Annotated in this window: 51 protein-coding genes and 1 tRNA gene (2 of these 52 running past the window's edge); 14 read left to right on the top strand and 38 right to left on the bottom strand. The window is 72.5% G+C overall.

What is annotated here, in order from left to right:
• The 4 genes from DB32_RS14795 to DB32_RS14780 form a co-directional block, all read right to left on the bottom strand.
• Positions 1-1,135 carry the 5' portion of a DUF2961 domain-containing protein gene (locus tag DB32_RS14795; RefSeq protein ID WP_053233108.1) on the bottom strand. It extends 458 nt beyond the left edge of the window, so 1,135 of the gene's 1,593 nt are visible here — the first part of the coding sequence; the start codon lies at positions 1,133-1,135; the stop codon falls past the left edge of the window.
• Positions 1,136-1,140: 5 nt separating this feature from the next.
• Entirely contained in the window at positions 1,141-2,667 is a 1,527-nt protein-coding gene (locus tag DB32_RS14790) for an NAD(P)/FAD-dependent oxidoreductase (RefSeq protein WP_053238817.1), read from the bottom strand.
• Positions 2,668-2,763: 96 nt separating this feature from the next.
• A complete protein-coding gene (locus DB32_RS14785; RefSeq protein WP_053233107.1) occupies positions 2,764-3,795 on the bottom strand; it encodes a penicillin-insensitive murein endopeptidase in 1,032 nt (343 codons plus the stop codon).
• Between the two features lie 168 nt (positions 3,796-3,963).
• Positions 3,964-5,100: an acyl-CoA dehydrogenase family protein gene (locus tag DB32_RS14780; protein ID WP_053233106.1), complete on the bottom strand. Its 1,137-nt coding sequence runs from the start codon at positions 5,098-5,100 to the stop codon at positions 3,964-3,966.
• A gap of 74 nt (positions 5,101-5,174) precedes the next feature.
• Between DB32_RS14780 and DB32_RS14775 the strand changes: the two genes are divergently transcribed.
• On the top strand, positions 5,175-5,414 hold the full coding sequence (locus tag DB32_RS14775) for a hypothetical protein (protein WP_157069050.1): 240 nt from the start codon (positions 5,175-5,177) through the stop codon (positions 5,412-5,414).
• A 3-nt stretch (positions 5,415-5,417) separates the two neighbouring features.
• Here DB32_RS14775 and DB32_RS14770 read toward each other — a convergent pair whose 3' ends face one another.
• The 7 genes from DB32_RS14770 to DB32_RS14740 all read right to left on the bottom strand — a co-directional run bounded on the left by DB32_RS14770 (position 5,418) and on the right by DB32_RS14740 (position 12,910).
• A complete protein-coding gene (locus DB32_RS14770) occupies positions 5,418-6,611 on the bottom strand; it encodes a FecR domain-containing protein (RefSeq protein ID WP_053233104.1) in 1,194 nt (397 codons plus the stop codon).
• Positions 6,608-7,120, bottom strand: a complete 513-nt coding sequence (locus DB32_RS48225; RefSeq protein ID WP_053233103.1) for an RNA polymerase sigma factor — start codon at positions 7,118-7,120, stop codon at positions 6,608-6,610. The genes DB32_RS14770 and DB32_RS48225 overlap by 4 nt, the downstream gene beginning before the upstream one ends.
• The gene (locus DB32_RS48220) at positions 7,027-7,527 is read right to left on the bottom strand and encodes a hypothetical protein (RefSeq protein ID WP_053233102.1); all 501 of its coding nucleotides are present in this window, start codon (positions 7,525-7,527) and stop codon (positions 7,027-7,029) included. The genes DB32_RS48225 and DB32_RS48220 overlap by 94 nt, the downstream gene beginning before the upstream one ends.
• Positions 7,528-7,594: 67 nt before the next feature.
• Complete coding sequence (locus DB32_RS14755) at positions 7,595-8,320, bottom strand: AgmX/PglI C-terminal domain-containing protein (protein WP_157069049.1); 726 nt, start codon at positions 8,318-8,320, stop codon at positions 7,595-7,597.
• 71 nt (positions 8,321-8,391) lie between these two features.
• Positions 8,392-9,534: an acyl-CoA dehydrogenase gene (locus DB32_RS14750; RefSeq protein ID WP_053233100.1), complete on the bottom strand. Its 1,143-nt coding sequence runs from the start codon at positions 9,532-9,534 to the stop codon at positions 8,392-8,394.
• Positions 9,535-9,801: 267 nt separating this feature from the next.
• Positions 9,802-11,505, bottom strand: a complete 1,704-nt coding sequence (locus DB32_RS14745) for a hypothetical protein (RefSeq protein WP_157069048.1) — start codon at positions 11,503-11,505, stop codon at positions 9,802-9,804.
• A 127-nt stretch (positions 11,506-11,632) separates the two neighbouring features.
• Entirely contained in the window at positions 11,633-12,910 is a 1,278-nt protein-coding gene (locus DB32_RS14740; protein WP_053233098.1) for an acetyl-CoA hydrolase/transferase family protein, read from the bottom strand.
• Between the two features lie 52 nt (positions 12,911-12,962).
• Between DB32_RS14740 and DB32_RS14735 the strand changes: the two genes are divergently transcribed.
• The 4 genes from DB32_RS14735 (at position 12,963) to DB32_RS14720 (ending at position 14,864) form a co-directional block, all read left to right on the top strand.
• Positions 12,963-13,322, top strand: coding sequence for a nuclear transport factor 2 family protein (locus DB32_RS14735; RefSeq protein ID WP_053233097.1), 360 nt, complete (start codon positions 12,963-12,965; stop codon positions 13,320-13,322).
• A gap of 50 nt (positions 13,323-13,372) precedes the next feature.
• Positions 13,373-13,445: transfer RNA gene (locus DB32_RS14730), tRNA-Gly, on the top strand.
• 241 nt (positions 13,446-13,686) lie between these two features.
• Entirely contained in the window at positions 13,687-14,001 is a 315-nt protein-coding gene (locus DB32_RS14725) for a hypothetical protein (protein ID WP_053233096.1), read from the top strand.
• A gap of 464 nt (positions 14,002-14,465) precedes the next feature.
• Positions 14,466-14,864: a response regulator gene (locus DB32_RS14720; RefSeq protein ID WP_157069047.1), complete on the top strand. Its 399-nt coding sequence runs from the start codon at positions 14,466-14,468 to the stop codon at positions 14,862-14,864.
• Positions 14,865-14,876: 12 nt separating this feature from the next.
• Here DB32_RS14720 and DB32_RS14715 read toward each other — a convergent pair whose 3' ends face one another.
• On the bottom strand, positions 14,877-16,595 hold the full coding sequence (locus DB32_RS14715; protein ID WP_053233094.1) for an ATP-binding protein: 1,719 nt from the start codon (positions 16,593-16,595) through the stop codon (positions 14,877-14,879).
• Between the two features lie 131 nt (positions 16,596-16,726).
• On the opposite strand from DB32_RS14715, the gene DB32_RS14710 reads away from it, so the two are divergent.
• The gene (locus tag DB32_RS14710; protein WP_053233093.1) at positions 16,727-19,072 is read left to right on the top strand and encodes a hypothetical protein; all 2,346 of its coding nucleotides are present in this window, start codon (positions 16,727-16,729) and stop codon (positions 19,070-19,072) included.
• Here the strand turns inward: DB32_RS14710 and DB32_RS14705 are convergent, their stop codons facing one another.
• From DB32_RS14705 to DB32_RS14695, 4 genes are all read right to left on the bottom strand, one after another.
• Positions 19,073-20,269: a hypothetical protein gene (locus DB32_RS14705; RefSeq protein WP_053233092.1), complete on the bottom strand. Its 1,197-nt coding sequence runs from the start codon at positions 20,267-20,269 to the stop codon at positions 19,073-19,075. It lies immediately after the preceding gene.
• Positions 20,266-20,481 (bottom strand): hypothetical protein, encoded by a 216-nt coding sequence (locus tag DB32_RS14700; protein WP_053233091.1) that lies wholly within the window; start codon positions 20,479-20,481, stop codon positions 20,266-20,268. The genes DB32_RS14705 and DB32_RS14700 overlap by 4 nt, the downstream gene beginning before the upstream one ends.
• 20 nt (positions 20,482-20,501) lie before the next feature.
• Entirely contained in the window at positions 20,502-20,702 is a 201-nt protein-coding gene (locus DB32_RS46720; protein WP_157069046.1) for a hypothetical protein, read from the bottom strand.
• A gap of 79 nt (positions 20,703-20,781) precedes the next feature.
• Positions 20,782-21,462: a hypothetical protein gene (locus DB32_RS14695; RefSeq protein WP_053233090.1), complete on the bottom strand. Its 681-nt coding sequence runs from the start codon at positions 21,460-21,462 to the stop codon at positions 20,782-20,784.
• 184 nt (positions 21,463-21,646) lie between these two features.
• Here DB32_RS14695 and DB32_RS14690 point away from each other — a divergent pair, with 184 nt between their 5' ends.
• Both DB32_RS14690 and DB32_RS14685 read left to right on the top strand, forming a co-directional pair.
• A complete protein-coding gene (locus DB32_RS14690) occupies positions 21,647-23,887 on the top strand; it encodes a polyprenyl synthetase family protein (protein WP_053233089.1) in 2,241 nt (746 codons plus the stop codon).
• 277 nt (positions 23,888-24,164) lie between these two features.
• Positions 24,165-24,791 (top strand): hypothetical protein, encoded by a 627-nt coding sequence (locus DB32_RS14685; RefSeq protein WP_157069045.1) that lies wholly within the window; start codon positions 24,165-24,167, stop codon positions 24,789-24,791.
• Positions 24,792-24,796: 5 nt separating this feature from the next.
• Here the strand turns inward: DB32_RS14685 and DB32_RS14680 are convergent, their stop codons facing one another.
• From DB32_RS14680 to DB32_RS14630, 11 genes are all read right to left on the bottom strand, one after another.
• Complete coding sequence (locus DB32_RS14680) at positions 24,797-27,355, bottom strand: VWA domain-containing protein (RefSeq protein WP_053233087.1); 2,559 nt, start codon at positions 27,353-27,355, stop codon at positions 24,797-24,799.
• Entirely contained in the window at positions 27,352-28,248 is an 897-nt protein-coding gene (locus tag DB32_RS14675) for an AAA family ATPase (protein ID WP_053233086.1), read from the bottom strand. Before DB32_RS14675 ends, DB32_RS14680 begins: the two co-directional genes overlap by 4 nt.
• Before the next feature lie 2 nt (positions 28,249-28,250).
• Positions 28,251-28,823 (bottom strand): hypothetical protein, encoded by a 573-nt coding sequence (locus DB32_RS48215; protein WP_053233085.1) that lies wholly within the window; start codon positions 28,821-28,823, stop codon positions 28,251-28,253.
• The gene (locus DB32_RS14665; RefSeq protein ID WP_053233084.1) at positions 28,820-30,913 is read right to left on the bottom strand and encodes an AAA family ATPase; all 2,094 of its coding nucleotides are present in this window, start codon (positions 30,911-30,913) and stop codon (positions 28,820-28,822) included. Before DB32_RS14665 ends, DB32_RS48215 begins: the two co-directional genes overlap by 4 nt.
• Positions 30,910-31,152 (bottom strand): hypothetical protein, encoded by a 243-nt coding sequence (locus tag DB32_RS14660; protein WP_053233083.1) that lies wholly within the window; start codon positions 31,150-31,152, stop codon positions 30,910-30,912. The genes DB32_RS14665 and DB32_RS14660 overlap by 4 nt, the downstream gene beginning before the upstream one ends.
• Before the next feature lie 34 nt (positions 31,153-31,186).
• Positions 31,187-32,071 (bottom strand): hypothetical protein, encoded by an 885-nt coding sequence (locus tag DB32_RS14655; protein WP_053233082.1) that lies wholly within the window; start codon positions 32,069-32,071, stop codon positions 31,187-31,189.
• Between the two features lie 71 nt (positions 32,072-32,142).
• Positions 32,143-34,173, bottom strand: coding sequence for a hypothetical protein (locus tag DB32_RS14650; RefSeq protein ID WP_053233081.1), 2,031 nt, complete (start codon positions 34,171-34,173; stop codon positions 32,143-32,145).
• Entirely contained in the window at positions 34,170-36,971 is a 2,802-nt protein-coding gene (locus DB32_RS14645) for a DUF2339 domain-containing protein (protein WP_169791450.1), read from the bottom strand. Before DB32_RS14645 ends, DB32_RS14650 begins: the two co-directional genes overlap by 4 nt.
• A gap of 333 nt (positions 36,972-37,304) precedes the next feature.
• On the bottom strand, positions 37,305-37,793 hold the full coding sequence (locus tag DB32_RS14640; protein ID WP_053233079.1) for a methylated-DNA--[protein]-cysteine S-methyltransferase: 489 nt from the start codon (positions 37,791-37,793) through the stop codon (positions 37,305-37,307).
• A 1-nt stretch (position 37,794) separates the two neighbouring features.
• Complete coding sequence (locus DB32_RS14635) at positions 37,795-39,225, bottom strand: AlkA N-terminal domain-containing protein (protein ID WP_053233078.1); 1,431 nt, start codon at positions 39,223-39,225, stop codon at positions 37,795-37,797.
• Positions 39,226-39,285: 60 nt separating this feature from the next.
• On the bottom strand, positions 39,286-39,543 hold the full coding sequence (locus DB32_RS14630) for a glutaredoxin family protein (protein WP_075097911.1): 258 nt from the start codon (positions 39,541-39,543) through the stop codon (positions 39,286-39,288).
• An 80-nt stretch (positions 39,544-39,623) separates the two neighbouring features.
• Here DB32_RS14630 and gorA point away from each other — a divergent pair, with 80 nt between their 5' ends.
• A complete protein-coding gene (gorA, locus tag DB32_RS14625; protein ID WP_053233076.1) occupies positions 39,624-41,000 on the top strand; it encodes a glutathione-disulfide reductase in 1,377 nt (458 codons plus the stop codon).
• A gap of 84 nt (positions 41,001-41,084) precedes the next feature.
• Here gorA and DB32_RS45270 read toward each other — a convergent pair whose 3' ends face one another.
• The 3 genes from DB32_RS45270 to DB32_RS14610 form a co-directional block, all read right to left on the bottom strand.
• A complete protein-coding gene (locus tag DB32_RS45270; RefSeq protein WP_053233075.1) occupies positions 41,085-42,134 on the bottom strand; it encodes a GNAT family N-acetyltransferase in 1,050 nt (349 codons plus the stop codon).
• A complete protein-coding gene (locus DB32_RS14615) occupies positions 42,131-43,540 on the bottom strand; it encodes a M20/M25/M40 family metallo-hydrolase (protein WP_053233074.1) in 1,410 nt (469 codons plus the stop codon). The genes DB32_RS45270 and DB32_RS14615 overlap by 4 nt, the downstream gene beginning before the upstream one ends.
• A 504-nt stretch (positions 43,541-44,044) precedes the next feature.
• Positions 44,045-44,662, bottom strand: coding sequence for a hypothetical protein (locus tag DB32_RS14610; RefSeq protein WP_075097909.1), 618 nt, complete (start codon positions 44,660-44,662; stop codon positions 44,045-44,047).
• A gap of 215 nt (positions 44,663-44,877) precedes the next feature.
• Here DB32_RS14610 and DB32_RS14605 point away from each other — a divergent pair, with 215 nt between their 5' ends.
• Positions 44,878-45,327, top strand: a complete 450-nt coding sequence (locus tag DB32_RS14605) for a hypothetical protein (protein WP_053233072.1) — start codon at positions 44,878-44,880, stop codon at positions 45,325-45,327.
• Positions 45,328-45,330: 3 nt separating this feature from the next.
• Here the strand turns inward: DB32_RS14605 and DB32_RS14600 are convergent, their stop codons facing one another.
• Genes DB32_RS14600 through DB32_RS14580 form a run of 5 tightly spaced genes read right to left on the bottom strand, consistent with a single transcriptional unit; the run spans position 45,331 to position 50,529 of the window.
• Positions 45,331-47,238 carry an adenylate/guanylate cyclase domain-containing protein gene (locus tag DB32_RS14600; RefSeq protein WP_053233071.1) on the bottom strand — a complete coding sequence of 636 codons (1,908 nt, stop codon included), beginning with the start codon at positions 47,236-47,238 and terminating at the stop codon, positions 45,331-45,333.
• A gap of 33 nt (positions 47,239-47,271) precedes the next feature.
• A complete protein-coding gene (locus tag DB32_RS14595; protein ID WP_169791449.1) occupies positions 47,272-48,672 on the bottom strand; it encodes a UdgX family uracil-DNA binding protein in 1,401 nt (466 codons plus the stop codon).
• Positions 48,669-49,889, bottom strand: a complete 1,221-nt coding sequence (locus DB32_RS14590; RefSeq protein ID WP_053233070.1) for a putative DNA modification/repair radical SAM protein — start codon at positions 49,887-49,889, stop codon at positions 48,669-48,671. The genes DB32_RS14595 and DB32_RS14590 overlap by 4 nt, the downstream gene beginning before the upstream one ends.
• 39 nt (positions 49,890-49,928) lie before the next feature.
• Positions 49,929-50,255, bottom strand: a complete 327-nt coding sequence (gene grxD / locus DB32_RS14585) for a Grx4 family monothiol glutaredoxin (RefSeq protein WP_053233069.1) — start codon at positions 50,253-50,255, stop codon at positions 49,929-49,931.
• A 19-nt stretch (positions 50,256-50,274) separates the two neighbouring features.
• Complete coding sequence (locus DB32_RS14580; protein ID WP_053233068.1) at positions 50,275-50,529, bottom strand: BolA family protein; 255 nt, start codon at positions 50,527-50,529, stop codon at positions 50,275-50,277.
• Between the two features lie 95 nt (positions 50,530-50,624).
• Here DB32_RS14580 and DB32_RS14575 point away from each other — a divergent pair, with 95 nt between their 5' ends.
• Entirely contained in the window at positions 50,625-52,052 is a 1,428-nt protein-coding gene (locus DB32_RS14575) for a YihY/virulence factor BrkB family protein (RefSeq protein ID WP_053233067.1), read from the top strand.
• Between the two features lie 53 nt (positions 52,053-52,105).
• Positions 52,106-52,831, top strand: coding sequence for a hypothetical protein (locus DB32_RS14570; protein ID WP_053233066.1), 726 nt, complete (start codon positions 52,106-52,108; stop codon positions 52,829-52,831).
• A 7-nt stretch (positions 52,832-52,838) separates the two neighbouring features.
• Here DB32_RS14570 and DB32_RS14565 read toward each other — a convergent pair whose 3' ends face one another.
• Entirely contained in the window at positions 52,839-53,411 is a 573-nt protein-coding gene (locus tag DB32_RS14565; RefSeq protein ID WP_053233065.1) for a hypothetical protein, read from the bottom strand.
• 100 nt (positions 53,412-53,511) lie between these two features.
• Positions 53,512-54,756 (bottom strand): DUF4388 domain-containing protein, encoded by a 1,245-nt coding sequence (locus tag DB32_RS14560; RefSeq protein WP_053233064.1) that lies wholly within the window; start codon positions 54,754-54,756, stop codon positions 53,512-53,514.
• A 175-nt stretch (positions 54,757-54,931) separates the two neighbouring features.
• Here DB32_RS14560 and DB32_RS49065 point away from each other — a divergent pair, with 175 nt between their 5' ends.
• Together DB32_RS49065 and DB32_RS14550 are read left to right on the top strand one after the other, a co-directional pair.
• Complete coding sequence (locus tag DB32_RS49065; RefSeq protein ID WP_053233063.1) at positions 54,932-55,966, top strand: response regulator; 1,035 nt, start codon at positions 54,932-54,934, stop codon at positions 55,964-55,966.
• A gap of 17 nt (positions 55,967-55,983) precedes the next feature.
• Entirely contained in the window at positions 55,984-56,346 is a 363-nt protein-coding gene (locus DB32_RS14550) for a hypothetical protein (RefSeq protein ID WP_053233062.1), read from the top strand.
• 191 nt (positions 56,347-56,537) lie between these two features.
• On the opposite strand, the gene DB32_RS14545 is transcribed toward DB32_RS14550, so the two are convergent.
• Positions 56,538-57,671, bottom strand: the final stretch of a protein-coding gene (locus DB32_RS14545) for a sodium-translocating pyrophosphatase (protein ID WP_083457389.1). It continues 1,428 nt past the right edge of the window; the window shows 1,134 of its 2,562 coding nt (coding positions 1,429-2,562); its start codon lies beyond the right edge, outside the window; it ends in the stop codon at positions 56,538-56,540.

The following is a 57,671-nucleotide window of genomic DNA, read 5'->3' as shown; positions in this document are numbered from 1 at the left end:
AGCGCGCGACGAAGCGACCCACGTCGGGCGGGACCTCGCGCGCGTCGACGCGCACGCGCATGCCCACGGTCGTGCTCGCGTCGCTCGCGTTGCGCACGACGATGCGCGCGCTCGTCTCGAACGGGATCGGCGCGTACAGACGCGCCGACGTCGCGTCGGCGGCGCTCAGCGACGAGTCGTAGGTCCCGCCGGGCGGCGCGCTGCCGGTGAGCCATCCGAGCGACGTCTCGGCGGCGATCGCTCCGTCGATCTCGATCGTGACCTCGAGCGCGTCGCGCACCTCGCGCATCGACGCCACGTCGATCGTCGTGATCACGCCGGGCCCCTCGAGCTCGCGCACGATCGCATCGCCCATCGCGAGCTCGCGCGCGTCGTCGACGACGTCCTCGCCGGGATGCGCATGCTCGACCCAGAGCTCCGTCGCGCGCGCGAGCGCGTCGTCGTGCGCATCGCTCGGCGACTCGCCGAACGACGTCACCGGCGTCCCCTCGGCGAGAGCACGGCCGTCGACCTGGTAGTAGGTCCAGAGCTCGGGCATCGGCTCGATCTCGATGCGCATGCTCTGCGCGTACTGCATCGGGACGTTCACGAGGAACCCCGCGCTCGCGCGCGTTCGATCGAGCACCCACGGGCGCGGCAGGCCGGGCAGCTGGCCCGAGGTGAGCGCCGCGAGCGTGACGCCTTCTTCGCCCGGCACGAGCCCGAGCTCGCGCCCGTCGATCCAGATGTGCAGACGCACCGGGTCGCCGACGTCGGGCTCGGGTCGCCCGCCGATCGTGAACCACAGCCGCGTGATCACGCCCGGGCCGGTGTCCTCCGCGAGCACGCCGCGCCCCTCGGGCGTCATGCGCAGGTAGTTCGAGTGATCGCGGTTGCGCAGGCCCTCGGCCGGCTCGGGCTCGCGCGACGTGAAGAGGTACGGGACGCCCGGTCGGAAGCGCGCGGGCGCGAGCGCATCGGCGAGCCCTGCGACGAAGTCCTGCGAGCTCGCGACGAAGCCGCCGCCATCGGGTCGCGCGACCGCTGCATCGGGGAAGGACGCTGGGCCCGTCTCGTCGCACGCGACCAGCGCTGGGATCGCGAGCACCAACGACGCGATCCATCGGAGTGAGAGGCTCGCGTCGCGCTCGTGCATGTCGCTCAGCTCGCCGTCGCGCGCGGCACCGAGCGGCCGCCGCTCTCGATCAGCTGCTCCTCGCCGTGCGTGCCCGCCTCGATGTACTTCGCGTCCTGGTTCACGCGCCACGGGTCGAAGCGCTTCGTGCCCGACACGATGTTCTCGACGGTGAGCATCGCCGTCATCATCGAGTGATCCTGGTTGTTGTAGCGATGCATCCCGTTGCGACCGACGAGGTGCAGACCGGGATGCTCGCGCTCGACCACGTCGCGCACGGTCTCGACGTGCCGCGCGTACGCCTCGTCGTAGACGGGATACGCCTTCGGCTGACGCACGACGCACCCGTCGAACACGTCGCTCGCCTTGCCGAGCCCGAGGTGCTCGAGCTCCTTCTTCGCGAGCGCGATGAGGTCCTCGTCCTTCGAGGTCCAGAGCCCGTCGCCCTCGAAGCAGAAGTACTCGAGGCCGTAACACGCGGTGCTCGCGTCGGGCACCATCTCGGGCGACCAGCTCTTGAAGTTCTGGATGCGCCCGACCTGCACGTCGCGCTCCTGGATGTAGATCCAGTTGTCGTCGAACGCGTCGCGCTCCTTGATCATCAGCGCGACCGTGAGGAAGTCGCGGTACTTCAGCGAGCCCGCGGCCTCGCGCAGCGCGGGCTGCGGCGCGGGGTCGAGCGACGCGATCACGTCCTTGATCGCTGCGCTCGAGATCACGTTCGGCGCGCTCACCTCGTGGCGCGTGCCGTCCTGATCGTAGGTGACGATCCAGCGCGCGCCGTCGCGGCGCATCGAGACGACGCGCGCGCCCATGCGGACCTCGCCGCCGAGCGCCTGGACCTTGCGCGCGCACTCCTCCCAGAGCTGCCCCGGGCCCTTGCGCGGATAGCGGAACTCGTCGATCAGCGTGGTGTGCACCTGATCGCGACCGGTCGGCTTCGCGGCGGGCAGGGTCGACTTGATCGCCTCGACCACTGCGGTGCCGAGCGAGAGGCTCTTGATGCGCTGCGCGGCCCAGTCCGCTTTGATGTCGCGGCAGCTCATGCCCCACACCTTCTCGGTGTAGTGCTTGAAGAAGATCTCGTAGAGCCGCCGACCGAACTGATTGCGGACCCAGTCCTCGACGTTCTGCGGGTCGTGGATCGGGCGCAGCCGCGCGTGCGCGAACGAGAGCATGCACGCGGTGCTCTCGACCAGGCCGAGCTTCATCAGCGCTTCGACCGGCTTGAGCGGGTACGAGTAGAACGTGCCGCGGTAGTAGATGCGCGACTTGCGCGGCCGCAGCAGCATGTCGTCGGGCAGCACGCGCGACCAGAAGTCCTCGACCTCGCGCGCCTTCGAGAAGAAGCGGTGCCCGCCGATGTCGAAGTGGTAGCCCTTGTACTCGACGGTGCGCGAGATGCCGCCGACGTAGCGAGGGTCGGCCTCGAGCACGATCGGGTGCCAGCCCTTCTCGGCGAGCAGCAGCGCAGCGGTCAGCCCCGCGGGCCCCGCGCCCACCACGATCACGTCGCGATCCTGCGGCGGCGCCCCGTTCTCCCTCGGACTCACGTTGGTCGACAACCTCTCTCCGGGCCCGAAAACCAGGCGCGCGAGACCCTAGCACGGGCTCGCGCCGGGATCTCCAGCCCGAGGAGCGAGGCCGGCTCAGCCGCCGGGGATCTCTTCGACCGTGTCGCTCGCCGTCGCAGCGGCCGCAGCCGCCGCGGCCCGACGTGCACGACGGCGCTCGCGACGACGCGCCTCTTCGCGCTCCGCACGGCGACGCGTGCGCGCTCGCTCGGCGCGGCGCGACGAGTCCGCAGCGCGCATCTGCGCGAGCTCCTCGGCGCTCGGTCGCGCGACCCACGCGTGCCACGGCGCGTCGTCGACGCAGCGCGGTCGATCGCCCGCGGGGCAGTAGATGCGCACGTGGAAGTGATCTTCGTGGCGCCCGCCGCGGCTCGGCTGATCGAGGATCGCCGACGCGCGATCGATGAGCTCTTGCGGCGCGCCGATGCTCGCGGCGTAGTCGAGCAGGCGCTGCTTGAGCCAGCGCGCGACGAACATGTACTGCACCGGCGCGTCGTCCTGGCCGACCATCGCGGCCACGAGCGCCCAGTTGCGCGCGTCGTCGAAGCGCCAGTCGGGGTTCGCGCGCGTCGTGCCGTCCGCGCGGAAGTCGACGAAGCGGTCGTGGTAGACGAGCTGTCCCGACGTGTCGACGACGTAGAAGCCGACGTCGACGTCGCGGCCGCTGCGGTGCGAGCGGTGCGGGCGGAAGCGACCGCCGCGACGACGCGAGAGATCGCCGACGGTGAGGCGCGAGCCGGGGAACTGCTGCGCGACCGTGGCCGCGGAGCGCTCGAGCAACGTCACGAGCTCGTCGGTCCCGTGGTGCTGATCGCCGTTCGGGTGCTTGAGACGCACGTGCTCGGACTCGACGATCTCGCGACCGCCGAGCAGGCGTCCCGTGTTGTGGCGCCCGACCGAGACGCTCCCCTCGACGGGCGGCTCGACACGCGCGCGCGCTTCGCTGCGGGCGCGACGCGAGACGTGTCCGGCGCGCGCGATGCGCTCACCGCCGTCGTCGCGAGATGCGCCGAGTGGATCGCGTTCCTGCGCGCGAATGGCGAGCGAGGTGGCGAGGACGACGAGCGCCGCCGAGGCAGCGCACGCGATGCGGGACGGCCATCGCACGGCGGAGACGATAGCCCACGCGCACGGCCCATACAACGATGCCGTTGGAGCTCCAACGATCGCGTCGCACCTACATCGGCGACGCGAGGCGCATCACATCGTTGGAGCTCCAACGATCTCGACGAAGAGATCGTTGGAGCACCAACGATCTCCCACGCCGCGGGCGAGTCACCCGATCGCGCCGCGCGAGATCACGATGCGCTGCACCTCGCTCGTGCCCTCGTAGATGCGCGTGACGCGGACGTCGCGATAGTGACGCTCGACGTCGTACTCCTTCACGTAGCCGTACCCGCCGTGGATCTGGAGCGCGCGATCGCAGACGCGCCACGCGGCCTCGCTCGACCAGAGCTTCGCCATCGCGGCCTGCTGCGAGAACGCGACGCCCTTCTCCTTGAGCCACGCGGCGCGCAGCGTGAGGAGGCGCGCCGCGTCGAGCTCGGTGCGCGCGTCCGCGATCATCCACTGGATCGCCTGCTTGTCCGCGATGGGCGCGCCGAACGCCTTGCGCTCCTTCGCGTACGCGATGCCCTTCTCGAGCGCGGCCTCGCCGATGCCGAGCGCCTGCGACGCGATGCCGATGCGCCCGCCGTCGAGCGCCATCATCGCGATCTTGAACCCGCCGTTCTCCTGGCCGAGCAGCGCGCTGCCCGGGATGCGGCAGCGATCGAAGTGCAGCGCGGTCGTGCTCGATCCGCGCAGGCCCATCTTGTCCTCGTGGTGGCCGACCGAGAGGCCCGGCGCGTCCTTCTCGACGAGGAACGCGCTGATGCCCTTCGTGCCGGGCCCACCGGTGCGCGCCCACACCACGAACACGCCCGCGAAGTCGCCGCTCGTGATCCACTGCTTCGATCCGTCGAGCACCCACTCGCCGCCCTCGCGGCGCGCGGTCGTGCGCATCGCGCCGGGATCGCTGCCCGCCTCGGGCTCGGAGAGCGCGAACGATCCCGCGACCAGTGTTCCGTCGCAGAGGCGCGGCACGTACGTCGTGCGCTGTGCGTCGGTGCCGAACGTCGCGATCACCTCGGCGACCATGTTGCTGACGGCCATCGTGACCGCGGTCGAGGCGCACGCCTTCGCGACCTCGGTCATCGCGAGCGAGTACGCGACGACGCCGGCGCCCGCGCCACCGAGCGCCTCGGGCACGTTCACGCCGAGCAGACCGATGTCGGCGAGGCCGGCGAGCAGCGCGCGCGGGATGTGCGCGTCGCGATCGATCTCGCGGGCCCGCGGCGCGATCGCGCGCGTCGCGTACTCACGGGCCGTCTCCTGCACCAAGCGCTGCGTCTCTTCGAGCTGGAACTCCATCGTGCGCGAGGACTACCACGGGCCCCGCGCGACGGAGCGTGGCGTTCGTCACGGGGGCGCGGCACCTTCGGCGGATGATCGCCCTGTGCCTCGCGTGCCTGGCGCCGCGCGCCGATCTCGCCCGAGAGTGGGTCGAGGCCGCGGCCGCCGGCCGGCCGCGGATCCAGTACGAGGCGCGCGACGATCTCGCGTTCGTCGCGACGAAGAGCGTCGCGAGCCCGAGCACGTGCGCCGCGTGCGGGCGCTCGCACGTCGTGATCCCGATGGACGAGGAGCTCGCGGCGTCGATCGCCCGCGCGATCGCTGAGCCGTGATCGTCAGTCGGCGAGCAGCGCTTCCATGCGCGCGCGCGCCTCGCCGCCCGGGAAGCCCGCCAGGTATGCGCGCGCCGTGATCGCGGCCTCGTCGTCGCGTCCGAGCCGCGCGAGCAACGACGCGCGCATCGCGAGCGCGCGCTCCTCGAGCGGCGAGCCGCGCTCGGCTGCGTGGGTGCGATCGAGCACGGCGAGCGCAGCGTCGAGATCACCGGCGCGCTCGCGCTGCGCTGCCGCGAGGAAGCCCGCGAGCGCGGCGCGCGTGGGCGTGAGGCTCGCGGCCGCGCGCTCGTAGGCGCTCGCCGCCTCGCCGGTGTGGCCCAGCGCGCGATGCGCGTCGCCCTCGAGCATCGCCCAGTCTCCGCGCTCGGCGCGCGGCGGGCGCGCCGACGCGATCGCGGAGAGCGCAGCGTCGAACTCGCCGCGATCGCACAGCGCGCGGACGTGCGCGAGATCGATCGCGGGCGCGGGACGCTCCGCGCGAGCGCGCGGCACGACGGGCGCGTCTTCGGGTGGCGCCTCCGGAGCGCGCACGGGCGCGTCGTCGGGCGACGGCGCCACGACGTCGCGCGCATCCTCCAGCCTGCGCTCCGCCGCGCGCGCACCGCGCGACGCGAGCACGTCCGGCACACGCACGCCGGCGCTCGTCGCGTACGACTCCCCCGCGCCCAGCGCGCGCGAGCCCTGCGCGTCCCGCACGTCCACGCGCCCCTCGAACACCTCGACGCGCGTGCCGCCGTCCTCGACGCTCACCGCGAACACGGTGCCGCGCACGTGCACCGTCGCGTGCGGCGTGCGCACCTCGAACGCACCGCCCTCGGCCAGCGGCGCGACGTCGAACAGCGCCGCGCCTTCGTCGAGCCGCCACACCGCGCGCTGCGGCTCGGCCCGCGACGAAGCGATGCGCGCGCCCGCCGTCGCGTCGATGCGGTGTGCACCGAGCGCGAGCTCCATCACGCCCTCCGGCGCGGCGACGACGACGTCCTCGCGATCGCGCGGCGTCCACACGAGCAGCGCCGCTGCCGCGAGCGCGATCACCGCGGCGCCGGCGATCATCGCGCGACGGCGGCGCGACGCCGCGCGCGACCGCGCGCGACCGACGATCAGCGCTTCGCGGAGGATCGCCTCGGGATCGCGCGCCGGCGGCACCGCGCGGCGCGACGCGGCCTCGGCGAGCCGATCGATGCCCGCCTTCATCGCTCACCTCCCGCGACGTACGTGCCGAGCAGCGGATCGTCCGCGAGCACACGCTCGAGATCGGCGCGCGCGTGCTTCAGGCGCGCGCGCAGCGTCTCGACGCTCACGCCCTCGATCGCCGCGGCCTCGTCGTGCGCGAGCTTCTCGATCGCGCAGAGCACGAACGCGTTGCGGCGCTTCTCGCTCAGCGCGGAGAGCGCCTCGTAGAAGCGCGTCATCGCGCGCCGATCGGACAGCGCACGCTCGGGATCGCCGCCCTGCCCTTCGCGATCGATCTCCGCGACGAGCTCGATGTGCGCGCGCGTGGCGCGGCGCTTCGCGAGCTCGCGTGCCGTGGTCCTCAGCACGATGCGATGCGCGTAGGTGCGCACGCTCGAGTCCCCGCGGAAGCGCTCGAGCGCGACGACGAGCTCGATCATCGACTCCTGCACGAGATCGTCGAGGTCGGCGCGGGGCCCCGCGTAGCGCGCGATCCAGCGGCGCGCGTCGGCGAGCAGATCGCGCAGCACCTGCTCGTCGACGCTCTCGCGCGCCTCGTCGCGCGCAGGCCGGCGAAACGGCCACATCGGTCCCACGCTTGCGCGGTCATCGCGTGCGCGGGTGCGGCGCGCGTCACGTCGAGCACGCGCACCTCCGCCGGCGCGAGTACGCCGCTCGGGAACACGACCCACGCGACGTGCGTCGCGCCCGACGCGCGCGCCGCGTCGCGCATCGCGCTCACCGTCGGCTCGTCGTCCTCGAGCGCCGCGCCTTCGATCATCGTCGCGCGCCCCGCGAGCTCGAGGCGCAACGCCGACGTCATCTCCGCGCCGCGCTCCGCTGGCCATCGCACCAGCACCACGCGCTCGTCGGCGCGCGCCGTCGTGGTCGCCATCAGCGCGAACAGCAGCGCGCCCAACGTCGTCACCCGAGCCATGTCTCTGCCCGACCTCAGTGGGGCCGGCGCGGCAGAGTGGGACATGGCTCGGGCGCGTCGTCCGCGCTCACTGCACCAGGAACGTCACCTTCGCCGCGTACGAGCCGGGATCGGGCATCGTCAGCCCGCGCACCGCGTCGACGACGCAGTCCACCGACTCGAGCGTCTGCGCATCCGGCGCGCTCGCGCCGGCCGCGAGCACACGCCCGCCCGGCGCGACGTACGCCGTCACGCGGACCCCGCTCACGCCGCAGCGCGACGCGAGATCCGGCGCGCCGCTCATCAGCGCCTGGCCCACGTGCGTCGCTTCCCAGCTCGTCGGCGGGCGCACGTCCTCGGGTGGATCGAACGCGAAGCCCCACGTGAACTCGGCCTCGCCGCCGTGCGGGCGCGGGAAGCGCGCGCGACGCGCCACGTCGAGCACGCAGCGCTCGGCCTGGCGATCGCCGATCGTCGTCTGGCTCGGGTACACCCACGCGACGGTGCCGTCGGTGTGGATGCGGAACGCGAGGCGCACGTCGCCGCCGAGGAACTCGACCTCGCTCAGCCGCGGCGCGAGGCAGCGCATGAACGCGTCCATGCGCGGCTGGAGGGCGTTGTCGACCTGGTCGGGGCGGATCGTGCCCAGCAGACCGGTGATCTCGCTGCCGTCGTCGCGCTCGGCGGGACGCTCGGCGCCCACCGTCGCGTCGCCGCGCGCCGCGGTCTGCGTCGGCTCCGACGAGCCGCATGCCACGAGACCGAGTGCCACCACGGCCCCGATCGCCGAACGCCCCACCCAGAGTCGATCCATCCGCCCGCTCCCTTTCCTGCGTCACTGCAACGGGGACGCGGGGGCTCGATGGCCGCCCCCGTGTCTCCGCTTCACGCCTTCAGCGCGTTCGCCGCGATGACGATCCGCTGGATCTCGCTCGTGCCCTCGTAGATCTCGGTGATGCGCGCATCGCGGTAGTGGCGCTCGACATCGTACTCGGTCGAGTAGCCGTACCCGCCATGGATCTGGATGGCCTTGTGAGCGATCTTCGTCGCCGCCTCGGACGCGAAGAGCTTCGCCATCGCCGACTGCTGCGAGTGACGCACGCCCTGGTCCTTCATCCACGCCGCGCGGTGGGTGAGGAGGCGCGCCGCGTCCAGCTCGGTCGCCATGTCGGCGATCATGAACTGGATCGCCTGCTTGTTCGCGATCGGCTCGCCGAACGCCTTGCGCACCTTGCTGTACTCGACGGCCTTCTCGAACGCGGCGCGCGCGATGCCGAGCGCCTGCGACGCGATGCCGATGCGGCCACCGTCGAGCGTCGACATCGCGATCTTGAAGCCCATGCCGGGCTCACCGAGCATCTGCGCCTTCGGCACCTTCACGTTCTCGAAGAACACGGTGCACGAGTGCGCGGCGTGGATCCCGAGCTTGTGATCGCGCGGGTTCAGCGTGAAGCCCGGCGTGCCCTTCGGGATGATCAGCGAGACGGTGCCGCGCGCGCCGAGCGAGCGATCGTGCGCGGCGAACAGCAGGATCACGTCGGCGGCCGGGCCGTTGGTGATCCAGTTCTTCGCGCCGTTGACGATCCAGTGATCGCCCTTGTCCTCCGCGACGGTCTCCATGTGCGACGCGTCGCTGCCGCTCGCGGGCTCGGTGAGGCCGAAGCAGCCGAGCAGCTTTCCGCTCGCGAGGGGCGCGAGGAACTCCTTCTTCTGCGCCTCGCTGCCGAACTTGTAGAGCGGGTCGCAGACGAGCGAGTTGTTCACCGACATGATCACGCCGGTGCTCGCGCACGCGCGCGAGATCTCCTCGATCGCGAGCGCGTACGAGACGTTGTCGAAGCCCGCGCCGCCGTACTGCTCCGGGATCGCGACGCCCATCAGCCCGAGCTCGGCCATGCGCGCGACGAGCTCGGTGGGCCAGCGCCCTTCCTTGTCGAGCTCGCGAGCCTTGGGCTCGACCTCGCGAGTCGCGAAGTCGCGCGCCAGCTGCAGGACCATCTTCTGTTCTTCGGTGAGCTCGAGCTGCATGGGGCGCGAACGTAGCGGGCGGGCTGGGATCTCGGCAAGGTGACGCAGCGCGGCACGAGAGCCGACCAGCCGGCGCCGGCCACGACCACCGTGTCGTGCCCTCGACCACGTCCTCGACGTGGTCGTGGTCGTGAGCGTGGTCGTGGTCGTGAACGGCCGACCACGACGCGAACGGCCGACCACGACCACGACCACGTCCGTGTCCATGTCGAGGACAGGACATGGGTGACAGGTCGCGTGGCGTGAACGGCCGTCGCGGTCAGCCGCTCAGAGCTCGCAGCCGTCGAACACGCGCGCCGCGACGCCCGCGATCCCCGCCACCCCGCGCGCCGGTGCCGCGCCCGCCGCACCCGCCGCGCCCTCTTCGAGCTCGCCGAGATCGAGACCATCGACATCGCTCTCACAGAGCAGCGCCGCGATGCTCGATCCGCCCGGACCGCCCGCGCCGGATCCCCCGATGCCACCCGCCTGGCCCGGGCCTCCCGCACCGCCCGCATGGCCGCCCGCGCCGGCTTCTCCGCCTGCGCCCGCATCGCCGCCCAAACCGCCCGCGGCACCGGCGCCGCCGGCCGCGCCGTCGCCGCTCGTGAACGAGCATCCCGGCACCGCGATCGCCGAGCCGCTCACGAAGAGCGCGAACGAGCTCCCGCCGGCACGACCCCCACCGCCGCCGAGGCCGCCGCAGCCGCCCGATCCACCGCCGCCACCGCCGCCGCCGGTCCGCCCGTAGCCGATCGCGTCGCAGCCCGAGCCACCGCCGCCACCGCCCGATCCGCCGACGCCCGCCGCGCCGTCGTTGCCTGCGAACCCCGCGCGCGGCGCCCACGCTCCGTCGACCACCGAGCCGCGCACCGTCGGCGCGCTCGCGGCGTCGCCGTTCGCTGCGGGCTCGGTCGCGCAGGCGCTCCCCTGACCGCCGGGATCGCCGTCGTGATCGACGGGCGCCGCGCAGCTGCACGAGTCGCCCGCGGTGCCGCCGCCGCAGCTCGTCAGCGAGGGCGGCGAGCCGCCGGACTGCGCGTCGTCGGGACCGGTGCCGCATCCCGCGAGGTCGTCGCCACCGCCCGATCCTCCGTCCCCGCCGCGCGTGCGATCGAGCGTGATCCCGCCGCAGATCGTGACCGCCCCGAGCCCGCCGGGCTGCGGATTGCCGTTCGCCTTCGTGCCGTCGGTGCCGCGACCGCCCTGCACACCGTCGTCGCCGTCGGTGCCCGCGAGCCCGTCGTCGCCGGGCGATCCCGCGCCCGCCTCGACGCGCAGCTCGCGCAGCACGAGACCGCCGAGCTCGGGCAGCACCGGCGTGCTGTCCGCGACGCGCACGCCGTAGACGTCGACGTTGCGCGACTCCGCGGGCGCGGGGCCCGCGACGATCGTGAAGCCCTCGAAGACCGTCGGCGCGCTCACGCCGATCGCGACGACACCCTCGACGCGGTCGCCCTCGACGGTCGCGCTCTCGATGATCGTCTCGTTCGCGTCGTCGCGCGACCAGCGATCCTCGGCGTCGAACTGGCCGTACACCGAGGTGCCGTTCTCGATCGTCACGCGCTCGCGGTACGTGCCCTTCGAGACCGCGACCGCGTGCACGCGACCCGTCGCCGCGCCGCGCGCGACCGCGACCTCGATGCCGTGCGTGATCGTCGCGTAGGGCGCGTCCGCGGTGCCCTCGCCGGTCTCGTCGCTGCCCGTCGTCGCGACGTAGATGCAGTACGCCTGGCGCCCGAACTCGTCCTCGAAGAACGCGTAGTCGGGGTTGCATCGCTGCGGCAGCAGCTCGCCCGCGTCGCCGCTCCACGCGTCGGGCTGGTCGTCGCGGCCCGCGTCGATCTGCCCGTTGCCTCCGCCGGAGTCGATGCCGTCGCCGCCTGGACCCGCGTCCGGCGCGCGGCCGCTCCCGCCGTCCGCACATCCCGCCACCGTGCTCGCGAGCACCCCGAAGCCGACCGCGAGCAGCCCTGCGACCCTCGAGACCACGTGCATGATCACCCCAAGAAAAGAGCCCCGCCCGAAGAATGCTTGCGCATTACAACAAATCGCGCGCGCATGGAACAGGCGTCGCGCACGATTCACGTGCGAGGGGGCGACCCGGGGTGATTTCGGGTCAGACGAAGAGCTTCCGCTCGACGGCGGCCGCGCGCAGCTCCGCGCGGAAGTCGGGGTGCGCGATCGAGATCAGCATGTCCGCGCGCTCGCGCAGCGAGCGGCCGCGCAGGTTCACCGCGCCGTGCTCGGTGACGACCCACTGCACGTGACCGCGCGTGGTCACCACGCCCGAGCCCGGCGACAGGCGCGGCACGATCCGCGAGAGCGTCCCGTTCTTCGCCGTCGAGGGCAGCGCGATGAACGCCTTGCCGCCCGGGCTCTGCACGGCCCCGCGGACGAAGTCCATCTGCCCGCCGATGCCGCTCCAGATGCGATCGCCGATCGAGTCCGCGCACACCTGACCGGTCAGATCGATCGCGATCGCCGAGTTGATCGCCATCATCGCGTGCTGCGACGCGATCTCGACCGCGTCGTTCACCACGTCGCTCGGGTGGAACTCGATCGACGCGTTGTGATCGCAGTGCTCGTAGAGCGCGCGCGAGCCCATCGCGAACGACGTGACGACGCGGTTCTTGAAGCGCGTCTTGCGCGCGCCGGTCACCGCGCCGCTCTTCACGAGGCGCAGCACTCCGTCGCTGAACATCTCGGTGTGGATGCCGAGATCGCTGCGCGAGTGCAGCGCATCGAGCACCGCATCGGGGATCGATCCGATCCCCATCTGCAGCGTCGCGCCGTCGGGGATCTGCGCGGCGACCAGCGCGCCGATCGCGCGCTCGACGGGGCCCGGGGGCTCGTCGTGGTGCTCGGGCAGCGCGCGATCGACGTGCACCGCGAGCGTGATGCGATCGACGTGCACCGCCGAGTTCCCGTCGGTGCGCGGCACCTGCTCGTTGATCTCCGCGATCACGACGCGCGCGTGGTCGACCGCGGCGCGCGCGCACGCGACCGAGGTCCCGAGGCGACAGTAGCCGTGACGGTTCGGCGGCGAGACCTGCACCATCGCGACGTCGAGCGGCAGCGTGCCGTCGCGGAAGAGCGAGGGCACCTCCGAGAGGAACACCGGCGTGAAGTCGGCGCGCCCCGACTGCACCGCCTCGCGCACGTTCGCGCCCACGAAGAGCGCGTTGTGCCGCACGTGCCCGACCATGTCCGGCGCGACGTAGGGCGCGGGCGCGTTCGTGTGGAGGTGCACGACCTCCACGTCGCGCAGCGCGCGCGCGCGCTCGGTCATCGCGTGGATGAGCGAGACCGGCGCCATCGCGGCCTCGTGGAGATAGACGCGATGGCCGCTCTCGATCGGAGCGACCGCCTCTTCGGGAGTGGACACGACGCGCATGTGCAGAGGTCTCGTACGCGCGGACCTCGATCCCGCAAGCTACGACGCGCGCATGTTGGACCAACCTCACGCGGACGCGTTCGCACGCGAGTGGATCGAAGCGTGGAACGCGCAGGACCTCGACCGCATCCTCGCGCACTGGGCGGACGAGTGCGTGTTCGCATCGCCGCGCATCGTGACGGTGATGGGCGACCCGAGCGGCACCGTGCGCGGCAAGGAGGCGCTGCGCGCGTACTGGTCGAGAGCGCTCGCGAGCGCGCCGCAGCTGCGCTTCGAGCTCGACGCGGTGTACGTGGGCGTCGACTGCGTCGTCATCGGCTATCGCAACCACCGCGGACAGCGCTGCGCGGAGTGGCTGCGGCTCGACGGTGAAGGACGCGCGGTGGAGGGCCGCGCGTCGTACGCGGGGTGACGCGCGGCGCTTGACGCCTTCGCGCGTTTTCGCTAACTGTTCGGGCCCACGCGGGCTTAGCTCAGTTGGTAGAGCGTCAGCTTCCCAAGCTGAATGTCGTGGGTTCGAATCCCATAGCCCGCTCAGACACTCGCAGCAGTCGGTTCCGGGAATCACAGCACGTCGGCCGGTCGAGGAGCTCCTCGGCCGGCCGATTCGCTTCCGTCGCTCGCTCGAGCGCCGACGCCCGTCGCGTCGTCCTCGTCCTCGCGAGCGCGGCGAGCGATGTCTCGTTTCCGCCGCACCTCGGCCGCGCGACCTCGCGGCGCGATAGCCCGTCGAGGGAAAGTGCTGCGCGTTGACGCGGAACTTACGTCGAGGGTTGATGCGCCACGCCCTCGTCGCCGGCGTCTTGTTGCTCGCCGCGTGCTCCCCTGAACCACGGCTCGCGTGCGCACCGGGCGAGACCCGCGTCTGCGCATGCCCGCACGGAGGCGCAGGCGCGCGCGTCTGCGACGGACACGTGTTCGGAGACTGCATCTGCGATCGCGCGCTGTCCGCGAGCGTTCCCGTCCACGTGGGCGCGAACGACGCCGGGCCGCGCGCGGACGCGAGCTCGTCGCGCGACGCGGGCGTCGAGGTCGACGCTGCGCTCGTCGGCGACGACGCAGCGATCGATCACGACGCATCGATCGACTGAGCCGCTGCGTCTCCGTGAGGACCGACCTCCGGGGACCCGCGCGGAGCAGCGTGCGACGTCGCGCGCGACAATTCCGCCACACGCGCGGCGCATCGCACCGGCGCGCGGTTGCGCCGTGGCGAGATCCACGACGACAGCGAAGGCATGACCGTTGCTGACCGCGGTGGCGGAGCACGGACGCGCTGCTCGGCGCGTTCGTTTTCGCGACGCCGGGACCGCGCGAGGCCGAGGTCCCTCTGGAAGGGAGAGCCCGCGCATGATCGCCACCGCCGAGGGCCGCGCGGCGCCGCCGCAGCGCAGTGGTCCGTTCCCGCACGCAGCGAGCTCGCCGGTCGCGCACGTGGAGCGCTCGCTCGAGCCCTGATCACGTCGGAGGAGAGATCATGCCCGCTCGAGCCTTCTCGTCGATCCCACCCGCTCCCTCCGGCGCGAACGTACGCCGGCGCACGTCCACGTCCGGCACGATGCCGCGCGTGCAAGGGCGCGCCGCGCTCGTCGACATGACGATGCTCGTCGTCGACGGTCATCCCGACACGCGCGACATGGTCGTCGAGTACGCCGATCTCTGCGGCGCGAAGGTGATCTCGACCGGCACCGCCGCGGAGGCGCTCGTCGTGCTCGGCGCGTTCCGCGTCGACGTGGTGGTCGTCCAAGCGGCCACCCTCGAGCCCGAGGATCCCGGGCTCGCGCTCGTCGCTCGGATGCAGATGCACCCGGCGTGGCGCGTGGTGCCGTGCGTCTTCGTGAGCCCCGACGCGCCGCCGCGCTCGCTCGTCGCCGGGCTGCGCCGCGTCGTGCTGCTGCGCCAGCCGATCGAGCTCGACGCGATCGTCCGTGCGGCGATCGACGTCGGCGCGGCGTGACGTGCGTCGCGATCAGCCGGGGTCGATCGTGACCGGAAGGTCTTCGCGCAGGCGATAGCCGCGGTCGCCGGTGCGGATCGCGTCGCGGAGGCCGAGCCGGCGCAGCGTCGCGATCGCGACGTTCATGCGGTTCTCGAGGAGGCGCTCGCCGAGGCGCGCGTCCTCGGGCCAGAGCCGCTCGACGAGGGTTGCGCGCGCAACCGTCACGCCCGGCTCGCTCACGCGCGCTTCGGCGAGCACGGCGAGCGTGCGGCGCAGCACCGGGCGCGACTCGAGGTCGATCGGGCGCGAGCCCTCGAGCGAGAACCACCGACCGTCGTGCGCGATCACGAGGCCGGGCGTGGGCTCGATGCGCGGCAGCTTCGACGCGGCCTCGCCGACGATCGCGCGGCGCGCGAGCGCGCACGCGACGCGCAGATCGGCCCAGTGCGCGGCGACCGAGCCGCGCTCGATCTCCGCGAGCACGTCGCGCGCGTCGTCGACCGACGCGCCCTCGGTGACCGCGAGCACCTGCTCGAGCACGCGCAGCAGCTCGACGCCGTACGCGGGGCCGACGCCCTCCTGCATGAGCGTGCGCGCCTGGGCGAACGCCGCGCGCGCCTCGGTGGGGCGCCCTGCGAGCGCCTCCGCCGCGGCGAGGAACGCCGAGAACGTGATGCGCGCGTGACGGTTGCCGACGTCCTCGAGCACCAGGTCGGCCTCGACGAGCTCGCGCGCCGCGGGACGCGGATGACCGCGCACGAGGTGCACCACGCCGACCGAGCCATGCACCATCGCGCGCGCCACGCGAGAGCCGCGCGCCATCGCGACCTCGCGCGCACGACCGAGGCAGTGCAGCGCGTGGAGCGGGCGTCCCGCGTCGACCTCGAGCATCGAGAGGTAGAGCAGCGCGCGGCACTCGTTCTCGCCCTCGCCGCGCTCGCGCTCGAGCGTGATCGCGCTCTCGAGCACGCGCCGCCCTTCGTCGTGCACGCCGCGCTCGACGAGGACGATCCCGAGCTGCGCTTGCGCGCGGCCGAGCACGTCCTTCGAGCCGATGCGCTCGGCGAGCAGGATCGCCCGTCGCGCATGGCGCGCGGCGTCGGGCGCGAGCTCGTGCGATCCGATCGCGGCGAGCCCGACGTGCGCGAGCGCCTCGAGCGCGACGAGCTCGTTCGACGCCGCGATCGCGCGCGCGTCCTCGGTGTGCGCGCGCGCGACGGCCCACTCGCTGCGACCGAACGCGATGCGGCCGCGCTCGAGCGCGATGCGCGCTCGCAGCTCGGGGGACGCGCCGTCGCCGGCGCACGCGCTCGCGCGATCCGCCGCGGACTGCGCGCGCGCGATGCGGCCGTGGGCCCACGCGTCGATCGCGACGTGCAGCCAGATCTCGGCCGCGCGCGCGCCACCGAGCGCGTTCGCGGAGGCGGCGGCGACGTCGTACGCGCGCGTCCGCGCTTCCTCGCCTCGCGCGATCGAGAGCGCCGCGAGCGCGCACTCCGAGGCGAGCGCCGGCTGCTTCGCGACGGCGCGGGCCCCGCGCTCGAGCAGCTTCGTGAAGAGCGCGTCGGCGCGCGCCGCGAGCTTCGGCGTCGGTGCGTCGCGCCCTGCGAGCACCGCCTCGCGGAGCACGGGCGCGAGCTTCGCGGCCTCGCGCACCGCCTCCGTGACGTCGGCGGAACGGCGCGCGGCGGACGGCGACGCGCCTCGCGAGCGCGAGCGAGAGGGCGCGGCGGCGGGACGACGTGCCATCGAGCAGGCTCCAGCTTCCCACGCGTGCGCGCGCGCGACCAGCACGGCCGAGGGTGAGACGGAGATTAAATCGACGGGTGGACGCTCTTCTATCATGCCCTCCTGGCGTGCTCGCGCTTCGATCTCCGTCGATGCGGTACCTCCACTCCTTCTCTTCGATCGCGTTCCTCCTGCTCGCGGCGTGTGGATCGGAGACGCGCAGCGACGTGACGGACGCGGGCACGAACGACGCGCACGTGCCCGGCGACGCGGGCGGCCACACGCCCGACGCCGGCCCGGGGCCGCGCGCGCGCTGCGAGCCCGCGTCGCTGCCGGACGCGCTCGACGCGGCACGATGGGACGAGCGCTTCTCGATCGCGGGCTTCACCGGGCACGACGGGTTCGCGCCCGCGGTGCACGACTTCGCGATCGACGCGGACGGCGACCTGCTCGCGACCGGCCGCTTCCAGTACGCGAACGGCGAGCACGTCACGCCGCTGATGCGCTTCGCCGACGGCGCGTGGACGCCGGCGCGCACCACGTGGGAGGTGCCGCCGACGCTGTCGGGCTTCGCCGCGATCGCGGTCGACGCGGAGAGCGGCGCCCTCGCGCTCGCCACGCACGACGTCTTCCAGGAGCGTCGCACCGAGATCTGGGTCGACACCGGCACCGGGCTTCGCGTGATCGCGCACGTGATCGGCGTGGTGCGCACGCTGGCGTGGGCGAACGGCACGCTCTGGGCCGCGGGCCCGATGACGATCGACGAGGGCGACGTCGACAACGTCGCGATCTGGAGCGGCACGACGTGGTCGACCGCGCCCGGCGGTGCGACCGACGGAGCGGCGTACGAGCTGCTCGTCGAGCGCGTCGGTGACCGCGATCACGTGATCGTCGGGGGCGCGTTCGAGTCGATCGGCGGCGTGTCGGCGCGACGCGTCGCGGAGTGGAACGGGACGTCGTGGCGCGGCTACGACCTCGCGCTCGGCAACGTGTACGCGCTCGCGCGTGACGCGGACGGCGTGCTGCACGCGGGCGGGATGCTCTTCGGCGGCGAGCCTGGAGAGCCGGGCGGTCTGCTGCGCTGGAACGGAAGCGCGTGGGAGATGGTCGCGGGCGGGCTCTCGAACCCGACGTTCACCGGCGTGGTGTCGGACATCGCGCGCGTCGGTGATGGGCTCTTCGTCGCCGGGTGCTTCACGCACGGGCTCGTCGCGCCGGAGGGCGCCGAGGTTCGCGCGCGCGGGCTCGTGCGCTGGCAGGACGGCGCGTGGACCGCGCTCGACGACGGCACCGCGGGCGTGGGCTCGTCGTGGTTCCACTCGCTCTCGTGCGGCGACGAAGGGCCGCTCTCCGTGTTCGAGATGGAGTACCAGCGCTGGGCGGTGCACGGCGATCGCGTGTTCCTCGCGGGATCGTTCGCGGGCGTCGGCGGTGTCGCGTCGCAGACGATCATCGCGCGCCAGGCCGACGCCTGGGTCGCGCAGGGCGACGCGGGCGCGGGGCTCGCGGGATCGATCGATGCGCTCGCGGTCGGCGGGCCCGAGTGCGAGGTGCACGGGCTCGGATCGATCACCCACGCGAGCGGTGCGGCGGTGGACGCGAGCGTGGTGCGCTGGGACGGCGATGCGTGGACGACGCTCGGACCGCGGCTCGGACAGGACGTGTACTGCCCCGCGATCGAGGTGATGGACGACGGCGCGGTGATCGTCGGATGCGCCGAGACCATGCCCGAGGGCCCCACGCCGCTCGGGCGACTCTTGCGCCTCGATCGAGGCACGTGGACGCCGATCGATCTCGGCGAGCTCGGCCCGGTGCAGGATCTCGCGCGCGACTCCGAAGGTCGGCTGTGGATCGTCGGCGGCGCGGAGACGGGCTACGTCGCGCGGTGGGACGGCACGACGGTGCAGACGATCGCCGACGACGCGAACGCGCTCGTGTACCGCGTCGACGTCGGACCGGACGCGAGCGGGCGCGAGATCGTGGTCGTCGGCGGCGGTTTCTTCGAGATCGGCGGGATCGACGCGACGCGCATCGCGCGGTGGGACGGCGCGGCCTGGAGCGCGTTCGAGCCGGGCCTGCCGTCGACGCCGATGGCGATCGAGATCGCGGGCGACGTGGTGTGGGCGAGCACTGCCGCGGAGGGCGGCGACTACTACGCGCTCGCGCACTGGAACGGGACGCGCTGGACCGACGTCGCGACCGCGGCGAACGGCGTCGACCCCGAGACGTTCTCGGTGGGATCGATCGTCGCGCGCGATGGGCTGGTGATCGCGGCGGGCTCGATCCTCGTGGGCGGCGAGACGGCGCGGCCGCGCAGCGTGTACGTGTGGGACGGCGAGCGCTTCGAGCCGCTCGGCGGCGGCGTGGGCGCGATGCAAGTCGCGTCGATGGCGCTGACCGACGACGCGCTCTGGCTCGGTGGCGCGATCGCCGTCGCGGGCGAGGACGACGAGGAGATCTCGACGGTCGGCGTCGCGCGCCGCGTGTGGAGCGAGTGATCAGCGCGACGGGCGCTCGATCGCGGTGACGATCGGCTCGTCGGAGCACGCCCGAGCGCGCGCGATCGCATCACGCGCGGCGGCGTGATCGCCGCGCTCCTGGTGCACGCGAGCGAGGACGAGGTGAGCGCGTGCGAGCGCCGCGGGCGAGAGCTCGATGCGCGCCGGCGCGAGCAGGAGCGGGACCTCACCGATCCAATCGACCGGAACGGACGGCGGCGCGAGCGCGCGCTTCGCGTCGACGAGCGCGCCCTCGAGATCGCCGAGCTCGAGCCGCACCACGGCACGCGTGAGGCGCTGGCTCGGCTCGTCGTCGAGCTCGACGGCGCGGTCGGCATCGCGCAGCGCGCGCTCGAGGTCGCCCTCGTCGAGCGCGATGCGCGCACGCTGATCGAGCGCGAACGCGAGCGGATAGCGCGCGTACTCCTCCCTCGACGCGTGCACGGGCGCGGCGAGGTCGGCCTCGAGCGAGGCGATCACCCGCGTCCAGTCCGTCGGCATCGGTCGAAGCTCGACGACGTCGGGGATCACGGCCGCGCGAGCGCGCCAGTGATCGGGCGCGAGCACGCGCGCGAGCTGCGCGGCGCTCGCGACGTGGCCGAGCGCCCGAGAGAGCCGCGCAACTTCGACGCGTGGTGCATCGAAGTCGCCGACCCAGATTCGCGCGAGGCGAGCGGCCTGGAGGAGATCGGTGCGGATCGGACCGATCGCCCGCTCGGCAGCGGCATCCTCGTGCGGCGCGAACGGTCCGACGGCGGGGAACGCGACACGCACCTGCACACGGTCGTCGCGACGCTCGACGCCCACGTGCGCCGGAATGAGACACCGGTGCGCCCATCCCGCCGCATGGATCCGGCCGAGCACCTCGAGGAGCTGGAGCAAGCACTCGATCGCGTCGGACGCGCCGAGCGTCGACGTCGGCGGCGTCGCCTCGACGACGAGCGGATCCGTCGCGAGCACGCGCAGGAACGCTGGGCTCGCCAGGCGCGCTGCGACCTCCGCCACTTGCAGGCGTCGCACGTGAGCGCGCCGATCGAACGCCAGTCGGTCGCGCCCGAGCGGCTGCGGGTCGTGGATGCACGATCCATCCGGGTACGCGATGCGAACGTGCAGCCCGGTGCGCGCGTCGCGCGCCTCGGCCCAGCCGGCGCGCAGCGGTTGCACCCCTTCGAGCCACTCGGGCCAAGGCTCGTTCACGATCGCCCCCGTGCGCGCGCGACGACCGCGACGACGATGACGAGCGCGCCGATCGCCGCGACGACCTCGAAGGGCCGAGGAGTCGGGAGCGGCGCCTCGTCCCAATCGGGCCCAGGACGGGACGGACCTGGGATCGCATCCGCGTGGGCGCGGACGGAGAGCGACGACGCGAGCGCGATCGTCGCGATCAGAAGTGCGCGGTGCAGCGGCACGCGCGCGAGTGTACGTGGGATCAGGCGGCGCCCAACGGTCTCGAGACGAGCTCCACCATCGCCTCGACCTCGCGCTCGCCGACGAGCTTGACGAGGTCCGGAGCGCGGTCGCGCAGCATTCGCGCGAGCCTCTCTCGACCGAAGAACGGGGCCGCCTCGTGCGCCATCGCGTGCAGCTTCCGCCTTGCAGCGATGCGTCGAGAAAGGTCGCGCTTCTTCATTCGTGGCGCGAGGTTGTAGTCGCGCGCGCGAAGGGCGCAAGGCTGACACGCGTGGTGGTGTCGATCCGCCTCCGACATGTCACGGCCATGCGACGAGCACGTCCGGGACGTGCTCCGCGTCGACCCGCAGCTCGCACATCGCGCTCGGCGCGCCGTGATGACGCGCCAGCGCCCGCGCGATCCGCTCGAAGAACGGGTAGAGCTCGGCGCGCTCGGCGTGCAATCGCTGCGCGTACGCCCGCGCCTGGGCCCACGCGTCGCCGCCTTTCCGAGGATCGTTCGCGCGCGCCGCGGCCTCCGACTTCTTGAGCTCGATCACGGTCCAGCGGCCGCGCGACGGATCGACCGCGAGCAGATCGATCTTCGTCCGGTCCGCGAAGCGCCACTCCTGGTGCACGAAGAAGACGCCCGGCCACGGCAGTGAGAGATCGCCCGCGAGCGCTCCCGCGATCAGCGCCAGCGCGTGTCGCTCCTCGATGCTCGGCCGCGCGAGCGTCGCGCGCTTCGCCTCGTAGCCCGCGAGCGCGCGCTCGACGTGCGCCGTCGAGGGCGGCAGTCGCGCGACGACGTGATCGTCGCGATCACGACCTCCGACGCCGATCATGCTCGCGCACGAGCCGTCGAGCGCGAGCACCACGAGCCCGCGCTCCGTCGGCCGCAGATACACGCCGCCGGGGATGCGCGCGTAGGCCGCGCGCGTCGCGAGGTAGTCGTCCCCGCGCTCCAGCTCCTCGACCGCTCTTCTGTGTCCGTCTCGCATCGTGTTTTGGCCAGGTCCGAGCGCCGTAATCGTACTGCAGCCGTGTGGCCGGAACTCTTGCTCACGAAAACATTGGTGTGAGCACGTTTAACCGGTGCCGGTATTGACGAGCCCCCGGCCCGGCCAGTACTCGCGCTCTCGGCCGTGGGGGTGTGGGCCCGGGGCGCGGCCGAGAGGAGTCGTCATGCTGGATCGACCGACCGATTGGCCTCTGCCCGGACCGATCGACCTCGACCTTCACGACCTTCCACACGCGTCGTCGACGACCGAGTGGTGGTACGTCAACAGCCACCTCGAGGTCGCGGGCGGGCGGCGACTGGCGCTCTTCGCGTCGTTCTTCCGCATCCTCAGCGGCGTCGACGAACGCACGAAGGAGCGCCAGCACGCGCACTCGCTCACGTGGGCGATCGTCGATCTCGACCGCGGCGAGTACGTCGCGGACTCGCTCGTCGACAAGCAGGCGCCGCGCATCGGGCTCGAGAAGCTCGAGCGCGGCGAGGGCACGCGCGATCCGCGCCTGCGCCGCGCGATCCGCGAGGTGCTCGTGAAGGGCGAGGTGCCGCTCCCGGATCGCATGTTCGAGGGCGACGTGACCGTCGCGACGCGCCGGCTGGAGCTCGACTACGACGGCCAGCGCTTCGTGAAGCACGACGACGGCACGTACTCGCTCTCGCTGCGTCACACCGATCGCGCGGTCGGGTGCGATCTGCGGTTCCGCCTCGACAAGCCGGTGGTGCGCCACGGCGACGACGGCGTCGTCCGCGGGCCCGGCGGCGAGGACATGTTCTACTACTTCTGTCCGCGCGCGACGGTCACCGGGACGCTCGTGCTCGACGGACAGCACGTCGCGGTCGAGCGCGCGATCGGCTGGTACGACCACGAGTTCGGCGGTCATCGCGAGAAGGACGACGAGGAAGACGAGACGCCGCGCGAGGTCGCGTGGAACTGGGTCTCGCTGCAGCTCGAGGGCGGCATCGAGCTCTCGGCGTACGACCTCTTCGATCTCGCGCGCGAGGGCGAGAAGCGGCTCGAGGGACGCGCGAAGATCATCGGGCGCGACGGACGCGTCGCGACGCACGAGGCGTTCACGCTCGAAGCGAGCGGGCGCTTCGTGTCGACGCGCACGTTCAACGAGTATCCGACCGCGTGGCGCCTGCGCGCGCCCGACGCGCGCGTCGATCTCGAGCTGGTCGCGCCGGTCGACGATCAGGAGTTCATCACGGTCCTCTCGGAGCCGGCGTTCTGGGAAGGGCGCGTCGAGGTCCGCGGGACGATCGCCGGTGAAGCGGTGCGCGGCGTGGGCTTCGTCGAGCGCAGCGGCTTCTCGCACATCGACACGCTCGACGAGTTCTTCTCCGCGGTCGGCACGGAGACGCGGCGCAGCGTGCACTCGGTCATGCCGCTCGAGCCGTCGTTCGCGGAGATGCGCGAGCTGATCGCGTCGCGCGAGCGCGAGCAGTACATGCGCGGCGTCGACGTGCAGCTCGTCGCCGACTACCTCACGAAGCCGATCCGCGAGATCGTCGATCGCGGCGGCAAGTCGTGGCGCTCGTACGCGGCGCTCGCGTGCTGCGACGTGGTCGGCGGCGACTCGCGCAAGTACGTGCGCTGGCTCGCGATGCCCGAGCTGATGCACACCGGATCGCTGATCGTCGACGACGTGCAGGATCGCTCGGAGGTGCGGCGCGGCGGGCCGACGTGCCACGCGGTCCACGGCGACGCGATCGCGATCAACTCGGGCACCGCGGCGTACTTCCTCGGGCAGAAGCTGCTGCGCGACGAGGCGATGTCGTCGGCGCGGCAGGTGCGCATCTACGACCTCTACTTCGAGGCGCTGCGCGCGGGCCACGGCGGACAGGCGCTCGACCTCGCGGGCCTGCACCAGTTCGTGCCGGCCGCGGTCGAGTCGGGCGACAGCGCGGATCTCGAGGAGCGCGTGCTCGCGATCCATCGGCTGAAGACCGCGGCGCCGGCGGCCGCGCTCGCGCGGATGGGCGCGCTCGCGGGCCAGGGCACCGAGGCGCAGATCGAGGCGGTCGGCGGGTTCTTCGAGGCGCTCGGGCTCGCGTTCCAGATCGTCGACGACGTGCTCAACCTCGAGGGCTTCCGCGGTGACCTGAAGACGCGCGGCGAGGACGTGATGCACGGCAAGGTCACCCTGCCCTTTGCGAAGGCGATGTCGCTGCTCGGGCGCGAGGAGCGCGTCGAGCTGTTCCGCATCGTCGCGTCGAAGCCGAGCGACACGAAGCTCGTCGCGCGCGCGGTGGAGATGATGGCGAGCTCGGGCGCGATCGCGGCGTGCAAGCAGCAGGCGCGTGACCTCGTCGAGGACGCGTGGGCGCGCTTCGATCCGCTCGTCGAGGCGTCCCTCGTGAAGGTCATGCTCCGCGGCTTCGGCTGGTACGTCCTGGAGCGCCATTATTGAGTTCTCCGGTCGTGCACACCGTGAGGCTTCGGTGTGCACGTTCGCGCAAGGGCGCGCTGGCGCGCGCTCGCGCTCACAGCAGTTTCGTCTGCGTCCCGACGAGCGGGCCGCTCGTGGTGGGGTGGCTTCGCGGTGGGCGATCTCGATCCCCGCAGATCCGTTCGGCGGCCCCTCGGACCGTTCGGGGGCGGTTGGCGACGGGTCGGCCGAATCGGCGTGACCGCGTGTTGCGCGCGGACGGGCCTGCTCTCACGCCTTCGGGGTGAGCGGTGCGGCGATGCAGAGCGCAGTGGTCGACCGAGCGCGGTCGATCGACGACGTGGCGCGCGAAGCGGCGTGGAGCGCGGACGCGACGTGCGCGCTCTCCGGCACGGTGCGCGGGCTCTTGGTGCGGCGCTGGGCGGAGAACCTGCGACGCCGCTTCGGTGCCGACGCTGCCGACCGCGTGAAGTCGCGGATGGGGACGCTGGCGCTCGAGGACGATCCGCGCGACGACGCCTGGGTGCCGGTCGCGGCGCAGCTGCGGGCGACCGAGCTCGTCGTGGAGCTCTTCCTCGACGGCGACCGCCGCGCGCTGGCGCCGATCGTGATCGACGACGCGCTGCGCAACGCGAGCACGATGTCGAAGCTCGCACTGCGCGCCGCAGGGCCGGGCGCGCTGCTCTCGCGCACCGGATCGCTCCACGGTCAGGCGTGCAGCGAGGGGCGCGCCGAGGCGATCGTGCAGGGCTCGCGCGCGCGCCTGCGCTACCTCGAGAGCCCGCTCTTCGAGCACCCGACGTGGCGCCTGCTCGCGATGATCGGCGCGTGCGGGCTCGTCGCGCTGTCGAGCCGCACACTCGTGTCGATCGAAGCGCACGACGTGGGGCCGCACGGGTTCGGCCTCGAGATCGCCTGGCGCTGAGCGAGCTACCGGCCGTCGGCGATGCGCGAGAGCACGTCGAGGAGTAGCGCGGGCAGCTCCTCGGCCTTCTTCATCGTCATCGTCTCGCCGCCGATCGACGAGACCAGCGCGTCGCGGCTCTCCTTCATCACGTAGCCGTGCGCGGCGGCGATCAGCGACACGCCGTGATCGGCGATGCGTGATCCCAGCGTACGCAGCTCTTCGGGCCGCTCGCTGAACGCGAAGTCGCTCAGCACGAAGAGCACGCGCAGCGTGGCCTCGACGCCGCTCATCTCCTCCTCGACGAAGCGCAGCGCCTGATCGACGCAGGTGCCACCGCGCGCGTGGAGATCGAGCAGCTCGTCCGCGACCGCGTCGAGATCGGCCTCGTCGGCGAAGCGCTTCACGACGTGGGTGTCACTCTCGAAGAGCGCGAGGCTGACCTCGTCGGCGCGCAGCTTGCCGAGGAGCATCACGACGGCGATCGAGCACATCGCGAGGTCGGGCCCGCTCATCGAGCCCGAGATGTCGATCAGCACCGAGACCGCGGCGCGCCCGCGCACCGTCTCCGAGACGAGCAGGTCGTCGTCGCGCGCGTCGTCGAGGCGGCGTCCTTCGTCGATCACACGCTCGAGGCTCGCGTCGAGATCGAGGAGATCGAGGTCGTCGCCGGCGCGCATCGGACGGGTGCGGCTCTCCGGGATCAAGCCGCGCTCGGCGCTCGCGCCCGACTTGCCGAGCCACTCGAACGCGAGATCGATCAGCGCTTCCTTCGCGATCGCCTTGATGCGGGACTTGAGCGGATCGACGAGCGCGCCGCGGTGCGAGAACCACTGCTTGAGCAGGTTCGATCCGCCGCCGATTCCCTTGAAGCCGAGGCCCTGCATCACGAGGTCCTCGGGGAGGCGCTGCGTGGCCCCGCCGAGATCGATGGCGAGCAGCGCGGCGATCGCCTCGAGGTTCGAGCTCGCGCTCGCCGCGCCGCAGAGCTCGTCGAGCAGCGCCTGCGGGATCGACGCGATGCGATCGACGAGACGCGCGTAGCGATCGGCGTCGTGCGCGTCGCCGAGGATCATCGCGCGGAGCTGCTCGAGCGCCTGACCGATGCGGTCGTAGACCTCGTTGGGATCGATGCCGAGCAGCGTCGCGATCTCGACGAGACGCTCGAGATCGTCGGGGATGAGCGCATGCTCGAGGAGCTCGTCGAGGAGCGGCAGGAAGTGCGCGGCGACGCGCACCGTGCACGGGACCTCGGTGGCGAGCCGGCGCGCGGCCTTCACCGCCGACGTCACCTTCGTGCCCGCGAGATCGCGCGCGAGCACGACGCTCGCCGCGAGCGCGTGGGGCACCGGCGGGACCTCGTCGGACGCATCGGCGTACTCGTCCGACGCCTCCTCGCGCAGCTCGAGCACGTGCGTCTCGAGCGCGGGCTCGACCAGCGCGTGATATCGCGTCGACTCGACCGCGACGTCGACAAGCTCGCGCAGCGTCGGAGCACGACCGAGCGCGCTCGCCCACGCGTCGAGCACACGATCTTCGACGCTGTGCCCGAAGCGCTCGCGCAGCGTGCGCGCGGCGTTCATCGCGCGCCGCGGGCTCTCCTTCGCGGAGCGCGCGATCAGCGCGGCCGGAGGATCGACGTACTCTTCGAAGCCGAGCAGCAGCTCCGCGTGCTCCGCGAGATCGAGCGGGCGCGCGAGCGCGGCGCGGCGGAAGTCGCGTGCGTCGATCGCGTGCGGCGCGACGAAGCGCAGTGTCGCGCCGAGGTCGCGCGGCGATGCGCTGCTCGCGAGGTCGGCGAGGTGGGTGCGGAGCTCGCGATCACGTCCGAGCCCCGCGAGGAACCCTGCGATCTCCCAGGGATGACGCGCCTCGTGCGCGAGCAGCGTGCCGAACCCGGCGTTGCACGCGTGCAGCACGTGCGCGGGCGTGAGCGCGCCGACGTGCGCGAGGAGACGCTCGCGCACCAGCACGCGCACGTGATCGACGGTGCGCGCCGACACCGACGCCATCTCCGCCGCGCCGCCGAACAGCACGACGAGCTCGCCGAGCGCGCGCTCCTCGGGATCCGCGGACGAGTAGAGGCGCTCGAAGAGCTCGAATGGATCGCCGTCGTCGGGCTCCGTGCCGTCGTCGATCATCGACTCGAGGTCGGCGAGATCGGCGAGCGCGTCGAGATCGACGTCGAGCGCCGCGAGATCGCCGAGGATGCCCGACACCGGGTCGGCGGGCTGCGCGCTGGCGACGACCTTCGCGTCCTCGCGCACCTTCGTGGGCGACGACGCCGCGCCCGCGGTCTCGGCGCGCGGGAAGAGCAGCTCGCGCGCGACGGACTCCGCGATCGCTTGATCTTCGAAAGGCGTGGTGAGGATCGCCGCGTCGAGGTAGTCGCGCGCCGTGAGGCGCTTCGTGCGCGCGTAGCGCGCGGTGAGGAAGCGCGGGATCGCGATCGTCGCGCGCAGGCTCGGCGTGCACGCGATGCCGGCGTGACGACGGAGCCTCCGCGTGAGCTCGACCGCGAACGCGATCGGCGTCCACTCGGGTGTCTCGTCGCCGCGGAAGCGTCCCTCGTCGATCTCGCTCAACCGGTGGTCCCCAGCGTCTTCGTGAGCAGCGAGTCGAGGTAGTGCTCGAGGTTGCGCCCGGGCTTCACGCGGATCGCCTCGGAGAGGACGAGGCGCGCGGCCTGCGCGAGCAGCTTGTGATCGACCGGCTGTCCGAGGCGTCGCGCACGCTCGGCCGCGAAGCGCGCGATGCCGATGCTCGAGCGGATCGACGCGGGCGATTCGATCGCGGGATCTTCGCGCGTCTGCTCGACCATCTCGAGCACGAGCTCGATCTGTCCCGGCGCGAGCTCGTACTCGCGGCAGTGCTGCGCGACGATCTTCAGCTCGGTCGCGCGCTTCGGGTACGCGAGGCGGATCCAGACCTTGATGCGATCGCGGATCGCGCTGGGGAGCCGGCGCGTCCCGCGGTTCTCGGCCGGGTTCATCGCGGCGATCAGATAGAAGTCGTCGTGCACGCGGTACCACGCGCGCAGCGCGGGGATGTAGAGGCGACGCTCCTCGAGCGCGTCGAGCATCGTGTTGAGCACGTACTCGTCGCCGCGGTTGAGCTCGTTCGCGAGGAACACGCCGCCCTTCAGCGCGGCGAGCGTGAACGGCCCGGGCACGAACGCCTCGGGTGCGTATCCGTACTTGAACACGAGCGTCGGATCGAAGCTGCCGACGAGGTTCGCGGGGCGCACGAGATCGCTGAACGTGACCCACTCGAACGGTCGCCCGAGATCCTCGGCGAACTTGCGGCACAGCGCGGTCTTGCCCGCGCCCACCGGTCCGATCAGGCCGACGAAGAGCCCGGCGTTGTGGGCGTCGAGCATCGCGTCGTACGCCTCGCGATACTGCCCCTCGAGCACGACGCCGGACTCGCTGCGCGGATCGTCGACCTTCGCGCGCGCCAAGAGCTCCACGTGATCCACGATCAGTCCTCCGTCTCGTCGCTCGCCGTCTCGTCCTCGCCCGAGAAGAAGCGCTCGGTCGTCGTCGGCTCGACGACGCGCGGCAGCGTGAGCTTGATGCGCGCGCACGCTTCCTCGAGCTTCGCGAGCTCGTCCTTGCCGAGCACACGACGTCGCTCGAACCCGAGGCTGCGCATCAGGCTCTTGCCGTGATACGTGCGGACGAGCTCGGTGCAGTCGTAGCTCGCGCGACCACGCGCGCCGCGCTGCACGATGCGCGCGGACGCGAGCTCCTTGAGGCGCACCGCGGCGACGAGCTTCGCGAGCCACGGCCATCCCGGCTGCGCGACGAAGCGATGCGCGATCGCGGGCTCCGCATCGAGGCGCGCCTTGAGCAAGCCGAGCACGACCTTCTGCGCGCGCGCGGTCGCGACCGCGTCCGCGACCTCTTCGAACGGGCCCATGCCCGCGAGGATCTCGGGCTGCGTGAGGATCGGATCGCGCAGCCCGTCGTCGACGAAGCCGTGCAGCTCGTACCAGACGCGGTAGACCGGCGAGCGCCAGCTGCGATCGACCTCCGCGGGCGTGTCGCTCACGCGGCCTCCACGCGGCTGTGCTTGCCGTGTCGCACGACGCGAAGCCGACGTCCGGTGACGCCCTCGGTGTCGTGGTGCGTGATGAGGAGGATCTGCGGCGTGATCTCGAGCGACGCGATGCGCGCGAGCAGCGCGGCGCGGCGCGGTCGATCGAGGCCGTACGTCGGCTCGTCGAGGAGCAGGAACGGCGGAGGCCCGACCAGGCGCGCGATCGCGAGCTCGAGCGCCAGCCCGAGCAGCAGACGATGCCCGCCGCCCTGCGCCGCGCTCGCAGGCACCTCGCGGCCGATGTCGTTCGGGGTGACGAGGAGCGCGTAGGTCTCGGGGTCGAGCCGCACGCTCTTCAGCTCCGCGTTCTTCGCGTCGTGCGCGTCGCCCTGGAGCGCGCGGTGGATCGTGTGCGTGTGCTCGGCGAGCGCGCTCGCCGCGCGATCGCGGAGGATCGCCTGGAGCTCGCGGAAGCCTTCGGAGAGCACGCGCAGGCGGCTCGCGGTCGAAGCGAGCTCGCGCAGGCGCTCGCATGCCTCCCGCGTTCGCGCGTGCTCGCGCTCGACCTCGGCGGCCCGACGCGTGCGGGCTTCGTGCTCGCTCGCGATGCGCGCGTGGCTCTCGCGCACCACGTCCCGCTCGGCATCGAGGCGCGCGCGGCGGGTCCGCAGCGCATCGCGCTCGTGCTCGAGCCTCGACGACAGCAGCGCCGCGAGCGCGTCGGCTTCGCCCGGCGGGTCGGGCACGAGCGCCCGCGCGGCGTCGATCGAGGACGCGAGCGCGTGCGATGCGTCCTCGAGCGACGCGCTGCGACGCTCGACGAGGCGAACGGCGTCGGCGCGACGCGCCGCGAGCGCCTCGGCTCGAGCACGCGACTCCGCCATGCGGCGTGACTCCGCGCGGAGGATCGCGCCCGACTCGCGAAGCGTCGCGAGCTCCGCGTCGATCTCCGTGAGGCGCGCATCGGTGCGCGCGAGCTCGACGCTCCATGCCTCGATCTCGCGCGCGGCGAGCGCGGCGTCGATCGCCTGGCCACACGCCTCGCAGCGCGCGCCGGCACCCGCGTGCGCGTGGTCGCGACGGCGTGCGATCCGCGCGCCGAGATCGCCGCGCGTGCGATCGTGCGAGCGACGCTCCGCGTCGAGCGTGTGCTGCCGCGCTTCGATCTCGCGCTCGCGCATCGCGAGCTCGGACGCGCGCTGGACCTCTTCGGCGCCGGTCGCGTCGGCGCTCGGGAGCGACTCGAGCGCGGCGACCGCGTCGGCACGGGCCTCCGCGGCACGACGATGCTCGGCGCGCGCGCGCTCGAGGCGCGCCCCGACGTCCGCGAGCGGAGCGATCGCCGCGAGCCCGCTCGCGATCGCCGCGGCCTCACCGTCGAACGACGCGAGACGCTCGTCGAGGCGCGCACGCTCGGCCGCGAGCCGCTCGATCTCGGCGCGTCCTCCCTCGCGATCGAGGTCCATGCGTTTCAGCGACTCCTCGAGCACCGGGAGCGTCGCGCACTCCTTCTCGCGCTCCAGCGCCATCGCGCGCATCTCGTCCGCCGCGACGACCGCCGACGTGACGCCGAGCACGATGTCGAGCTCGCGCGGCGCGCCCTCGAGGATCGAAGTGATCTCGCCCTGCCGGAGGTGCACGGCGACGTCGAAGAAGCGCCGCGTGAGGCCGAGCGCGCGTGAGAGCTCGAGGGCGAGCGCGTCCTCGCGATCCTGGAAGTCGGAGCTCGCGACGTACGTCTCGACGTCCTCGCCCTCCTCGCTCGGCGCGTCGATCGGGCGCGCGCTGCGCTTCAGCGTGAAGTGCCCGATCGTCGTGCTGCGCGACCGCGGCGGGAGCGCGTGCATGCGCTGGAGCCGATAGCGATGTCCGTCGCGACCGCGGAACACGAGCTCCACGCCCATCGCGCGCGCCTTGGGCGCCATCAGCGCCGCGATCGTCTTGTGCCCGGTGACGCGCCCGAAGAGCGCGTACTCGATCGCGTAGAACACCGTGCTCTTGCCGGCGTTGTTCTCGCCCTCGACGAAGTTGATCCCGGGCGCGAACGTGAACGTCTCGTCGCGATAGCGACGGAAGCCCTTGAGGCGCAGCGAGAGGATCACGCGCTCTCGCCCTCGTCGACGCCGAGGAGCTCGAGCGTGCGCGCGCGAAGGCGCTCCTTCGCCGCGCCGCTGAGGTTCCCGGTGCGCGTGAGGTTCTCCTCGTCGTCGAGGAGGAACTGCGCGAAGCGGAACGCGCCGCGCGCGACCTCCACGAGGTCGGGGCGCGGCGCGAGAGAGGGCACGTCGGCGAGCAGGGTGTCGACGCTGGCGTCGTGCTTCGGATCCGCCGGTTCGCTCACGCGCGAGACGATACCACCGCGCGTGCTCGCGCGATCACAGCCGGTACGGGTACACGACGGGCAGCTCGTCGCGCGAGAACCGCGGGAAGGTCGCGCTCTCGACGATCGTAGCGACGCACGCCGCGTCGGCTCCGTCCCCGCGCACGTCGACGCGCGACACGCGCCCGGTCGCCCCTTCGATCACGAGGTGCGCGGTGGCGATGCCACCCTCGCCGTCGCGACACGCCGCGATGCGACGCTCGAGCGCGCGCAGCGTCGTGCTCACGTCACGCTGCGCAGGGAGCAGCGGGAGCGCCTCGCGTGCCTCGCCGTCCACGCCACCCGAGAGGGCGCTCTCGAGCGCGCTCGCGACCGCGGGATCGAGCGCGCGCTGCGGCGCATCGCTCGTGCGCATCGGGCTCGTGCTCGACGCCGAAGGGCGCGTGCGCGCCGCATCGGGCACGACCGCGACGTGCGGCCTGACGCGCACCGCCGGCACACGCTCCGCCGTCGGCGCGAGCGTCGCGCTCGGCGTCACGGGCTCCACCGCGATCGGGGCGGGCGCGACGACCTCCGGCGGACGCGCGCGCGGTGTCGTGCTCGCCTGCGACGTGATGCTGCGCTCGCGCTGCGCATCGGGCGCGAGCAGGCGAGGCACTGCGGCGAACGCGATCATCGAGAGCGTGAGCACCGCGAGCATCGACGCGCCCGCGAGCACCCACCGGCGCGGCGCACGCTCGAGCTCGGCCAGCGGGATCGGCTCGGTCGGGACCAGTGCGTGCCGCGTGGTCACGATGTCGATCAACGAATCGCGCGCGTCGTCATCGCGCCCTGCGGGCGCGAGCCGTGCGGGCGCGAGCATCGCGCACAGCTCGCTCGAAGTCGGGACCTCGTCGTCGGGAACGTCGCGCTCCCGCGAAGGAACACGTACGTCGCTCATGATCGGCCTCCTCGGCCCTCGTCCGGGCCATGCGCGGTTCGACGCGGCGGGCCGCCCGCGCATTCTCGCGCTCAGCCCTCGCGCTCGGGCTCGGGCGCGCTGCGCGCAACACGCAGCGTGACCGCCGCGAGCACGATCACCGCGAGGATCAGCACCGCCCACACGACGAACGTCTCGCCGCCCGCGCGATCGAAGAGCCCGGGCCCGCGCCACGCGGGGTTGCGCGTCACCGCGCCGATGCTCGCGTCGCCTGCTCGCACCGCGAGCACGAGCTCGCGCGCGCGCTGGATCTCGTAACGCGGCGCCGACGCATCGGGCGCGCCCGCGAGCACGCGGTACTCGCCCGCAGGCGCGGTGACGAAAAGATCGAACGTGTGTACGCGCGCGATCGCCGACTCGATCGCGAGCGGTGCCTCGTCGCCGTCGTGCACGCGGAGCTCGAGCGAGCGCACGCGCGTCGCGCGCGTCGTGACCACCAGCGGCCGCGCATCCTCGCCCGGCGTCCGCGACACCCACGTGCGCGCGAGCTCGATCTCGGTGTCGTCCTCGCCGCGGCCGACGATCACGACCTCGCGCTCCACGAAGCCGGCGCTCGTGACGAGCTCGATCGCGCTCGCGGCGATCCGCTCCACCGGCGCGTCGAGCGCGACGCGGCTCCACCCCTCCTCGAGCTCGCCGCGATCGAGCGCGCGCGCCGTGAGCGCGACGTCGAGCGGCGCGGCCGTGTCGCCGAGGAGGTACCCACGCTGCGCTCCGTCGCCGTCGACGATGCGCAGATCCGCGAGATCGGTGCGCGCCGCGGAGAGCACGTCGGCGGGCAGCACGACATGCGCGAGCCCGTCGCGCGTCTCGGGGATCGTGAGCGTCGCGACGTGCTCGTACGTGCGATCGTCGATCCGCGCGCCCGCGCGCATCGCCACCTCGAGCGCAGGGCCCGCGACGAAGCCGGGCTCGCGCTCGATCGTGCCCAGCGTCGCCGTGCCCGTGAGGCGGCGATCGAGCAGCTCCTCGCCGAACGTCGTCCCGAAGAGCCGCTGCAGGTCGTAGCTCGGTGCGCGCACCCGCCCGCCGCCGAAGCGCAGCATCGCCGCGCGATCGCCCTCGAACACGAGCGACGGCGCGCGCACGACCGCCGTGATCTCGAGCGCGTCGAGCGGCGGGCTGTCGCCGTCGTCGATCGTGATCTCGAGGCGATCGCCACGCGCCGCTGCGACGTCGAGCGATCGCTCGTCCGCGCCGGGCACGCCGGGCACGCGGAGCGCCGTGCCGCTCGCGATCGCGAGCCTTCCGTGCGCCGCGTCGATCGCGGTGACGTCGACGCGACGCACGAAGCTCGCGGTGCGCGTACCGATCACGATGCGCTCCGGCGTGACGCCGGCCGGACGCGCCGCGATCACGATCGTGCGACCGCGCTCGTGCCGCGTGCCGGTGATCGCGAGCGGCACGTCGAGCGTCGACGCGCGCGGCTCGTCGCGCACCGCGAGCCACACGAACGTGGGCTCGAGGTAGCCGTCCTCTCCCTCCAGCTCCACGCGCACACGACCACGACCGAGCCCCGACGTCGCGATCTCGAGCTTCTCGCGCGCCGGCGCACCGATCCGGAAGAGCGCGCCGCGCGCGACGTCGCGCTCGCCCTCGGGCGCCTGGGTCCACACGAGGCGCGCGCGCGTGACGAAGCGCGATCGCGCGGTCGAGACGCGGAGCACCCACGTCGCACCGACCGGCGGCGCGCTCGGCGTCTCGATCGTCAGCACCTCGCGCACCTGCGTCACGCCGCGCACGCGCATCGCCTCGCGCGTCGCGTCGAGCACGGGCGCGAGCGCCTCGCGCGGCGCGTCCTGGGGCACCGGGCGCTCGCCGCGATCGACGAGGAAGGGCACCTCGCGATCGTCACGGTCGAGGACGCGCACGTCGGACAGATCGGCGCGGGCCTCGAGGAGCACCTCGGCGGGCGGCGAGAGCCGCACGAGCCCGGGCGGCGCGTCGATCGTCGCGCGGTGCGGGAAGAGCCGCGCGAGCGGCGGCGTGGCCTGCGCAGAGCCCGAGCTCGGCGCGATCACGAGCGCGGCCAGCGCGATCACGAGGAAGCGGAGCGAGCTCATGCGGCCTCCGATGCGGTGGGCTTGCGGAACACGAACCGCTGGTACGCGAGCGACACGAGGATCAGCGACACCGCGAGGCCCGAGAGCGCGGCGACGCGATACAGATCGCGCAGGTGCGCGAGGTCGTAGAGGAAGACCTTCGCGCACGTGATCACGAGCAGGCCGAGGCTCGTGACGCGCAGCCCGGTGCTGCCGCGCGCCATGCCGAGCGCGAGCAGCGCGAGGGCGTACACGGCCCACGCGATCGACATCGCGAGGTCGCGCGCGGGCATGCGGTCCATCGGGATCGTCAGCGCGGGGCCGGTCGCGAACCAGTCGATGATCGTGAGGTTGATCCACACGAACACCACGACGAGCGCGGACGCGAAGAGCACCGGCGCGAGGAGCGCGCCCTCCGGATAGAGCCCGCGCTCCCAGGCGCGCCGGCGTGCGACCTCGAGATCGGCGAGCGCGCGGCTGCCCACGACGAGCGCGAGCGCGGGCACGAGGTACGTGTACGAGAGCCAGTTGACGATGCGCAGCTCGCCGCGCGGGTAGTAGAGGAGCACGTCGGGGTTCAGCACGAGACGCACCGTCACCGCCGCGAAGAGCGCCATCGCGAGGTAGCGCACGCCCGCGTGATCGAAGCGTCGGTCGAGCACGAGGAGCGCCGCGGCCTCGAGCGCCCAGCCGATCGTCCACCACTCGCGCTCGAGCTGGAGCGGGATCGCGAGCGTCACGAACCCCGCCGCGACCACGACCGGCCACACGAGCGCGACGCGCCGCACCGATCCGTCGAGGCTGCGCGAGCGCGCGATCAGCGCGACGGCGAGCGCGAGCAGCGCGCAGAGGATCGCGAGCGCGCCGACGAAGCGATCGCCGAGCACCGCGAGCCAGAGGTGGCGCAGCGAGAGGAACGAGAGCGGCGTGACGAGCGCGGCCGCGCGCCAGCCCCACTCGGTGCGCGCGAGGCGCGGCGCGAGCGCGGGCCACGCAGCGAGCACGAGCGTCGAACCCGCGAGCACCGCGAGCCGCTGCGCGTCGATCTCGGCGGGCGCACCGGGGAACGCGAAGCCCGCCTGCACGAGCGCGGTGACCACGATGGTCGCGACCGCGATCGACGGCGCGCCCTCGCGCGACGCCGCGAAGAGCGCGAGCAGCGCGCACACGAGCGACGCCCCGAGCCCCGCGACGGGCGGAGCCCCCGGCGCGAACGCGAGCAGCACCGCGCCGAAGAGCGCAGCGATGGCAGCCGCGTCGTCGAGCACGTGGCGCGAGCCGCGCGGCGCGAGCGAGGCGGCGATCTGGAACGGCACCGCCTGCAGCGGAATCAGCGCGACCACGAGCGCGGGCGAGGCCGCATCCCGCGCCGCGTGCGCGAGGGCGTACGTGACGATCGGCGCGAGCACGGCCGCGGGCAGCGCGAGCGCGGCACGCGCGGGGAGACACGCCACGCGCAGCGCGAGCGCGAGCAAGACGAGCGCGGCGAGCGCGAGCGGCGCCCACGCGGACTCTCGCACGAACGCGATCATCGCGAGCGTCGCGAGCGGCGCCGTCGAGGCCAGCGACGATGCCGCGCTCAGCTCGAAGCGCGCAACGCGATCGAGCTCCGCCGAGACGTGGAACACGAGCGCGACGACGATCGCGATCGCGAGCGGCGCCGACGCGGCACCGATCGACTCGAGGGGCCACGAGAGCATCCCGATCGACCACACACCCACGGCCGCCGCGGACGCGAAGAGCGCGACCCACGGCAGCCCGTCGCGGCGCGCGACGAACGCGCTTCCGATCGCCAACACGACGAGCAGCGCCGCGGTGGCGCCGAGCGCCAGCGGCTCGCTCGTGAGGCGCGCGAACGCGAGCACGAGCAGGAACGGATGGAGCACGGCGCACGCGCGGAGGAGCACCGTCCATCCGTCGCGCTTCGTCTCTCCTTCGTCGCGCGCGGTCGGCGCGAGCACGAAGAGCGCGGTGAACGCGACCACCACCGTCACGCCGACGAGCACCGTCGCGTCACCCATCGACGCGAAGAACCAGAGCAGCTGGTACAGCGCGGTCGCGACGAACGAGAGCAACGCGAGGCCCGGCCAGCGCTTTCGATACGCGAGCACCAGGAGCCCCGCGTCGAGCACCAGCAGGTACGCGAAGAGCGGGATCGGGCGGTCGGCGCCGGTCGAGAGCGCGAGCGGCGTGAGGAAGCCGCCCGAGAGGCCCAGCAGCGCGATCGGCAGCGAGCTGCGGCGTGCGGAGAGCACCACGCACGCGACGGTGACCACGACCATGAGCGCGCCCGAGATGCCGAGCGGCACGAGCCCGTAGAGCGCGCTCGCCGCCCACGACGCGAGATACAGGATCGCGACGCCTGCGCCCGCGATCCATCCGGAGAGCGCGGGGAAGCGCACGCGCAGCGGCCACTCCGACGCGACGACGCACCCGAGCCCGACGAGCCCCGCGAGCGCGACGCGGAGCGCGGGCGTGATCCACCCGTGCTCGATCGAGTACTGGAACAGCGAGAGCCCCGCGATGACCAGCACGATTGCGCCCGCGGCGGCGGCGCCTCGCACGCCGATCCAGCGCTCCCACGATCCGGTCGGCTCACTCGCCGGCGACGGCGGGCTCGCGGCGGACGTCGCGTCGGCCTCACGCGGCGCGGAGGCGGTCGAAGGCGGTGCAACGGCCTCGGGGGCGGTCTCGGCGGCCTTCGTTTCGAGCTCGGGCTGGGGCTCGGACGCGGTCTCGGCCGCGATCACCGTCGCGGGCTCCGCGACGGCTTCGACGCGCGGCGTCACTTCCGCCGTCGCGCCCTCCCACCGCGACATTCGAGTCAGCAGCGTGGTGTGTTCACCACGCAGTCGGACCACTTCGGCTTCGAGCTCGGCGACGCGCCGTGCGAGCTCGTGGTCCTGTTTCGGTCGTGCGATCGCGACGATCCCAGCGATGGCTGCGAGCACGAGGGCCATCGGCCCTCCGAAGCACAACGCCATCGCGAACAGAGTCTCGAGCTCGTCCATGCGCCTCCCACGGCGCGGGGCTCAGCAGCGGTCGTGCCACGGAGCGCGACGCGGTCGTCGTGCGTTTCGACGCGGCGCGTCGGAGCTGGCCGAGCGCGATGTACATCGGATGCATGCGCGCGTACATCCGATGTACATCGCTCACGCGGCACGCCGCGCTTCGTGCGCGAGCAGCCACTCCTTGCGCGCGAGCCCTCCGGCGTAGCCCGTCAGCGATCCGTCCGCGCCGATCACGCGATGACACGGCACGACGATCGACAGCGGATTGCGCGCGTTCGCCGCGCCCACCGCGCGGATCGCACGCGGCCGTCCGACACGCCGCGCGAGCTCCGCGTACGACACGCGCGCGCCGAACGGCAGCTCGGCCAGGGCGCGCCACACGTCGCGCGAGAACGCCGTGCCCACCGGCGCGATCGGCACCTCGAAGCGCACGCGCGCCCCCGCGAAGTACTCCGCGAGCTGCTCGCTCGCGACGCGCAGCACGCGCTCGTCGTCGCGCGCGATCACGTCGTGCGGCAGCACCGGCGCCGGCCGATGCCCGTCGAAGTACACGCCGATCAGCGCACCGTCGCGCGCGTAGAGGCGCAGCGCGCCGAAGGGCGCGTCGAACGTCGTCGTCACCGTCTCCACGTCACTCCTCCTCGCCGCGCGCCCACACGTGCATCACGCCGTACGCGCGCCACGGTCGCCATCGCTCCGCGTGCGCGCGCACCGCGCCCTCGCTCTTCGCGCCGAGCCGCTTCTTGAGCACGAGATCGCTCGCCGGCAGGGCGTCGGGCCAGCGCAGCGCGCGCATCGCCACGTACGACGCGGTCCACGGGCCCACGCCCTCGATCGTCTGCAGCGCGCTCATCGTCGCGTCGGGATCCGCGCCGCGATCGAGCCGCAGCGCGCCCTCGTCGACCATGCGCGCGAGCGCGACGATCGATCGCGCCCGCGCCGGCAGCACACCGAGCGCGCTCAACGCCTCGGGCCCGGCGCGCACGATCGCTGCCGCATCGGGGAACGCGAGCGCGCCGTCGATCGGTGTCGGGCCGAGCGCCGCGACGATCCGCGCCGCGAGCGTGCGCGCCGCCGCGACCGACACCTGCTGTCCCAGGATCGCGCGGACCGCGAGCTCGAAGCCGTCCCACGCGCCCGGCACGCGCAGCCCGGGGCGACGCGCGACCGAGCGACGGAGCGCGGGATCGGCCGCGAGTGTCTCGTCGATGCGCGCCGGTGCGGCGTCGAGATCGAGCACCGCGCGGACCCTCGCGGCGATCATCATCGCGTACGGCGCGAGCGCGGTCGGGATCTCGACGCGCACCATCGCGCGTGCGGGCTCGCTCGACGCGCGGATCACGCCCGCGCGATCCTCGATGCGCACCGCGCGATGCCACGCGCCGCCGTCGACCCACTCGAGCCCGGGCAGCGCGCGCGACGTGAGGAACACGAGCAGGTCGCTCCACGCGAACGGCGCGCGCACGCCGAGGTGCAGCGTGATCACCCCTTCGTCCTCTCGCGCGCGGCCCGCTCGCAGCGATGTCGGCGTGCGCGCGAAGCGCGCGCGGAACGCGTCGTTGAAGCGGCGCACGCTGCCGTACCCGCTCGCGAACGCGACCTGCGCGAGCGAGAGCGACGAGCCCACCACGAGCTGCTTCGCGATCGCGAGCCGCCGCGACGCGACGAGCTCGCGCGGCGAGACGCCGAGCTCGGCCTCGATCGCGCGGCGCAGGTGACGATCGGAGACGCCGAGATCGTGCGCGATGGCGGCGACGCTCACCTCGCCGCGCGCTGCCTCGTCGAGGCGCGCGACCGCGCGCGCGACGAGCCGCGGCACCGAGTCGATCGGCGCATCGCCCGGTGCGAGCTCGGGACGACATCGCAAGCACGCGCGGAACCCGGCGCGCTCGGCGGCCGCGGCGCTGCGATGGAACGTGCAGCGGTCGCGCCCCGGCGTGCGCGCGCGACAGACGGGACGGCAGTAGATGCCGGTCGTCGCGACGCCGACGAAGAACACGCCGTCGAAGCGCGCGTCGCGCGCGACGAGCGCGCGATAGCAAGTGTCGGCGTCGAGCGTCACGACGCGATCCCTATCGCGCCTCGGGCGCGGCGTCTGGCCGCTTTCGGACGTCGGAGCGGATCAGCCGAAGCGACGTCGCAGGTACGCGACGATGTCCGCCGACTCCGGCATCCACTCGTCGCCGCCCTCCTTGCGGATGCGCAGGACGGGCACCGTGCGACGGCCGCGCGCCGCGACGAGATCCTGCAGGTGCTGCGGGCTCTCGACGATGTTGCGCATCTCCACGCGCACGCCGAGATCGTGGAGCGCCTGCCGCACGCGCGAGCAGAAGAAGCAGCCGTCGTAGTAGTAGAGCGCGAGGTCGTCGGGGTTGTGCATGCGCTTGCTCGGTACCATGGTGCCCCGCCCGGGCGCTCGGTAGGGGCGCGCCACGTGGTCGCACCGAGGAGGCGGATTCGATGGCGCGTCGCTGGGACTACGACCTCTACGTGATCGGCGGCGGATCCGCGGGCGTGCGGCTCGCGCGCACGTCGGGCGCGCTCGGCGCGAAGGTCGCGCTCGCCGAGGACGCGCGCCTCGGTGGGACGTGCGTGAACGTCGGGTGCGTGCCCAAGAAGCTGTTCGTCTACGCGTCGCGCATCGCACACGAGATCGCGGATGCCGCGAACTACGGCTGGTCGATCCCGACGCCGAGCTTCGACTGGCGCGTGCTGCGCACGAACGAGGAAAAGGAGGTCGCGCGCCTCAACGGGATCTATCGACGCCTCCTCGTGGAGTCGCACGTCGACGTGCACGACGCGCGCGCGGTGATCGAAGGGCCCAACACGCTGCGCGTCGACGGGCGCGTGGTGACGGCCGAGCGCATCGCGATCTGCACCGGCAGCGTCCCGCGCCGCCCCGACATCCCGGGCGCCGAGCTCGGGATGATCTCGGACGACGTCTTCGTCCTCGAGGAGCTCCCGCGCTCGATCATCGTCGTCGGCGCGGGGTACATCGCGTGCGAGTTCGCGTCGATCTTCGCGTCGCTCGGCGTCGAGACGCGCCTCGTCGCGCGCGGCGAGCGCCTCCTGCCCCACTTCGATCGCGAGATCGGTCTCACGCTGCAGCGCGAGCTCGCGAAGCAAGACGTGCACGTGACCTGCGAGCGACACGTCATGGCGCTCGAGAAGCGCGGCGATCGCATCGCGGTGCGCTTCGATCGCGGCGACGAGAAGTGCCCCGAGGAGCTGCTCGCCGATCGCGTGCTCTTCGCGATCGGCCGGCACCCGAACTGCGGGCACGTCGGGATCGAGTCCGTCGCGATCAAGTGCAAGCCCGACGGCGCGATCACCGTCGACGACGAGTACCGCACGAACGTTCCGTCGATCCACGCGCTCGGCGACGTGATCGGGCGCGTGCAGCTCACGCCGGTCGCGCTCGCCGAGGGCACGGCGCTCGCGCACACGCTGTTCGGATCGCGCGGCAAGATCGTCGTCGACTACGAGGCGATCCCGACCGCGGTGTTCACCACGCCCGAGATCGCGACGGTCGGGCTCACCGAGGCGCAGGCGCGCCGGCACCACGAGATCCTCGTGTTCCGCACCGAGTTCCGCCCGCTCAAGCACACGGTGTCGGGCCGCGACGAGCGCACGCTGATGAAGCTGATCGTCGATCGCCAGACCGATCGTGTCCTCGGCGTGCACGTGCTCGGCGAGGGCGCGTCGGAGATGGTGCAGACGGTCGCCGTCGCGATGAAGGCCGGCGCGACCAAGGCGCACTTCGACGCGACGATCGGGATCCACCCGACCGCCGCGGAAGAGCTGGTCACGCTGCGCACGCCGGTGAAGGAGCCCTGATCACTCGAGCGAAACTCGGCTCGCCCGTCGGCCCTACCGTCCGCGCGCTCGCGCGCTCCCGTCCGGGACCGGCGGGACGAGCACTCACTCACGTATGCGGCTCATCATGCGCGCGTCGCAGTACGTGCCGCGGCGGAACGCGGCGTAGCGCTGCGTGCCCTCGAGCTCGAAGCCGTGCTTGCGGTAGAGCGCCTGCGCGCGCTCGTTGTCCGCATAGACCTCGAGCTGGATGCGCTTGGCGCCGATCCAGCGATCCGCGAGCTCGCACGTCGCGGCCGTGAGCGCGTCGCCGACGCCGCACCCCTGGAAGTCCGGGTGCACCGAGATGCCGAACCCGCACGCGTGCGAGAGGCGCGGCGATGCGTGCGCGAAGAGCGCCGCGGAGCCCGCGAGCTTGCCGTCGACGATCGCGACGAGCCCGCGCACGCTCGCGTCCATGCCGGTGAGCCGCGCGCGCCACTCGCGCTCGCTCTGGAACGGCGTCGCGAACGTGCCCTCCATGACCGAATCCGTGCCCTGCATCGCCGCCATCTCCGCGGCGTCGTCGGGGCGATGCGGGCGCACACGAATTCGAGTCGGGCTCAGTTTCGGTCCGCGCCGCGCGATCACCGGCGGCCCGACGAGCTCCTCGGGCGGCGTGAAGCCCGGACGGATGCGCGCCATGTGCAGCCCGTCGACCAGCCGACCGTCGCGCAGCATGTCGCAGCGCTTCTCCGCCTCGACCTCGAACCCGAGCGATCGATAGAGCGCGACCGCGCGCGCGTGATCCGCGTGCACGTCGAGCTCGAGCCGCACGAACGCCCACCAGCGATCCGCCGCGTCGACGAGCGCGCCCATCATCTGCTTCGCGACGCCGCGCCCCCACCGCGCGGGATCGACGGCCACCCACATCCGCGCGATGTGCTTGCGCCGCGCGCGCAGCTGTCCGTCGAGCATCGCGACGCCGATCAGCGTGCCGTCCTCGAAGGCGCCGATCAGGCTCGCGCGATCGTGCGGCAGCTCGAGGATGCGCTTCTTCCATCCGTCGAGACCGTCGGTCGGAAGCCCGCCGAGGAAGCGCGCGACCTCCGCGTGCGCGCAGAGGCGGTGCACGTCGGTCGCGTCGTCGATCGTGATCGCGCGCAGCGTGATCACGTGCGCGTCTTCGGTGCGAGCTCGGGCACCGCGGCGAGCTCGGCGTAGAGGTGGACGTTCGCACGGATGGCCTTGCGGAAGACCTCGACGTGCATCGACTCGTTCGGTCCGTGCGCGCCGGTCTCGGGATCCATCACGCCGTTCAGGATGAGCGGTCGATCGCCGAAGCGACGACCGAAGAGCGCGACGAACGGGATCGATCCGCCGACGCCGATCTGCAGGAGCGAGCGTCCCCACGCGGCGTTGTACGCGCGATCCGCCGCGTCGAACGCGGGGCCCTTCGGCTGATAGAGCCAGCTCATGCCCGGCTTGCCGCGCGGCGTGAGCGACACGCGCAGCCCGCCCGGCACGTGATGCGTGAGCTCCCGCTCGACGAGCGCGAGCAGGTCCTTCGCCTCCTGCCCCGGCGCGACGCGGAACGAGAGCACGCACGACGCGCGACGGCGCACCGCGTTCTTCTCGGATCCCGCAGCCGGCAGCGTGGTCGAGAGCACGGTCACCGCGGGCTGTCTCCACACCCACTCGGCCGGCGGATGACCACGATCGGGCAGCGGCTCGACGCCGGGGAGCAAGCGCGCGCCCTTCTTCACGACGTCGGGCCCGAGCGGCACGTCCCACGCGGCGTCGCGCCACGCCTCGGGCACGTCCTGCCGACCGATCCGCAGCCGCCCGTCTTCGTCCACGAGGCGCGCGACGAGCTGCATCATGATGATCGCGGGATCGGGGATCAGGTTGCCCCAGAGCCCCGAGTGCACGTCCGACGCGAGCGCCTCGCACACGAGCTCGACCTCGACGAGGCCGCGCAGCGAGACGGTGAGACCGGGGATGTCGACCGACGGATTCTCGCAGTCGGTCAGCACCATCACGTCGCTCTCGAACGCCTCGGGGTACGCGTCCATGAAGCGCTCGAGGTTCGGCGAGCCGATCTCCTCCTCGCCCTCGATGAGCAGCTTCACGTTGCACGGCAGCTCGCCGTTCACCGCGAGCCAGCTCTCGAGCGCCGCGAGGTGCGAGACCCATCCGCCCATGTCGTCGGCGGCGCCGCGCGCATAGACGCGATCCCCGCGACGCTCCATCTCGTGCGGCGGGCTCGACCAGTCCTCGCCGGCGATCGGCTGCAGATCGAGGTGACCGTAGACGAGCACGGTGGGCGCGCTCGGCGACGCGATGCGCTCCGCCGCGACGCACGGCAGCGCGTCGTCGAGCTCGAGCACGCGCGCACTGGTGAAGCCGAGCGCAGCGAGGTCGTCCTTGATGCGCGTCGCGAGCGCGCGCACGTCGCCGGCGCGCGAGCGGTCGCACGAGATCGCGGGGAAGCGGAGGTACTGCGCGAGGCGCTCGAGGGTCGCGTCGAAGCGCGCGTCCGCGTGCTTCGCGACGTCGTGGGTCTTCGGATGGATCGTCATCGTCGTCGCGAGAGACTGCCGGCGCTCCCATTCGCGCGCCAGCGAGAGAACTCTCGCGCGTCGTGGGCTACGGCTCGCGCGAATCGGGGCCGCGGAAGCTGACGTGCTCCGCGCGCCCGACACGTCGCGCGCGCCGCCATCCGATCCGGCGCAGCGCAGTGCCCCCCAATTCCCGCGCAGCGCACACGCGCGAAGCGCGGTGCTACCCGCGAGCGTCCGGACCGCGGCGAAGCGCGGGTCGATCGCGAGCCTCCGCCACCGTTCTAGCGAGACGGCAGACACCGCGTACCGGGCGCGGGGAGGAGGGTCCGACGCTCCCACGCAGCAGGGCTCGCAGACACCCCGAAGAGACTGACGCGGTCGCTTCGCGGCACAGCACGGAGTGCGTGACGCGAACGACCCTCCGCTTCCCGACGCTCACACGGCTTCTGGGCGGCAGCTGCGAGTACCGGAGCGGCGGGCCCTCCTCCCCGCGCCATCCACCGTAGCGCTACCGACCCGAGATCAGTCTCGGCGACACAACGTGAACCAGAAGTCGAGCTCGCGATCGCCGTGCTCGTCTTCCTTCGACGCGCGCCCGATCGACACGTGCTGCGACACGCGACGCATGAAGTCGCGCGTGCGGAAGTAGACGAGCCGCTGCAGGCCCACCGAGTTCGGCACGACCTTCGGCCACGCGCTCGGCACGTCCTCGTCGGGCACGAGGTGATAGTCGATCACCACGGGCCCGCGATCGGCCCACTCGTCGTGGCCCGCGGTGTCGTACGCGACGAAGTAGCCCGGGTGCACGAACGACGCGTTCGACGCGTTGTAGCCGAAGAGACGCCCCGTCTCGCCGCGCGGCTTGCAGAAGCGCTTCTCGAAGTGCTGGAAGTAGCGGAACGTCGGGATCGTGTTGCGCCCCGGGTGGTGCACCGGCTCGAGCTCCGCGCGCTGTCGCGGGACGAAGTGCGCGAGATCGATGCGCGGCCCGTCCGCGGCCATCTCCCAGAGGAGCGCTTGCTCGCGCCCCGAGAGATCGTTCGCCTGTCGCTCTCGCTCCTCGTGGTCGAGCGCGTCGAGGTGGGCGGCGATCGCGTGGATGCCCGCTTTTTCCGAGAGAAGTTGATGAAGGTCGGCCACGGCGAGCGCGATCATAGTCGTCGCTGCAAGCATTTGCGAAGGGCCGCGGGCACGCGCTCTGCAGTGTTTGTCGCGAGGACGACAAAGCCGTTTTGTTGACGGTCCGAGCGCGGCTCGGATACCAGCGAGCAATCGGCGCACGAGAGCGCGCACGTCCCGGGGCGAACGGGAGCGAGGCGCGAGAGCACGTCGGAGAGCGCCGCACTGGAGGCCCCATGCGTCGAAGCTGGTCGGGCGCGATCGCGCTCGTGATCTCGTGGTCCGTCTTCGTCGCGGCGCATGCCGCGGGCGATGCACCGCCGATGATCGCAGTGGGCGAGACCGCCGCGCGTGAAGGAGGCCCGGCGATCGCGGGCGCGCTCGGCGAGACGTTGTCGGAAGAGCTCGCGGCGCGCCGCGACGTGCGCCTCGCCGAGGACGCGCGGCGCGCGCGCTGGGTCGTGCGTGGCTCGGTGGTGCAGCTCGACGAGCACGAGGTGGCGGACGGGCTCGAGGTGCGCTGCGAGGTGTCGCTGATCGTCGCGGATGCGCGCGGCGGCTCGGTGCGCGCGATGCTCCAGGGGCGCGCGGGCGCACGTGGGGTCGACGATCCCGAGCGCCTCGCGCGCGCCGCACTGCAGGCCGCGGTGCGTGGGGCGCTGCGCCCCATCGCGACCCTGCGTTGACGATCAGGCGCGCGCGGCCTCGTGAGCGGGGTCACGCGCGCCCGTCGGCTCGCTCGGCGCGCCGAGGCTCGAGGCGTCGATGCCGACGAGCTTCTGCTCCTCGCGGATCCCCTTGAGGGCCGCTTCGAACTCGCGGCGCGGCATGCCCTCGAGGAGCGCGCGCACCGGAGGCTGTCGAGAGAGCGACTCGGTCATCACGACCTCGCTCGCCTTCGCCTGTGCCTGGAGACGCGCCGCGACGTTCACCGTCGTCCCGAAGTAGTCGAGCCGATCGTTCGCGCGCACCGCGAGGCACGGCCCGGCGTGCACGCCGATCTTCACGCCGAGGCCCATCGCCGCGTACTTCGCGTCGTGCGCCGCGATCATCGCGAACGACGCGGCGATCGCCTCGCGCGCGCTCGCGAAGCTCGCCATCACCGCGTCGCCCATCGTCTTCACGATCGCCCCGCCCTGCTCGGCGATCGCGCGCTCCATCAGGCGGAAGTGATCCTCGACGATCGCGAACGCGCGCGCGTCGCCGACCTTCTCGTAGAGCGCGGTGCTCCCGGTGAGATCGCTGAAGAGCAGCGCGATGTGCCCGACCGTGAGCTCGACGCCCGCGGCCGGCGCCTCGGTCGCGAAGAGGCTCGTGAACTCCGGCATCGACGCGATCACGGTGCCGAGCACCGCGTCCGCCGACCACGCGTTGCGCTCGAAGAGCAGCACGATCTCGCGCGACGACGCGTTCTCGCAGCGCACCTTCGTCGGCGCACCACGCGCGGCCTCGCCCTCGACGTCCACGTGGATGTGCTCGTCGCCGACGCGCACCGTCATCGACGCGGGCGCGCGCTCGTTCTCGAGGTCCGCGGTCCGTCGCTGCCACATCGTGCGCAGGTGCAGCGCGCCGCGCGGGAGATCCATCTCGTCCTCGCGCACCTCGCCGGGCACGAGGCGCAGCTGCGCGAGCACGTGCGGCAGGAACGCGGGGCTCGACGCGCAGTAGAGCTGCGGCACGACGCGCCGCACCGAGGGGCTCACCGGGAACACCGCCTCGACGTGCCGCGCGAAGTCGATCTCGTAGTCGATCTCGCACGCGCCGCAGTGCGACTTGCCGTCGAGCGCGCCGAGATCGTCGACCAATCGCGCGCCCACGCGACAGATCGGACAGTTGATCTGCCAGCTGAGATCGACGAGCCCGACCTGCGTCGCGTGCAGGAACGCGCGCAGCACCTCGCGTCGATCGACGTCCCACTGGCGCGCGAGCTCGAAGGGGCGCAGCTGCGCGACGTCGTCGTCGGGGCGCTCGCGAATCCACGCGACCAGGCGCTCGGCGATCGCGGGGTCGACCGGCGTGCGCGCGAGCGACTCGCGACGCACCGCGAGGATGTCCTCGTCGACCGGCGTGCGCGGCCCGACCGCGACGGCGTCGTGCGTCGTCGCGAGAAGACGTCGCGCGCGCACCACGGCGGGCTCGTCGCTGTCCCGCACGTCGGCAGCGCCGCGATCGAGCACCGTCTGGATCGCGTCGAAGTAGCGCGCGAGGCCGCGCGAGAACTTCGGCTTCTGGATCCAGCCCACCCAGAACGGCCCGTCGACGTACAGCGTCGCGTGCACCTCGGTGCCCTCGGGCGCGTCACGCAGCGTGACGACGAGCCCACCTTCCTTCGGCGGGCCCTTCCGGAAGAAGCGGTTCGTCTCGATGAAGCGCCCTTCGATCCACCGATACGGCGGCTCGAGCCACTCGAGCTCGATGCCGAGCTCGGTCGCGCTCGCATGGCGGATCAGGCGATCCTCCTCGCGCACCCACTTGTAGCGAGGGACCGCGAGGCCCGCAGCGCGATCGACGCGGTTCGTGTCGCAGACGATCGCCCACACGAGCGCGCGCGGAGCGCGGAAGGTGCGCGTCTGCTCGACCTGGTACCGAGCGCTCACGACGCCGATCGTACACCCGCGCCGTCCTCGCGATCACTCCGTGATCATCGCGAGATCCCGCACCAGCTCGGAGCGCATCGCCCGTGCGTCCTCCTCGCTCGCGGCGCGCAACACCGCCGAGGGATGCCACGTCGCGAACGTGCGCGGCGCCCACGCGGTCGCGCGCACCACGCCGCGCTCCTGCGTCACCCGGAACGTCGCTCCGAGCAGCGCCTTCGCGGCCGTCGCCCCGAGGCACACGATCCACTCGGGCTCCAGCGCGGCGAGCTCGGCCTCGACCCACGGCCGGCACGCCGCGACGTCTCGCGCGCGCGGCGTCTGGTGCAGCCGCACCTTCCCGCGCGGCTCGAACCGGAAGTGCTTCACCGCGTTGGTGACGTACACGCTCGCGCGATCGACACCGGCCTCGCGCAGCGCCTCGTCGAGCACCGCGCCCGCAGGGCCGACGAACGGGCGCCCCGCGCGGTCCTCCTCGTCGCCCGGCTGCTCGCCGATCAGCACGATGCGCGCGTCGCGCGGACCTTCGCCGAACACGACCTGCGTCGCCGGTCCGTGCAGCGGGCACGCGGTGCACGTCCTCGCCGCCTCACGCAGCACATCGACGTCCCCGGGCGCGACCTCGAGGCGCGGCAACACGCCCGCGCGCGCCTCCATCTCGGCGAGCCGTCGCGGCGCCTCGGCGATCGTCGCGCGCATCGCGCGCGTCTCGGGCAGCGTGGCCCAGTGCTTCTTCGGCATCTCGCGCGCCATCGCCGACAGGTTCGTCCGCGCGGGATCGAACGTCGCGCGCCAGTACGTGCGCCACGTCTCGTCGCCGGCGTCCTCCGCGATGCCGACGTCGCGCGGCGCGCCCTTCGACCACGAGAGCCCCGCGCCGGGCGCGAACGACACGCACGCGTCGGGCGTCTCGAGCCGCCACGCGACGTCGGAGAAGCGCGCGGCGAAGAACGGAGCGACCAGCGGCAGCACCCGGTGATCGGGTCGATGCCACGCGATCCACGTCTCGACGCGCGTGCTCGCATCCGCGATCGGTCGGAAGCGCACGTACGCCTGCGCATGGTGCTCGTCGCGCGCGACGTGATCACGCATCACGCGCAGCGCCGCGACGTCGTGATCGAGCGCGTCCTCCAGCAATGCGCGCTCGCCCTGCGCGACGCGGAACAGCACGCGATAGAGCCGATCCCAGCGCGACGGATCACGATGACACGCGACCCTCTCGGCGAGCTCCACGAACGCGCGCGGCACGCGCGGCGCACGCACGGGACGACACGGCAGCGCGTCGCGCGCGCCCGCGAACAGATCGCGCGGCGCGTCACCGTCGATCCACACGACGTCATCCGGTGCGACGCCCTCGACGAGCAGCGCGCGCGCGCGATCGCGCCAGACGTCGAGCTCGCCCTCGGGACGACGATCGATCCGCACCTCGACGCTCACGCGCGCCCCTCGAAGAGCGAGAGCTGCTCGGGCTCGTCCTTCGCGATCCGCGCGCGCAGATCGACACGATCGAGCCAGCGCGACGCGACGTCCGCGCCCTCCGCCGTGCGCACGAACGGACGCGCCCTCGCGGGCACCTTCAGCGCGCCGAGATCCTCCCATCGCAACGTGCGATGCCGCCGCGCGCCGATCATCCGATCGACGACGCGCCGACCGAGCCCCGGCACGCGCAGCAGCAACTCGCGCGGCGCGACGTTCACGTCGATCGGGAACACCTCCCGATGACGCAGCGCCCACGCGAGCTTGGGATCGATCGCGAGCTCGAGATCCGCCTGCTCCGGAGGCACGATCTCGTCGAGCGCGAACCCGTAGAAGCGCAGCAGCCAGTCCGCTTGGTAGAGCCGGTGCTCGCGCATCCGCGGCGCCGCGCGCGAGGGCAAGCGCGCGTCGGGGTGCGGGATCGGGCTGTACGCCGTGTAGTAGACGCGCCGGAGGCGCTGCTCGCGATAGAGCCGATCCGCCGTCACCAGCACCGCGCGATCCGGCGCGGGCGTCGCGCCCACGATCATCTGCGTGCTCTGTCCGGCCGGCGCGAACGCGGGCGCGCGCGCGTCGTCCTTCGCCGCGTCGACGTGATCGCGCACCGTCGACATCGCGGTCTCGATCACGTCGTGTCGCTTCTCGGGCGCGAGCTTCGCGAGGTCGCCCTCGGTCGGCAGCTCGACGTTGCAGCTCACGCGATCCGCGTACGCGCCCGCGCGCAGCAGGAGCGCCTCCGACGCGCCGGGCACGACCTTTAGGTGCACGTACCCGCGGAAGCCGTGGTCCTCGCGCAGCCTCCGCGCGACCTCGACCATGCGCTCCATCGTGTGGTCCGCGCTCTTCAGCACGCCGCTCGAGAGGAAGAGCCCCTCGACGAGGTTGCGGCGATGGAAGTCGAGCGTCAGCGCGACCACCTCGTCGATCTCGAACGTCGCGCGCGGCACGTCGCTCGACGCGCGGTTCACGCAGTAGCGACAGTCCCAGATGCAGTGGTTCGTCAGCAGGACGCGCAGCAGCGAGACGCAGCGTCCGTCGGGCGTGCGCGAGTGACAGATGCCGCTCGGCGCGACGCCCCCGACCTTCCCTTCGCGCGTCCCGCTCGCGCCGCTGCTCGCACACGACGCGTCGTACTTCGCGGCGTCGGCGAGGATCGCGAGCTTCCGACGAGTCTCCACGCCCTCGATCCTGAGGGCGTGCTGAACATCCGTCCAGCGTCAGGCGCGACCGAGCGCCTTGTCGACGATCGGCTGCAGCTCGCCGCCCTCGTACATGTCGCGGACGATGTCGCAGCCGCCGACGAAGCGACCGTCCACGTAGAGCTGCGGGAACGTCGGCCAGCTCGCGTAGTCCTTCATGCCCTGACGCAGATCCGCGTCCTGCAGGATGTTCACCGTGTGGAAGTCGGCGTTCACCCGCTTGAGCACCTCGACGACCGTCGCCGAGAACCCGCACTGCGGGAAGCTCTTCGTGCCCTTCATGAAGAGCACGATCTTGTGCGAGCCCAGGATCTCCTCGATGCGCTGGCGGAGCTGATCGTCCATCTGACCCACCTCTCGGCCTTCAGCCGTTCTTCTTCTTCCACGCCTCGGGCGTGTACGTCTGGAGCGCGAGCGCGTGCACCGGGCCCGCCATGAGCTCACCCAGCGCGCGATAGACCGACTGGTGCTGCTCGACGCGCGTCATCCCCGCGAACGACGGCGAGACGACGACGGCCTGGTAGTGGTCCTTGGTGCCCGTGAGGTCCTCGATGCGCACGAGCTCGACGTCGGGCATCGCCGATCGGATCCGCTGCTCGAGGGTCTCGGGCTCGACCATTCGCTCTCCTCCACGCCGCGCTGGCGGCGGACAGTCGTGCGGCGCGTTCTCTCCTCCGTCAAGGCTGTCCGCCGCGTTACCCTGCCCGCTCGCGCATGCCCGAAGACCGGCGGTCATGGCTCACGGGAGCCCCGCTGCCCGCGCCGCTCGAGCGCGGCGCCGCGTACCTGAGCCGCGCGCTCTTCGAGGTCGACGAGACCACGCTCTCCCCACCGCGCCGCGCGCTCGTCCTCGTGCTGCGCCTCGTGTGGCTCACGACGCGCGGCTTCTTCCGCGAGCGCCTCCAGATCCGCGCCGCCTCGCTCGCGTTCGCGACCATCCTCGCGATCGTCCCCGCCGCGGCGCTCGCGTTCGCGATCGCCGACGTCCTCGGCGCGACCGATCTCCTGATCCACGACACGCTCGAGCCCTTCCTCGGCGAGACGCTCGGCGACGCCGACGATCCCACGCTCCCCCAGGGCGTGCGCGGCCTGCGCTCCACGCTCGACGGGCTCTTCGTGCTCGTGCGATCGACGCACGTCGCGGGCCTCGGGATCGCCGGTCTCGTGGTGCTCGTGTGGGCCCTCGTGCGCGTGCTGCTCGGCGTCGAAGAAGCGTTCGAGCACGTGTTCCAGCACCGCGGCCCGCCGCGTCCGTTCCTCCGCCGCGTGCGCGCGATGATCGTCGTCGCGATCACCGCGCCCATCGGGCTCACCTACGCGATGACGAGCGCGGTGCTCTCGCACCAGACCCTCGCGAGCCGCGTCGTGGTGCACGTGATCCCGTTCCCGTTCGTGCGCGAGGTCTTGCTCTCCGTGCTCCCACCGCTCGCGGTGATGCTCGCGCTCTTCGTGCTGTACCTCGAGCTCCCCGACGCCTCGGTGCGACGTGGCTCCGCGCTGCTCGGCGCCGCGCTCGCCGCGATCGGCTGGTACGGCATCCAGCTCGCGCACATCCGCTTCCAGGTCGGCCTCGCGCGCTACAACGCGATCTACTCCGGGTTCGGCGCGCTCCCGATCCTGCTCTTCTCGATCCAGGTGTCGTGGGTGATCGTCCTGCTCGGCGCGCAGGTCGTCGCCGCGCACCAGGACGCGCCGACGTTGCGGCAGCTCGCGCGCGGCACGCTGCGCGATCACGCGGAGCGACAAGCGCTCGCGGTGCGCGCCGTGATCGCCCTCGCCCAGCGCGGCGCCGGTGCGCGCAGCGGAGGCGTCGCGCTCCGTGTGCTCGCGGGCGAGCTCGGCGTCGGCATCCGACCGCTGCGCGGGGTGCTCGACGAGCTCGCCGCGCACGGCCTCGTGCGCACGAGCGTGGAGCGCACCGATCGTCGCTACGCGCTCGTGCCGGATCCCGCGACGCTGCGCGCATCGACGGTCCTCGACGCGCTCGAGCGCGCGCCCGGCACGCCCGATCTGCCGTGGGAGGACGGCGACGCGCCCATCCACGCGCTGCTCGTCGCGCGCCGCGCGGCTGCGTCGACCTCGAGCGCCGATCGCACGATCTCCGAGCTCGCCGAGACGAACGTGAGCGACACGCGCGCCTGACCCGTCGGATCGTATCGTTGCCGCGGCGTCCCTCCCGTGAGACAGATCCCTCCGTGAGCGAGCCCGCGATCCTCGGAAAGATCCGCGAGACGCTGGAGGCGACCCTCGCGCCTCGCGACGCTGCGCACGTGCTCCTCGACGCGCTCGCGCAGTGGGGCGCCCGCGTCCCCTCGGAGATCGAGGAGATCGAGTCGTTCGTCGCGGTCTCGCTGCGCGACGCGCTGCGCGCGCGGCTCGGAGACGCGCACACCAAGCGCGTCATGCACGCCGTCGAGGACGTGCTCGCGACCGCGTCCGCGCCGACCGAGGAGCACACGATCCCGGTCGATCTCTCCGAGATCCCCGACGTGTGGGTGGACGAAGAGACCCACGATCTGCCGGTGCTCGACGCGCCGGTGCCCGTGCTCGTGCTCGCGGGCCGCGGCGGTCTCGCGATGCGCCTCGCCGCCGCGCTCGGCCCCGAGCGCATCCACGCGCGCGCCGCGGCGAGCGCAGCCGCGATCGATCGTGCGCTCGCGGGCCCGCCGGTCGTCGTGATCACCGACGCCTCCGACGTGCCCGCGGTCGAGCCCGAGGAGCTCTTCTGGCGCCTCTCGCGCCTGCCCTCGAGCGTGACCGCGATCGTGTGGGGCAGCGATCTCGTCTACGGCGAGCGCGTCGCGGAGCTCGCGGCGCGCGCGGGTCGCGCCATCGCGTGCATCCGTGTCGTCGACGGGTTCGACGCCGTGCTCGACCTCGTGCTCGCCCGTCGCGCGGCCGCGCCGCGCGACGACGCGTGAGGCGCGATCACTCCTCTTCGGGCTCGTTGCCCGAGCCGACGCACGTCGAGCACGCGGTGACCGTCGCGGTGAGCTCGATCGAGTCCTCGTCGACGATCTCTTCGCCGCGCCGGACCACGACGCGGAACGTGTAGCTGTTCTCGCCGATCCCGTACTGCGTCGGGTCGATGCCCCAGCGCACGCCGTACGTGTCGGGGAGGTTCGGCATCTCCTCGTCCCAGCAGACCGGCTCGCGCGTGGCGATGTTCATGCAGCGATAGAGCCGCACCGAGTATACGAACGGGTCCCCCGTGACCGCGAGCGTGTACGAGTAGCCGTAGCTCAAGCTGATGTCGCGATCGATGGTCAGCGGCTCCGGCTCGATCTGCCACTCGACGTCGGCCGCGGGGCCCGCGTCGACCGGCGGCGGGCCGGCGTCGCTGCCCGCGTCCGTGTTCTCCTCGGTCGCGCCGGAGTCCTGCGCGCCCGCGTCGGCGCCTCCGCCGGCGTCGGTGTCGCCGCCCGCGCCTTCGTCACCACCACAGCCCGAGAGCGCGAGCAACACCGAGGCGAGCACCGAGATCGAGATCGCGTGACGCATGCGAGGACGTCTCCTTCGAGGTCCTCAGCGTGCATTCCCGACGGCTCACGCCGCTAGCTGTCGGGCCGTGATTTCGTATACCCCCGGTATACGCTCCGGGTCACATCCGGATGCGCTTGAGCCGCGTCGTGACGTCGCGCGAGAGCATCAGCTCCTGATCGCGCGGCAGCGAGGTGGTCGCCGCGAAGAGCGCGAACGCGGCGAGCTCGTGCAGCGCCTGGTGGAGCCCCTCCATCGGGTTGTCCACCTTGATGTCGGCGAGCGCGCGCGCGACCACGGCCGGATCGATGCTGCCGTCCTCCTCGACGTGCTCGCCGAAGATCGGCCCGTAGCCGCTGCCGACGATCCACGCCTCGAGCGTGCTGCGCGTCTGATCCACCCCGCCGTACGTCGCGACCGCCATGAAGATGTCGCGGAGCACGTCGTTGAACTGCGACACGACCTTGCGCACCGCGGTGGAGTCGACCGACTTCTTCGGCCGCAGCACGACGAGGTTCTGCTGCAGGAGCCCGTAGAGGGCCTTCACCGTCATGAACTGCCCGAGCCCGGTCTCGCGCGCGATGTCCTCGATCGTGCGGTTCCCGTCGGCCCATGCGAGCACGGTCTGCGCGGTCTCCTCGAGCGAGTGCACGCTCACGCGCGGCTGCACCTCGGGCACGAGCTCGTCGTGCGGGATGCGCTCGCGGAAGAGCGCCATCTCGTCGATGCGCTGCACGCCCTCCATGAGCAGCGCCTGCACCGGAAGGTGCACCGGGTGCACCGGCGCCTCCGCGCCCTCGTCGGGCTGCACGAACACGTAGTGCCCTTCGCGGATCAGGAGCGACGCGAAGAAGATCTGCTCGACCTGCTTCTGCAGCTGCTCGAAGAGCTGCTCCTGCGAGATCGAGCCCTTGTCGACGACGATCTGCCCGAAGCGACGCTCGGGATCGACCTCCGCGAGGATCTCGTCGAGCTGCTGCTTGCTCAGGATCCCGTTGCGATAGAGCACCTGCCCGAGGCGATCGTCGGGGTGCGTGCTCGTCGCGCTCTTGAGCGCGGCCTGATCGATCGAGAGCACGCGGTGCGCGTCGGGACCGAAGATGTGCATGTCGCCGCGCCAGCTCGCGCTCGCGATGATGTTCACGAGCTCGAGGATCGACGTGCGCGACACGATCTCGCCCGCCATCAGCACGCGCGGCTGCGCTGCACCGTCGCTCTTCTCGGCGCGAAGGACGATCAGCCCCGTCGCGTCGACCACCAGCCGATAACGTCCGGCGCGGTCACGCAACCGCCGATCCGCACCGCGCCCGGGGACGCGCACCGAGCCATCGGCCTCGACGATCACGAGATCGTTGGGCTCCGCCACGACCGGAGCGTACCGCAGCACGCGTCACAGCGTGAAGAACGCAGATGGCCGCCACCACGACCGGTTGTGGCAGACCGCCCCGGGGGCTAGTTGGTGGCGCGTCACAGGGTGCGATTCCCTCGACGTGGATCGCGCTCTCTCCTCCTCCTCTGGCTGCGATTCGCTCCGCTCGCTCATGACCCGAGTCCTCGTCGTCGACGACTTCGCGGATGCCCGCGACCTCCTCTCCGGCCACCTCGCCGCGCGCGGCTTCGAGACCGAGGAAGCGGTCGACGGAGAAGACGCCGTCGCGCGCGCGGCCGAGCGCCCGCCCGACGTGATCCTGATGGACATCGGGATGCCGAAGATGGACGGCATCGAGGCGACGCTGCGCATCAAGGCGAATCCGCGCACCGCGCACGTGCCGGTGATCGCGGTGACCGGTCAGGCGCACGACGGGCTCGAGGTCGTCCCGCCGTGCGACGCGGTGCTCGCGAAGCCGGTCGACCCGGTGCGCGTCGAGGCCGAGGTGCGTCGCGTGCTCGCGGAGAAGAGCTCGCCCGCGACCGCGCTGAGCGCGGCGCGCGCGGCGAAGAGCTCGAAGAAGCGCGAGCGCGAGAGCCGAGAGCGCAAGCGCTCGGTGGTGTGGCTCATCGCGGGCCCGGAGCGCGTGCGCAGCGCGATCGCGATGCTGATCGAGCGCGCGGGCCTGGACGTGCGCGCGTTCGGATCGGCGATGGACGCGCTCGACGATGCGAGCGATCCCGACGCGGTGGTGATCGATCTCGAGCAAGAGGACGCGGTCGAGCTCGCGCTCGCGATGCGCAGCCGGCCCGAGCTCGAGGAGCTCGTGCTGATCGCGCTCGAGCCGGAGGACGGCGCGCCCGACGAGGTGCGCCCGCTCTTCGACGCGCGGGTCGGGAAGAACGACGAGGTCGTGAAGCTCCCGAAGCTGCTCCAGAAGGCGCTGAAGGAGCGCGACGCCATCCGCGGCCCGGCCGCGGAGGTCACGGTCGAGGTCGGTCAGGCGATCCACGCGCGCGGTCGCGCCGAGCCGCTCGGCACGGTGCTCGACGTGCGACGCGAGCTGCTCGTGATCGACGTGCCGGGCGCGGGCGCGTTCGTGGTGCCCGCGACGGCGGTGAGCTCGATCGAGCACGGCCGCATCGAGGTCGAGCCCGACGCGCTCGACGACGATCTGCGCGAGGCGATCGGCGCGAATCGCGAGTGATGGAGTAGCCTCGCGGGATGCGCTTCGTTCTCGTCGCGATCCCAGCGGCGCTCGGGCTCTCCGCTTGTGGCGCCTGCGCCTGCCTCCCGTGCCCGCCGCCGATCACGATCGACGTCCACCTCGACGACACCCACGACGCGTCGAGCGTCTCGGTCGCCGGCTTCGCGTGCGTCGCGGCCGACGCGCCACAGACCGTGACGTGCACCTCGCCGCAGATCGGCGGCGGCACCCACGGGCTCGTGGTGCACGTCGGCGAGCGGTCGATCCCGATCCGCGTCCACGTGCCCGGCGAGGGCGGCGGCAGCTGCTGCGGGTGCGGCTACCTACCGGTGCGCGAGCAGGTGCTCGTGCTCGGCGATCCGCGGATGAGCGGCGTGTGACGTAGGGACGCGGAAACTCGGGCGGGCGCTCGCGTGTCCTCGTCGAGTGCGAGCGTCTCGTCCACCACGCGTCCCGCTGATCGCGGTCGTCGCGCTCTCGACGTCCGCTCCTCGACGCCTGGTCGCGCTGAAAGCGAAACGGGCGCCGAGCTCATCGCTCGACGCCCGCTCCATCGTGTCTTTCGCTCAGCTCACTCGGCCGGCGCGGCCGCGGTCTTCGCGTGGCTCTCGCCCTCGAGCGCTGCGATGCGCATGCCGTAGAACGAGCGGTAGACGAAGAACGCGCTGATCGCGAAGAGCACCGCCGCGATCACCACGCGCATCGTCGCGCCGTTGTCGACGCTGCCCTGGAGGATCTCCGCGAGCTCGACCGCGAGCAGGCCGAACAGCGTGGTGAACTTGATCACCGGGTTCATCGCGACCGACGAGGTGTCCTTGAAGGGATCACCCACGGTGTCGCCGACGACGCACGCCGCGTGGAGGTCCGTGCCCTTCGCCTTGAGCTCGGTCTCGACGACCTTCTTCGCGTTGTCCCACGCGCCACCCGCGTTCGCGAGGAAGAGCGCCTGGAACAGACCGAACAGCGCGATCGCGACGAGGTACCCGATGAAGAAGTACGACTCGAGGAACGCGAACGCGAGCGTCGAGAAGAAGACCGTGAGGAAGATGTTGAACATCCCCTTCTGCGCGTAGACCGTGCAGATCTCGACGACCTTCTTCGAGTCCTCGATCGACGCCTTCTCGACGCCCTCGAGCTTGATGTTCGCCTTGATGAACTCGACCGCGCGGTACGCGCCCGTCGAGACCGCCTGCGTCGACGCGCCGGTGAACCAGAAGATCACCGAGCCGCCCGCGAGCATGCCGAGCAGGAAGGGCGGGTGCATCAGCGAGAGGTGGGTGAGCAGCTCGGGGCGCAGGCCCGTGAGCAGCACGATGATCGAGAAGATCATCGTCGTCGCGCCGACCACCGCGGTGCCGATGAGCACCGGCTTCGCGGTCGCCTTGAACGTGTTGCCCGCGCCGTCGTTCTCCTCGAGGAGCTCCTTCGCGACCTCGAAGTTCGCGTCGAACTTGAAGTCCTTCTTGATCTCTTCCTTGACGTTCGGGACGTTCTCGATGAGCGAGAGCTCGTATACCGACTGCGCGTTGTCCGTGACCGGGCCGTAGCTGTCGACCGCGATCGTCACCGGGCCCATGCCCAGGAAGCCGAACGCGACGAGGCCGAACGCGAAGATCGGCGAGACGTCGACCCAGCCGCCCTCGGTCTGGAAGCGGATGATCGCGCCGAGCGCCTCGCTCGTGCCGGCGTCCATCATCGTCACGCC

Origin of the sequence: Sandaracinus amylolyticus, assembly GCF_000737325.1 — a bacterium.
GTDB lineage: Bacteria > Myxococcota_A > Polyangia > Polyangiales > Sandaracinaceae > Sandaracinus > Sandaracinus amylolyticus.
The sequence above is the reverse complement of the archived record's forward strand: the minus strand, read 5'-3'. Positions and strand labels throughout refer to the sequence as shown.

Bases quoted from the DNA above. Each gene is read 5' to 3' on its own strand.
- DB32_RS14695 (WP_053233090.1), bottom strand. From the start codon at position 21,462: ATGCGAGACGGACACAGAAGAGCGGTCGAGGAGCTGGAGCGCGGGGAC.
- DB32_RS14630 (WP_075097911.1), bottom strand. From the start codon at position 39,543: ATGCACAACCCCGACGACCTCGCGCTCTACTACTACGACGGCTGCTTC.
- DB32_RS14770 (WP_053233104.1), bottom strand. From the start codon at position 6,611: ATGAAGGCGGGCATCGATCGGCTCGCCGAGGCCGCGTCGCGCCGCGCG.
- DB32_RS46720 (WP_157069046.1), bottom strand. From the start codon at position 20,702: ATGAAGAAGCGCGACCTTTCTCGACGCATCGCTGCAAGGCGGAAGCTG.
- DB32_RS14650 (WP_053233081.1), bottom strand. From the start codon at position 34,173: ATGAGCTCGCTCCGCTTCCTCGTGATCGCGCTGGCCGCGCTCGTGATC.
- DB32_RS49065 (WP_053233063.1), top strand. From the start codon at position 54,932: ATGACCCGAGTCCTCGTCGTCGACGACTTCGCGGATGCCCGCGACCTC.
- DB32_RS14755 (WP_157069049.1), bottom strand. From the start codon at position 8,320: ATGGATCGACTCTGGGTGGGGCGTTCGGCGATCGGGGCCGTGGTGGCA.
- gorA (WP_053233076.1), top strand. From the start codon at position 39,624: ATGGCGCGTCGCTGGGACTACGACCTCTACGTGATCGGCGGCGGATCC.
- DB32_RS48220 (WP_053233102.1), bottom strand. From the start codon at position 7,527: ATGGCTCGGGTGACGACGTTGGGCGCGCTGCTGTTCGCGCTGATGGCG.
- DB32_RS14690 (WP_053233089.1), top strand. From the start codon at position 21,647: ATGCTGGATCGACCGACCGATTGGCCTCTGCCCGGACCGATCGACCTC.
- DB32_RS14710 (WP_053233093.1), top strand. From the start codon at position 16,727: ATGCGGTACCTCCACTCCTTCTCTTCGATCGCGTTCCTCCTGCTCGCG.
- DB32_RS14575 (WP_053233067.1), top strand. From the start codon at position 50,625: ATGCCCGAAGACCGGCGGTCATGGCTCACGGGAGCCCCGCTGCCCGCG.
- DB32_RS14605 (WP_053233072.1), top strand. From the start codon at position 44,878: ATGCGTCGAAGCTGGTCGGGCGCGATCGCGCTCGTGATCTCGTGGTCC.
- DB32_RS14685 (WP_157069045.1), top strand. From the start codon at position 24,165: ATGCAGAGCGCAGTGGTCGACCGAGCGCGGTCGATCGACGACGTGGCG.
- DB32_RS14615 (WP_053233074.1), bottom strand. From the start codon at position 43,540: ATGACGATCCATCCGAAGACCCACGACGTCGCGAAGCACGCGGACGCG.
- DB32_RS14735 (WP_053233097.1), top strand. From the start codon at position 12,963: ATGTTGGACCAACCTCACGCGGACGCGTTCGCACGCGAGTGGATCGAA.
- DB32_RS14780 (WP_053233106.1), bottom strand. From the start codon at position 5,100: ATGGAGTTCCAGCTCGAAGAGACGCAGCGCTTGGTGCAGGAGACGGCC.
- DB32_RS14580 (WP_053233068.1), bottom strand. From the start codon at position 50,529: ATGGTCGAGCCCGAGACCCTCGAGCAGCGGATCCGATCGGCGATGCCC.
- DB32_RS14720 (WP_157069047.1), top strand. From the start codon at position 14,466: ATGCCGCGCGTGCAAGGGCGCGCCGCGCTCGTCGACATGACGATGCTC.
- DB32_RS14645 (WP_169791450.1), bottom strand. From the start codon at position 36,971: ATGTCGCGGTGGGAGGGCGCGACGGCGGAAGTGACGCCGCGCGTCGAA.
- DB32_RS14775 (WP_157069050.1), top strand. From the start codon at position 5,175: ATGATCGCCCTGTGCCTCGCGTGCCTGGCGCCGCGCGCCGATCTCGCC.
- grxD (WP_053233069.1), bottom strand. From the start codon at position 50,255: ATGGACGATCAGCTCCGCCAGCGCATCGAGGAGATCCTGGGCTCGCAC.
- DB32_RS14750 (WP_053233100.1), bottom strand. From the start codon at position 9,534: ATGCAGCTCGAGCTCACCGAAGAACAGAAGATGGTCCTGCAGCTGGCG.
- DB32_RS14565 (WP_053233065.1), bottom strand. From the start codon at position 53,411: ATGCGTCACGCGATCTCGATCTCGGTGCTCGCCTCGGTGTTGCTCGCG.
- DB32_RS14715 (WP_053233094.1), bottom strand. From the start codon at position 16,595: ATGGCACGTCGTCCCGCCGCCGCGCCCTCTCGCTCGCGCTCGCGAGGC.
- DB32_RS14740 (WP_053233098.1), bottom strand. From the start codon at position 12,910: ATGCGCGTCGTGTCCACTCCCGAAGAGGCGGTCGCTCCGATCGAGAGC.
- DB32_RS14550 (WP_053233062.1), top strand. From the start codon at position 55,984: ATGCGCTTCGTTCTCGTCGCGATCCCAGCGGCGCTCGGGCTCTCCGCT.
- DB32_RS14655 (WP_053233082.1), bottom strand. From the start codon at position 32,071: ATGAGCGACGTACGTGTTCCTTCGCGGGAGCGCGACGTTCCCGACGAC.
- DB32_RS14725 (WP_053233096.1), top strand. From the start codon at position 13,687: ATGCGCCACGCCCTCGTCGCCGGCGTCTTGTTGCTCGCCGCGTGCTCC.